Annotated in this window: 56 protein-coding genes and 1 tRNA gene (2 of these 57 cut by a window edge); 32 read left to right on the top strand and 25 right to left on the bottom strand. The window is 64.1% G+C overall.

Annotation, left to right across the window (positions count from 1 at the left end):
• Positions 1-950: the final stretch of a transcription-repair coupling factor gene (gene mfd / locus IVA98_RS04880; RefSeq protein ID WP_247295129.1), read on the top strand. The gene continues 2,569 nt to the left of window position 1, outside the view; 950 of the gene's 3,519 nt are visible here — the last part of the coding sequence; the start codon falls outside the window, past its left edge; the stop codon is at positions 948-950.
• Positions 951-1,117: 167 nt separating this feature from the next.
• On the opposite strand, the gene IVA98_RS04875 is transcribed toward mfd, so the two are convergent.
• From IVA98_RS04875 to IVA98_RS04865, 3 genes are all read right to left on the bottom strand, one after another.
• Positions 1,118-2,341 (bottom strand): GGDEF domain-containing protein, encoded by a 1,224-nt coding sequence (locus tag IVA98_RS04875; protein WP_247295126.1) that lies wholly within the window; start codon positions 2,339-2,341, stop codon positions 1,118-1,120.
• An 83-nt stretch (positions 2,342-2,424) separates the two neighbouring features.
• Positions 2,425-3,927: an AMP-binding protein gene (locus tag IVA98_RS04870; RefSeq protein ID WP_247295125.1), complete on the bottom strand. Its 1,503-nt coding sequence runs from the start codon at positions 3,925-3,927 to the stop codon at positions 2,425-2,427.
• A 4-nt stretch (positions 3,928-3,931) separates the two neighbouring features.
• Positions 3,932-5,782, bottom strand: a complete 1,851-nt coding sequence (locus IVA98_RS04865) for an extracellular solute-binding protein (protein WP_247336226.1) — start codon at positions 5,780-5,782, stop codon at positions 3,932-3,934.
• Here IVA98_RS04865 and IVA98_RS04860 point away from each other — a divergent pair.
• A complete protein-coding gene (locus IVA98_RS04860) occupies positions 5,666-5,965 on the top strand; it encodes a hypothetical protein (protein ID WP_247295422.1) in 300 nt (99 codons plus the stop codon). The genes IVA98_RS04865 and IVA98_RS04860 overlap by 117 nt on opposite strands.
• Positions 5,966-6,049: 84 nt before the next feature.
• On the top strand, positions 6,050-6,871 hold the full coding sequence (locus IVA98_RS04855) for an invasion associated locus B family protein (protein ID WP_247295120.1): 822 nt from the start codon (positions 6,050-6,052) through the stop codon (positions 6,869-6,871).
• A gap of 76 nt (positions 6,872-6,947) precedes the next feature.
• Here IVA98_RS04855 and hspQ read toward each other — a convergent pair whose 3' ends face one another.
• Positions 6,948-7,280, bottom strand: coding sequence for a heat shock protein HspQ (gene hspQ / locus IVA98_RS04850; RefSeq protein ID WP_008564941.1), 333 nt, complete (start codon positions 7,278-7,280; stop codon positions 6,948-6,950).
• 105 nt (positions 7,281-7,385) lie between these two features.
• On the opposite strand from hspQ, the gene IVA98_RS04845 reads away from it, so the two are divergent.
• Positions 7,386-8,339 (top strand): AEC family transporter, encoded by a 954-nt coding sequence (locus IVA98_RS04845; RefSeq protein ID WP_247295118.1) that lies wholly within the window; start codon positions 7,386-7,388, stop codon positions 8,337-8,339.
• 6 nt (positions 8,340-8,345) lie between these two features.
• On the opposite strand, the gene IVA98_RS04840 is transcribed toward IVA98_RS04845, so the two are convergent.
• Complete coding sequence (locus IVA98_RS04840; RefSeq protein WP_247295116.1) at positions 8,346-9,530, bottom strand: UbiH/UbiF family hydroxylase; 1,185 nt, start codon at positions 9,528-9,530, stop codon at positions 8,346-8,348.
• Between the two features lie 86 nt (positions 9,531-9,616).
• Between IVA98_RS04840 and pcsA the strand changes: the two genes are divergently transcribed.
• From pcsA to IVA98_RS04825, 3 genes are all read left to right on the top strand, one after another.
• Positions 9,617-10,384 (top strand): phosphatidylcholine synthase, encoded by a 768-nt coding sequence (gene pcsA, locus IVA98_RS04835; RefSeq protein WP_247295115.1) that lies wholly within the window; start codon positions 9,617-9,619, stop codon positions 10,382-10,384.
• Positions 10,381-11,115 (top strand): TerC family protein, encoded by a 735-nt coding sequence (locus IVA98_RS04830; RefSeq protein ID WP_247295112.1) that lies wholly within the window; start codon positions 10,381-10,383, stop codon positions 11,113-11,115. Before pcsA ends, IVA98_RS04830 begins: the two co-directional genes overlap by 4 nt.
• 75 nt (positions 11,116-11,190) lie before the next feature.
• A complete protein-coding gene (locus IVA98_RS04825; protein WP_247275650.1) occupies positions 11,191-12,165 on the top strand; it encodes a quinone oxidoreductase family protein in 975 nt (324 codons plus the stop codon).
• Positions 12,166-12,332: 167 nt separating this feature from the next.
• Here the strand turns inward: IVA98_RS04825 and IVA98_RS04820 are convergent, their stop codons facing one another.
• Complete coding sequence (locus IVA98_RS04820; RefSeq protein ID WP_247295110.1) at positions 12,333-13,529, bottom strand: acetylornithine transaminase; 1,197 nt, start codon at positions 13,527-13,529, stop codon at positions 12,333-12,335.
• Positions 13,530-13,858: 329 nt separating this feature from the next.
• Positions 13,859-15,178 carry a 30S ribosomal protein S12 methylthiotransferase RimO gene (gene rimO, locus IVA98_RS04815; protein WP_247295108.1) on the bottom strand — a complete coding sequence of 440 codons (1,320 nt, stop codon included), beginning with the start codon at positions 15,176-15,178 and terminating at the stop codon, positions 13,859-13,861.
• Positions 15,179-15,293: 115 nt separating this feature from the next.
• On the opposite strand from rimO, the gene IVA98_RS04810 reads away from it, so the two are divergent.
• The 6 genes from IVA98_RS04810 to IVA98_RS04785 all read left to right on the top strand — a co-directional run bounded on the left by IVA98_RS04810 (position 15,294) and on the right by IVA98_RS04785 (position 21,900).
• Positions 15,294-15,827 carry an Imm21 family immunity protein gene (locus IVA98_RS04810; protein WP_247354345.1) on the top strand — a complete coding sequence of 178 codons (534 nt, stop codon included), beginning with the start codon at positions 15,294-15,296 and terminating at the stop codon, positions 15,825-15,827.
• Positions 15,828-16,010: 183 nt separating this feature from the next.
• Positions 16,011-16,601: an ANTAR domain-containing response regulator gene (locus IVA98_RS04805; protein ID WP_008564898.1), complete on the top strand. Its 591-nt coding sequence runs from the start codon at positions 16,011-16,013 to the stop codon at positions 16,599-16,601.
• Entirely contained in the window at positions 16,598-17,761 is a 1,164-nt protein-coding gene (locus tag IVA98_RS04800; protein WP_247295104.1) for a CmpA/NrtA family ABC transporter substrate-binding protein, read from the top strand. The genes IVA98_RS04805 and IVA98_RS04800 overlap by 4 nt, the downstream gene beginning before the upstream one ends.
• A gap of 337 nt (positions 17,762-18,098) precedes the next feature.
• The gene (locus IVA98_RS04795; protein ID WP_247295102.1) at positions 18,099-19,880 is read left to right on the top strand and encodes a NirA family protein; all 1,782 of its coding nucleotides are present in this window, start codon (positions 18,099-18,101) and stop codon (positions 19,878-19,880) included.
• Positions 19,877-21,487, top strand: coding sequence for a sulfite reductase subunit alpha (locus IVA98_RS04790; protein ID WP_247336211.1), 1,611 nt, complete (start codon positions 19,877-19,879; stop codon positions 21,485-21,487). The genes IVA98_RS04795 and IVA98_RS04790 overlap by 4 nt, the downstream gene beginning before the upstream one ends.
• Positions 21,488-21,747: 260 nt before the next feature.
• Positions 21,748-21,900: a hypothetical protein gene (locus IVA98_RS04785; RefSeq protein WP_247295099.1), complete on the top strand. Its 153-nt coding sequence runs from the start codon at positions 21,748-21,750 to the stop codon at positions 21,898-21,900.
• Here the strand turns inward: IVA98_RS04785 and IVA98_RS04780 are convergent, their stop codons facing one another.
• From IVA98_RS04780 to pxpB, 3 genes are read right to left on the bottom strand one after another with little or no spacing between them, the layout of a single operon-like run.
• On the bottom strand, positions 21,901-22,671 hold the full coding sequence (locus IVA98_RS04780) for a LamB/YcsF family protein (RefSeq protein WP_247295097.1): 771 nt from the start codon (positions 22,669-22,671) through the stop codon (positions 21,901-21,903).
• Between the two features lie 32 nt (positions 22,672-22,703).
• A complete protein-coding gene (locus IVA98_RS04775; RefSeq protein WP_247354344.1) occupies positions 22,704-23,741 on the bottom strand; it encodes a 5-oxoprolinase subunit C family protein in 1,038 nt (345 codons plus the stop codon).
• Positions 23,738-24,469, bottom strand: coding sequence for a 5-oxoprolinase subunit PxpB (gene pxpB, locus IVA98_RS04770; protein WP_247295093.1), 732 nt, complete (start codon positions 24,467-24,469; stop codon positions 23,738-23,740). The genes IVA98_RS04775 and pxpB overlap by 4 nt, the downstream gene beginning before the upstream one ends.
• A gap of 248 nt (positions 24,470-24,717) precedes the next feature.
• Here pxpB and IVA98_RS04765 point away from each other — a divergent pair, with 248 nt between their 5' ends.
• Together IVA98_RS04765 and IVA98_RS04760 are read left to right on the top strand one after the other, a co-directional pair.
• On the top strand, positions 24,718-25,416 hold the full coding sequence (locus IVA98_RS04765; protein WP_036012452.1) for a ribonuclease activity regulator RraA: 699 nt from the start codon (positions 24,718-24,720) through the stop codon (positions 25,414-25,416).
• A gap of 23 nt (positions 25,417-25,439) precedes the next feature.
• A complete protein-coding gene (locus IVA98_RS04760; RefSeq protein ID WP_027573427.1) occupies positions 25,440-25,844 on the top strand; it encodes a (R)-mandelonitrile lyase in 405 nt (134 codons plus the stop codon).
• 159 nt (positions 25,845-26,003) lie between these two features.
• Here IVA98_RS04760 and IVA98_RS04755 read toward each other — a convergent pair whose 3' ends face one another.
• Together IVA98_RS04755 and IVA98_RS04750 are read right to left on the bottom strand one after the other, a co-directional pair.
• Complete coding sequence (locus IVA98_RS04755) at positions 26,004-26,360, bottom strand: hypothetical protein (protein ID WP_247295090.1); 357 nt, start codon at positions 26,358-26,360, stop codon at positions 26,004-26,006.
• Between the two features lie 174 nt (positions 26,361-26,534).
• Positions 26,535-27,407 carry a DUF2147 domain-containing protein gene (locus tag IVA98_RS04750; RefSeq protein WP_247336203.1) on the bottom strand — a complete coding sequence of 291 codons (873 nt, stop codon included), beginning with the start codon at positions 27,405-27,407 and terminating at the stop codon, positions 26,535-26,537.
• 226 nt (positions 27,408-27,633) lie between these two features.
• Here IVA98_RS04750 and IVA98_RS37145 point away from each other — a divergent pair, with 226 nt between their 5' ends.
• The 3 genes from IVA98_RS37145 (at position 27,634) to IVA98_RS37135 (ending at position 28,656) form a co-directional block, all read left to right on the top strand.
• Positions 27,634-27,954: an alpha/beta hydrolase gene (locus IVA98_RS37145; protein WP_346657682.1), complete on the top strand. Its 321-nt coding sequence runs from the start codon at positions 27,634-27,636 to the stop codon at positions 27,952-27,954.
• Between the two features lie 62 nt (positions 27,955-28,016).
• Positions 28,017-28,331: an alpha/beta hydrolase gene (locus tag IVA98_RS37140; RefSeq protein ID WP_346657681.1), complete on the top strand. Its 315-nt coding sequence runs from the start codon at positions 28,017-28,019 to the stop codon at positions 28,329-28,331.
• The gene (locus IVA98_RS37135; protein ID WP_346657680.1) at positions 28,297-28,656 is read left to right on the top strand and encodes an alpha/beta hydrolase; all 360 of its coding nucleotides are present in this window, start codon (positions 28,297-28,299) and stop codon (positions 28,654-28,656) included. Before IVA98_RS37140 ends, IVA98_RS37135 begins: the two co-directional genes overlap by 35 nt.
• Before the next feature lie 3 nt (positions 28,657-28,659).
• Here the strand turns inward: IVA98_RS37135 and IVA98_RS04740 are convergent, their stop codons facing one another.
• A complete protein-coding gene (locus IVA98_RS04740) occupies positions 28,660-29,439 on the bottom strand; it encodes a transporter substrate-binding domain-containing protein (RefSeq protein ID WP_247295084.1) in 780 nt (259 codons plus the stop codon).
• A 105-nt stretch (positions 29,440-29,544) separates the two neighbouring features.
• Between IVA98_RS04740 and IVA98_RS04735 the strand changes: the two genes are divergently transcribed.
• Complete coding sequence (locus IVA98_RS04735; protein WP_247295410.1) at positions 29,545-30,042, top strand: DUF1993 domain-containing protein; 498 nt, start codon at positions 29,545-29,547, stop codon at positions 30,040-30,042.
• Between the two features lie 64 nt (positions 30,043-30,106).
• On the opposite strand, the gene IVA98_RS04730 is transcribed toward IVA98_RS04735, so the two are convergent.
• From IVA98_RS04730 to IVA98_RS04705, 6 genes are all read right to left on the bottom strand, one after another.
• The gene (locus tag IVA98_RS04730; protein ID WP_247295082.1) at positions 30,107-30,580 is read right to left on the bottom strand and encodes a hypothetical protein; all 474 of its coding nucleotides are present in this window, start codon (positions 30,578-30,580) and stop codon (positions 30,107-30,109) included.
• Positions 30,581-30,748: 168 nt separating this feature from the next.
• Positions 30,749-31,738 (bottom strand): hydroxyacid dehydrogenase, encoded by a 990-nt coding sequence (locus IVA98_RS04725; protein WP_247295080.1) that lies wholly within the window; start codon positions 31,736-31,738, stop codon positions 30,749-30,751.
• Between the two features lie 34 nt (positions 31,739-31,772).
• On the bottom strand, positions 31,773-32,873 hold the full coding sequence (locus tag IVA98_RS04720) for an ABC transporter ATP-binding protein (RefSeq protein ID WP_247275634.1): 1,101 nt from the start codon (positions 32,871-32,873) through the stop codon (positions 31,773-31,775).
• Positions 32,874-32,893: 20 nt separating this feature from the next.
• Positions 32,894-33,805, bottom strand: a complete 912-nt coding sequence (locus IVA98_RS04715) for a carbohydrate ABC transporter permease (protein ID WP_247295077.1) — start codon at positions 33,803-33,805, stop codon at positions 32,894-32,896.
• Positions 33,805-34,743 carry a carbohydrate ABC transporter permease gene (locus IVA98_RS04710; RefSeq protein ID WP_247295076.1) on the bottom strand — a complete coding sequence of 313 codons (939 nt, stop codon included), beginning with the start codon at positions 34,741-34,743 and terminating at the stop codon, positions 33,805-33,807. The genes IVA98_RS04715 and IVA98_RS04710 overlap by 1 nt, the downstream gene beginning before the upstream one ends.
• Before the next feature lie 148 nt (positions 34,744-34,891).
• On the bottom strand, positions 34,892-36,232 hold the full coding sequence (locus IVA98_RS04705) for an ABC transporter substrate-binding protein (protein WP_247295074.1): 1,341 nt from the start codon (positions 36,230-36,232) through the stop codon (positions 34,892-34,894).
• A 481-nt stretch (positions 36,233-36,713) separates the two neighbouring features.
• Between IVA98_RS04705 and IVA98_RS04700 the strand changes: the two genes are divergently transcribed.
• Positions 36,714-37,514, top strand: coding sequence for a Spy/CpxP family protein refolding chaperone (locus IVA98_RS04700; RefSeq protein WP_247295072.1), 801 nt, complete (start codon positions 36,714-36,716; stop codon positions 37,512-37,514).
• A 112-nt stretch (positions 37,515-37,626) separates the two neighbouring features.
• Complete coding sequence (locus tag IVA98_RS04695) at positions 37,627-38,004, top strand: response regulator (RefSeq protein ID WP_247275629.1); 378 nt, start codon at positions 37,627-37,629, stop codon at positions 38,002-38,004.
• Between the two features lie 109 nt (positions 38,005-38,113).
• On the opposite strand, the gene IVA98_RS04690 is transcribed toward IVA98_RS04695, so the two are convergent.
• The 3 genes from IVA98_RS04690 to glk all read right to left on the bottom strand — a co-directional run bounded on the left by IVA98_RS04690 (position 38,114) and on the right by glk (position 39,760).
• The gene (locus IVA98_RS04690; RefSeq protein ID WP_247336195.1) at positions 38,114-38,269 is read right to left on the bottom strand and encodes a hypothetical protein; all 156 of its coding nucleotides are present in this window, start codon (positions 38,267-38,269) and stop codon (positions 38,114-38,116) included.
• Between the two features lie 149 nt (positions 38,270-38,418).
• Positions 38,419-38,622: a hypothetical protein gene (locus IVA98_RS04685; RefSeq protein ID WP_247295068.1), complete on the bottom strand. Its 204-nt coding sequence runs from the start codon at positions 38,620-38,622 to the stop codon at positions 38,419-38,421.
• Between the two features lie 100 nt (positions 38,623-38,722).
• Positions 38,723-39,760, bottom strand: coding sequence for a glucokinase (glk, locus tag IVA98_RS04680; RefSeq protein ID WP_247295408.1), 1,038 nt, complete (start codon positions 39,758-39,760; stop codon positions 38,723-38,725).
• 267 nt (positions 39,761-40,027) lie between these two features.
• On the opposite strand from glk, the gene pncA reads away from it, so the two are divergent.
• From pncA to IVA98_RS04640, 8 genes are all read left to right on the top strand, one after another.
• The gene (gene pncA / locus IVA98_RS04675) at positions 40,028-40,654 is read left to right on the top strand and encodes a bifunctional nicotinamidase/pyrazinamidase (RefSeq protein ID WP_247295066.1); all 627 of its coding nucleotides are present in this window, start codon (positions 40,028-40,030) and stop codon (positions 40,652-40,654) included.
• 13 nt (positions 40,655-40,667) lie between these two features.
• A complete protein-coding gene (locus tag IVA98_RS04670; RefSeq protein WP_247336189.1) occupies positions 40,668-41,783 on the top strand; it encodes an alpha/beta fold hydrolase in 1,116 nt (371 codons plus the stop codon).
• A 161-nt stretch (positions 41,784-41,944) separates the two neighbouring features.
• On the top strand, positions 41,945-43,978 hold the full coding sequence (locus IVA98_RS04665) for an NAD(+) synthase (RefSeq protein WP_247295062.1): 2,034 nt from the start codon (positions 41,945-41,947) through the stop codon (positions 43,976-43,978).
• 35 nt (positions 43,979-44,013) lie between these two features.
• Positions 44,014-44,391 (top strand): GrlR family regulatory protein, encoded by a 378-nt coding sequence (locus IVA98_RS04660; protein WP_247275624.1) that lies wholly within the window; start codon positions 44,014-44,016, stop codon positions 44,389-44,391.
• 132 nt (positions 44,392-44,523) lie between these two features.
• A complete protein-coding gene (locus tag IVA98_RS04655; RefSeq protein ID WP_247295059.1) occupies positions 44,524-45,747 on the top strand; it encodes a DUF1236 domain-containing protein in 1,224 nt (407 codons plus the stop codon).
• 615 nt (positions 45,748-46,362) lie between these two features.
• A complete protein-coding gene (gene ilvD / locus IVA98_RS04650) occupies positions 46,363-48,213 on the top strand; it encodes a dihydroxy-acid dehydratase (protein WP_247297596.1) in 1,851 nt (616 codons plus the stop codon).
• 443 nt (positions 48,214-48,656) lie between these two features.
• On the top strand, positions 48,657-48,917 hold the full coding sequence (locus IVA98_RS04645; protein WP_247297597.1) for a hypothetical protein: 261 nt from the start codon (positions 48,657-48,659) through the stop codon (positions 48,915-48,917).
• A gap of 249 nt (positions 48,918-49,166) precedes the next feature.
• Positions 49,167-49,490, top strand: a complete 324-nt coding sequence (locus tag IVA98_RS04640; RefSeq protein ID WP_247297688.1) for a hypothetical protein — start codon at positions 49,167-49,169, stop codon at positions 49,488-49,490.
• Positions 49,491-50,221: 731 nt separating this feature from the next.
• Here the strand turns inward: IVA98_RS04640 and IVA98_RS04635 are convergent.
• Entirely contained in the window at positions 50,222-50,455 is a 234-nt protein-coding gene (locus IVA98_RS04635) for a hypothetical protein (RefSeq protein ID WP_247297599.1), read from the bottom strand.
• A 498-nt stretch (positions 50,456-50,953) separates the two neighbouring features.
• On the opposite strand from IVA98_RS04635, the gene IVA98_RS04630 reads away from it, so the two are divergent.
• Positions 50,954-51,043, top strand: a tRNA-Ser gene (locus IVA98_RS04630).
• A gap of 602 nt (positions 51,044-51,645) precedes the next feature.
• On the opposite strand, the gene IVA98_RS04625 is transcribed toward IVA98_RS04630, so the two are convergent.
• Together IVA98_RS04625 and IVA98_RS36905 are read right to left on the bottom strand one after the other, a co-directional pair.
• Positions 51,646-53,439, bottom strand: coding sequence for a PHP domain-containing protein (locus IVA98_RS04625; protein ID WP_247297604.1), 1,794 nt, complete (start codon positions 53,437-53,439; stop codon positions 51,646-51,648).
• Positions 53,440-53,457: 18 nt separating this feature from the next.
• Positions 53,458-53,586: a hypothetical protein gene (locus IVA98_RS36905; protein ID WP_256466437.1), complete on the bottom strand. Its 129-nt coding sequence runs from the start codon at positions 53,584-53,586 to the stop codon at positions 53,458-53,460.
• Between the two features lie 477 nt (positions 53,587-54,063).
• Between IVA98_RS36905 and IVA98_RS04620 the strand changes: the two genes are divergently transcribed.
• Entirely contained in the window at positions 54,064-54,360 is a 297-nt protein-coding gene (locus tag IVA98_RS04620) for a hypothetical protein (RefSeq protein WP_247281114.1), read from the top strand.
• Between the two features lie 82 nt (positions 54,361-54,442).
• Positions 54,443-54,749, top strand: the 5' portion of a protein-coding gene (locus tag IVA98_RS04615; protein WP_247354343.1) for a VTT domain-containing protein. The gene runs 1,841 nt beyond the window's last position; only the first 307 of its 2,148 coding nucleotides appear in the window; the start codon lies at positions 54,443-54,445; its stop codon lies beyond the right edge, outside the window.

Raw genomic sequence — 54,749 nt, 5'->3', positions numbered from 1 at the left:
AGATGAAGGTCGCGGTCGCGCACGGCCAGATGCCGCCCGCCGTGATCGAGGACATCATGACGGCATTCTACGACGGCAAGTTCGACATCCTGCTGTCGACCACGATCGTGGAATCCGGCCTCGATATCCCCAACGCCAACACGCTGATCGTGCACCGCGCCGACATGTTTGGCCTGGCCCAGCTCTACCAGCTCCGCGGCCGCGTCGGCCGCTCCAAGCTGCGGGCGTACGCGCTGTTCACGCTGCCGGCGCAGCAGAAGATCACCGCGCAGGCCGAGCGCCGGCTCACCGTGCTGCAATCGCTGGAGACCCTCGGCGCCGGCTTCCAGCTTGCCTCGCACGATCTCGACATCCGCGGCGCCGGAAACTTGCTCGGCGAGGAGCAGTCCGGCCACATCAAGGAGGTCGGCTTCGAGCTGTATCAATCGATGCTGGAGGAGGCGATCGTCAACCTCAAGGCCGGCGTCTCCGAACCGGCCGCCGACCGCTGGTCGCCATCGATCACGATCGGCATGCCCGTGCTCATTCCGGAGGACTATGTCAGCGACCTCTCGGTCCGGCTGTCGCTGTATCGGCGCCTCGCCGATCTCGATACCGAGGAGGAAATCGAGAATTTTGGCGCCGAGATGCGCGACCGCTTCGGCGTCTTGCCCGACGAAGTCCGCTATCTGTTCAAGGTCGCCGCGATCAAGGCGTTCTGCCGCCGGGCCAATGTCGAGAAGATCGATGCCGGCCCGAAGGGCGCCGTCATCGCCTTCCGCGACAATTCCTTCGCCTATCCCGATCGCCTGGTGACGTTCATCCGCAGCCACGGCCAGGCCGCAAAGGTCCGGCCCGACATGAAGGTGGTGTTCCTCCAGGACTGGGAGACGCCCGAAGAGCGTCTCGCCGGCACCACGGAGATCATGCGCCAGCTGGCGCAGCTCGCGGAGAGCAAGAAGGCGGCGTGAACCTCCGGCCTCTCCGCGTCATTGCGAGGAGCCCTTGCGACGAAGCAAATCCAGAATCGTTTCGCGGAGAGAGCCTGGATTGCTTCGCGGAGCCTGTCATCGGGCCGCGCTTCGCGCGGACCCGTTGGCTCGCAATGACGGGGCTTGTTGAAGCGGCTCGCTAAAAACTACGACGCCGCCCGCGACGCATCGGCGGACAGCCGCCCAAGGAGCGAGCGCGCCGTATCCGATGCCGACAGCGAATCCACGCTGACCACGGGATCGCTGCGCATCTCGTGCTTGCCGTTCGCGGTGTGCCGCATCACCGCTGACAGACGACGCGCGATCATATGGGCGGTGCGGAAGTCGGTCTCCGCGAACACCACGATCACCGAACCGTCCTTCTGCGCCGCGCCAAAATCCATCTGCCGCATCAGGCGGCTCAGGATCCGTGCGGCATCGAGCTGGGCACGGGGATTATTGGGATCGAAGGCGAAGCGGGCGACAGAGAGGCCGCCGCCGCGGGCCAAGGTCTGTTCGACCGCCTTGGCAAAATCTCGGGCGAAGGCTTCCACGGTGAGTAGGCCGCTGCGTGGATCGATCCAGCCGCCGGCGTCGATCGAGCGCAGCGTGCGGCTCAGCTGTGCTTCCATCGCATGCTGGCGGATCAGTGGCAGTGCATTGGCGGCGACCTTCACCGGCTCGCCGGAGATCAGCTCGAGATTAGGCAGATCGTAATTTTGCGCGAGCTGGTGTGCGGTGACGACCACGGGCAGGTTACGGAAGCGGGTGTCCTCGGCGAGCACCGTCAAGAAGGCATCGGTGACTCGCGCCGTAAAGCCTTCGGCGAGCACGACGCCATCGAGGTCGCGGGTGTTGAGATGCTTGGCAGCGGCTTCGATCGAGAGCGCGCCGATGACGCCGATGCGTTCGCCGAGCGCAACCGACAGCGCAGGATAGGCCGCGCCGCGGCCGATCAGAAGCACGGTGGCATCGCGCGCGGGATCGGCCGCCGGCAACGGGACCGTCGCTTCCGGCAGCCGGCGCAGCACGGTGGCGTGAAGGGTGCGCACACGCAGCGCAGCGCGGAGCCGCGCGATCAGGCGGTCGGGATTGCCGCCGCGTGAGGCGAAGGGCAGGGCGTTATGCGGCAGCGTGCCCGCGGCATCCATGGCCACGAAGGGAAGGTAGGGAGATTGGCTCGCAATCTTCTTCGCGAGCGGAGCCATGTGCGGCTCGTGTCCGGGATGCATCGCCGCGAGAACGGCGGCCGGCTGCACCTGCTCGACCGCGCGTGCGGCGCTGGCCCAGTCGGTGTCGACCACGGGAAAGAGCCGGGCCTCGTCCAGTGCCGCAATGAAGGGCGGCCGTTCGGCATTGGACACAAACAGGATCGGGCCCGCCTGGGACATTGCAAACTCTGATCACGCAACAGATGCCGCGCAATCTAGTTTGGCCGCCTTAATGCAGCGTCAACGGAACGGGTCAACCTGGGCTAGACCTGCCCCGAGCGGTCGCGAAAAGCCTCGACCATCAGGGGGTTGAGCCCGAGCTCGCTGAGCGCCTCGCGGGCGCGGGCGTTGTCCTGGGCCCGGCCTGCCAGACGGTGGCCGGAGAGGCGGTCGGGCAGCGCGGTCAGCAGGGCACCCTGACCGAGGCGGCGCGCCCATTCCTGCAGATCGTTGGAGAGGAAGCGGTAGCCGCCGACAGCCATGATGCCGGAGGGCGGCGCGGTGATGCAGATCGCGCCGCTCGGACGGTCCAGCCGCGCGGCATAGCCGGTATCGACATAGTCGCGCGGCGGCTGCGCGACCAGCGTGTCGCCGACCGGCTGCGGCGGCGCGTAGGCTGCGATCGGCACCATCGGCCCGCGCAGGCCGAGCGTGCCCTTCGGGGTCAGCAGGATCTCGCCCGCGATGGAGGAGCCGGACTGCTCGCGCGGGGCGCCGTGCGGCCCCGGCATCACCGCGACAGGCATGCCGTCCTCGCCGCGGCGGGCGCCGAACAGGCCAGCCTCGCCGAACAGATAGACATCCGTAAGCCGCGCATGCGGCGCGATCCAGGCATCGCTTGCGGCGACCTGCTCGGGCGCGCGCCAGAGGCCGATGACGTTGCGCAAGGTCGGCATCCGCGCGGCGAGATCGGAATCGCCGAGGCGCAGCGCGAGCTGGGCAGGCGCGATCAGCACCTCGCATTCGTGCTGGTTGATCTGCTGCTCCAGCACCTCGCTCTCGAAGGGATGATGCAGCGCCAGCGTGCCGCCCGAGAGCAGCCAGACCGCCAGCGACGAGGCTAGCCCCGCGAACGACATCGGCGCGAACGCCGCCATCACGGTCGCGCCCTGCTTGACGTCGGCCTCGAGCGACATCGCGAGGCCACCGGCGATCAGGCTGAAATGCGGCCGCGGCACCGGGCGAAAACCTTCCGCGGTGACGTCGAAAGAGATCATCGCCGCCTTGCGGCCGTCCTGGATCACGGTGCGCGTGGTGCCGGGCGGGCGGGCCAGCACGTCGTCGAGCGAAGCCATGCCCTCGGGCAGATCGGTGCCGAAGCCGCAGACGTGACGGATCGAGAATGCTTCTGCCGCTGCATGCATCGCCAGGTCGGCATAGCTGACGCCATCAACCGTGCTCATGGTCACGATGGTGCGCGCCGCGGTGCGGTTGAGCGCGGCGGTCAGTTCCGCATGCCGCCACAGCAGCGGCAGCACGGCGACGACGAGGCCGGCGCGATGGGCGGCGAGCACCGTCAGCACGAACTCGACCGTGTTGGGCAGCTGGATCGCGATGACGGAATTGGCCGGCAGGCCGGATTCGACGAAATGCGCCGACAGCGCCTCGATCGCCGCATCGGCCTCGGCGTAGGACATCCGCCGCGGCTGGTGCCCGGTCACGCGCGTCTTGTTGAGGGGATCGAGCAGAGCCGGCGCGTGCGGCTGCCGGGCCAGCGTGCGCTGAAACAGCGTGTCGAGCGTCGGCGATATTGCTGGCTGGTTCACGGCGTCACTTTGCTTGATGAGCTTGCGGCTGCCCCTTCGACCACCAGGTCTCCGGCAGATAGCCGGACAGGGAAGTGGCCTTGGGCCGTTCTATCCGATTCCAGCGCGCGATCCATTGCTCGGATACGTTAAACAGGGGGATTGTGTAGAAGCCCGCGACCAAGGCGCGGTCGAGCGCGCGCACCGCCGAGACGAAATCCGTATGTTCACGGGCCTCCAGCAGAGCGGCGATCATGGCATCGATCGCGGGATCCCTGGCGCCCATGTAGTTGCGGGTCCCCGAATTGTCGGCGGCAGCGCTGCCCCAATAAAAATACTGCTCGTTGCCGGGCGACAGCGACTGGTCCCAGCGGTTCTGGATCATGTCGAACTCGTAAGCGAGTCGACGCTGATCGAACTGCACGGGATCGACCGAGCGCACGGTCGACTCGATGCCGGCGCGCTTGAGGTCGCGCTGGAAGGCGAGCGCGATGCGCTCCTGGTCGCGGGTTGTGACCATGATTTCGAAGGTGAAGGGCGCCTTGGTTGCGCGGTTGCGCAGCACGGTTCCGTCGAGATCGTAGCCGGCCTCCGACAACAGTTTCAGCGCGGCGCGCAGTGTCGCGCGGTCGCGACCCGAGCCGTCGGTGACCGGCAGGCGGTAGCTGCCGTCCATGATGTCGGGCGGGATCCCGGCGGCGAAGGGTTTCAGCAGCTCACGCTCACGCGCATCCGCAGGGCGGCCGTAGGCCGATAGTTCCGAGCCGGCGAAATAGCCGGCGACGCGCGAATAGAGGCCGAAGAAATAATTGCGGTTGACCAACTCGAAATCGAACAGCAGCGTCAGCGCCTTGCGCACGCGGATGTCGGCGAAGATGGGTCGGCGGGTGTTGAACACCAGGAATTCGGAAGGCTGCGGCACCCCCGGCTTGACGGTATCGCGGATCACTTCACCGCTTCGTGCAGCGGGAAAATCATAGCCGTCGTGCCAGCGCAGCGGCTCGTGCTCGACACGAAAATCATAGAGGCCGCGCTTGAAGGCCTCGAACTGGCCGTTGGCCTCGCGAAAATAGTCGAGCCTGATCTCGTCGAAATTGTACAACCCGCGATTGATCGGCAAATCACGGCCCCAATAGTCGGGATTGCGGGTCAGCGTCACGCTGGCGCCGGGCCTCACCGCCGTGACGCGATAGGGGCCCGAGCCGATCGGGCCTGTCAGCGTCGTCTCCTCGAAGCTGGCGACGTCCACCACATGCTTTGGCAGGATTGGCATCAGGCCGAGGATCAGTGGCAACTCGCGGTCATTGGCGCCAGAGAGGTCGAAGCGGACGGTGAGGGGGTCGGGCGCCTCGGCCTTTGCGACCTTGGCGTAATATTGCCGATGATTGGGACGGCCGTGGTCGCGCAGGAGCTGCCAGGAGAACAGCACGTCTTCAGCCAGCACGGGTGTGCCGTCGGAGAAGCGGGCGCGCGGATCGAGGTGGAACGTGACAAAGGTCCTGTCGTCGTTGGTTTCGACGGTCCTGGCGAGCAGGCCATAGAGCGTGAACGGCTCGTCCTGGCCGCGCGCGAGCAGACTCTCGACCACGTAGCTCCGCACCTGCTGCACAGCCAACCCCTTCACGATGAAAGGATTGAGGCTGTCGAAGGTGCCGAGAACGCCCCACGTCATGCGTCCGCCTTTGGGCGCATCCGGATTGACGTAGGGCATGTGGGTGAAATCGGCAGGTATCGCCGGCTTGCCGTGCATGGCAATGGCATGAGCTTCCTCGGCACGCACGCCATCTGTCGACCATCCGACGGAGAGGGCCAAAACGAGGACCGCGGCGAGACGGCAAAGGCGGAGTCCGGGGCCCTCGAAGAGGCGCTGGAACATGAACATCGGCACACGTTGATTCGAGGACCGGCAGGCCTGAATCCTATCACAGGGAATTTCCCCTGGGCGCAGCTGCGGGTGTGGCCAAAGATGGCTGTCGGCATTGATCTTTTCGTCGGCCACGTTAAGAAGGCGGTCAATCGCGCAAGAGCGCCGAGTCCGTCACTTATCCGCCTCAATTGACGGGAAGAGAGCCGCGCCCAAGGCGGCCAGGTTCGGCGCTTCGGAGCGGTTCGGGCACTTCCCGTTCAGAAAGGGTTTTCCGCAATGAATTTCCGTTACTTGGCCGCGTCCGTCCGGCCGCGCGGGCGACTTCTCGCCCTGTTGACGGCGACGGCGTTGGCCGTTCCGTTTGCCGCTGAGGCCCAGGCTCCCGCACCGGCTCCCGGCGCGCCCGCGCCAAAGGCGACTCCGGCCCCGAAAGCCGCGCCGAAGGCTGCCCCCAAGGCTCCGGCGCCGGCGGCCTCACCGCAGGCCCAGCAGGCTCCGGCGCAGGGCGGCCAGCAGCAGGGCGCAGCCCAGCCGGCCGATCAGCAGATCCAACTGATCTATGCCCCCTGGACCAAGTTCTGCCTGAAGGGTCAGGACGCCAACGCCAAGCAGGTCTGCTTCACCGGCAAGGACGGTCGCATCGAGTCGGGCCAGCCGGTCATCGCCGCCGTGATCATCGAGCCCGAAGGCGAACCCAAGAAGATTCTGCGCGTGACGCTACCGCTCGGCATGCAGCTGGTGCACGGCACCCGCATCATCGTGGACAGCAACGCGCCGCTGCAGCAGCCCTATGTGATCTGCTTCCAGAACGGCTGCATGTCCGATTACGAGGCCACGCCCGAACTCATCAACAGCATGAAGAAGGGCCAGAACCTCGTTGTCCAGGCGATCAATGCCAATGGCGCGCCGCTGACTCTGCCGCTGCCGCTCGCCGGCGAATTCCAGAAGGCCTATGACGGTCCGCCGACCGACCCGAAGGTGTTCGAGGAAACCCAGAAGAAGCTTCAGGAAGAGCTTCAGAAGAAGGCCGAGGAGCAGCGCAAGAAGCTTGAGCAGCAGGGCACGCCTCCCGGCACAGCTGCGGCTGGTCAGAAGTAATCGGAACCACATCCAAACATGAAAAAGGCGCTCGGTTTGAGCGCCTTTTTTGCGGGCTGCTTGCTGGCGGCGAATTTCAGTTCAGCGACGGATTGCGCGGGCGATAGCCGCCGGCCTTGTCCTTGATGAAGATCTCGGCAACCTGTGAATGCCGGACCGGCTCGCCGGAATCGTCGGGCAACAGATTCTGCTCCGAGACATAGGCGACGTATTCCGATTCCGCGTTCTCCGCGAGTAGGTGATAGAACGGCTGGTCCTTGTGGGGCCGCACCTCCTCGGGAATCGAGAGCCACCACTCCTCGGTGTTGTTGAATTCCGGATCGATGTCGAAGATCACGCCCCGGAACGAGAAGATCCGGTGGCGCACGACCTGTCCGATCTGGAATTTGGCGGTCCGCGCTTTAATCATCCCCCGTCGATAGACCAGGATTGTGGCCGATGCTAGTGGCCTTACCGGAATTAACCTTCGCGTCAGGGGTGGATAGCCCCCAAGTCTTCAGAAAACACTTCATCAATGGTCAATATCCTCAATCTGGCCCTACCTTATTTCGGCTTGATCTTCGTCGGATTCGCCTGCGGAAAGGCCAAGTCCCTGCCGGAATCGGGCCTCGCCTGGATGAACTTCTTCCTGCTCTACGTCTCGCTGCCGGCGCTGCTGTTCGCGATCATGTCAAAGACGCCGTTTGCGGAGCTGAACAATCCGCCGTTCCTGGTGGCGACCACGCTGGCGACGGTTGCGGCGTTCACGCTTGCGCTGGCCGTCGGCAAGGGTCTCGGCCGGCTGACGCTGCGCGAGGCGACGCTTGCGGGCCTCTCCGGCGGCTACGGCAATATCGGCTATATGGGGCCGGGCCTGGCGCTCGCAGTGCTCGGGCCGAAGGCGTCGGCGCCGACTGCGCTGATCTTCTGCTGCGACAGCATCTTCCTGTTCACGATCGTGCCGCTCTTGATCGAGCTGTCCGACCGCGACCATCCCTCGCTCGTCCACGCCTTGGGCGTCGTGCTGAAGCAGATCGTGCTCAACCCGCTGATCATGTCGGCCTGTTTTGGCGCAGCGGTTGCAGCGCTGCATATCGAGCTGCCGGTTGCACTCGACCGCACCATCACCTTCCTCCAGAACGCAGCTGCGCCGACCGCGCTGTTCGTGCTCGGCGTGACCGTGGCGCTGCGCCCATTCGACCGCGTGCCCTGGGAGGTGCCGGGCGTGATCGCGGTCAAGCTCCTGATCCATCCGCTCACGGCATTCGGCCTGATGCTGGCGTTCGGTCCGTTTGCGCAGCCCTGGGCCGCGACCGCCGTACTGATGGCCTCACTGCCACCGGCACTGAATGTGTTCGTGATCGCTCGGCAGAACGATGCCTGGATCGAATCCGCCTCCGTTGCGGTGCTGCTCGGCACCTTCGCATCGGTGGTCACGCTGACCAGCGTGATGTGGGCGATCCAGAGCGGCCGGCTGGCGTTTCCGTAAGTCGGCTTACCTTCGCCACGTCGGCGTCAGGCCCTCGCGCATCGCAAAGCGACGGAGCGGGCCGATGGCACCGAGCAGGTGCATGCCAAGGGCGCGGACCGGCTGCAGCGGCAGGAAATCGTTGAGCAGGGAGCGGTTGGCCATGTCGATTGCAAAGGTCCGGCTCAAGACGTCCGGACGCCGCGCCCGGTCGTAGCGCTTGAGCACGTCGCTCGCGCCCGGATCCCGGCCTGCTGCGAGAGCCTCGCCCGCGACCCGGGCGATGTCGGCGGCATCGCGCAGGCCGAGATTGAGGCCCTGGGCACCGATCGGGGGAACCACATGGGCCGCCTCTCCGACGAGCGCGATACGGTCATGGCCGAAGGATCTTGGACGCTCGATCGCCAGTGGGAACAGGTTGCGGCCGGGCTCGACCGTCATGCGTCCCAGAATCGAATGCGACTGCTTCTCGATCGCGGCGGACAACTCCTCGTCACTCAGGCCGCGAAGCCGCTCAGCCTCCGCCGGCGCCGCGACCCAGACGATGCTGGAGCGATCGCCGGGCAGGGGCACGAACACGCAGGGACCGTGCGGCGTGTGGAACTCGGTCGAGACATTGCGATGCGGCCGTGCATGGCAGACGTTGAAGGTTAGCGCGGTTTGCGTCAGCTCGCGCCGCGTCACCGCGATGCCGGCAGCCTCGCGGCACAGCGAATGCCGACCATCGGCGCCGACCACGAGCCGGGCCGAGAGGAATTGCGCCGAGGCCGTGCGGATGGCGACGGCGTCGGATTCGATCAAGACGCTTTCCGCCTCGTCGTCGAAACGGACGAGGTGGGGGAGTTCGGCCGCGCGTTCTTCGAGCGCCAGCATCAGCGAACGATTGTCGATGTTGTAGCCGAACGCGTCGAGACCGATTTCGTGACAGGAGAAGCGGACCTCCGGGGCACGGAAAAGCCGGCCGGTGTCGTCGACGAGGCGCATTACCTCGAGCGCGGCCGCCTTGTCCTTGCAGCGCGACCAGACGCCGAGGCTCTCCAGAAGATCGACGGAGGCCCCCAACAGCGCGGTGGTGCGGTTGTCTGCATAGGGCACGCGGCGCGCCACGAGCGCGGTCCGCGCACCCGCCTGCGCCAATGCGATCGCCGCTGCAAGTCCTGCCGGTCCGCCGCCGATCACGGCGGCGTCATGGAGTGTCGATGCGTCTGTCATGGAAGGACAATTGACACGCTCCGCGGCAAATTCAAGCCCGCTGATTTTGCCTGATTTTATGACGAATTGCGCAAGGGCGCGCCGCAATGGCGGATGTGCAAATCGGTCTCATTCTGGTAGCAGAAGCCATGGACAGCCAAGAGGATTCCCTGAAGCCCAGCCCCGCGATCCGCGCCGCGGCGTTCTCGGTGCACATCTTCACCGCGTTCGGTGCGGCGATCGCGCTGTTGGCGATGCTGGAGGCCGTGCGCGAGCACTGGGCAGCGATGTTTCAGTGGCTGGGCGTTGCTCTGATGATCGACGCGATCGACGGTCCGATCGCGCGCCGGCTCGACGTCAAGAAGGTGCAGCCGAACTGGTCGGGCGACGTGCTCGATCTCGTGGTCGACTTCGTCACCTATGTCTTCGTGCCGGCTTACGCGATCGTCGCCAGCGGGCTGTTGCTGCCGGTCGCAGCTCCCTTGCTCGGCGTCGCCATCATCGTCACCAGCGCATTATATTTCGCCGATCTGCGCATGAAGGCGGACGACAATCATTTCCGCGGCTTCCCGGCACTGTGGAATGCGGCGGCGTTCTATTTGTTCCTGCTGCACTGGCCGCCGCTCTGGTCGACGTTGCTGGTCGCCGTGCTCGTGGTGCTGACCTTCGTGCCGTTTCACGTGCTGCATCCGGTGCGCGTCGTGCGGCTGCGCTGGCTGACGATGTCGTTGATTGCTATCTGGGCGCTGCTCGGCCTCTACGTGCTGCAGATGGATTTCCGCGTCGGCACCGGTGTGACAATCGTGCTTTGTGCCATCGCGCTCTGGATCAGCTTCAGCGATGCCCTGATACGACTGGTAAGATCCTTCGCATGATCGATCTGCTCACCAGTCCCGAAGCCTGGGCCGCGCTGCTGACATTGACGGCGCTCGAGATCGTGCTCGGCATCGACAACGTCATCTTCCTGTCGGTGATCGTCTCGCGCATTCCGGAGACGCAGGCGCATCGCGCCCGCCAGATCGGGCTGGCGCTGGCGCTGCTGTTCCGCATCATCCTGCTCAGCCTCCTGGTCTGGCTGATCGGCCTGACCGCGCCGGTGTTCGCCGTCAAGGGTTACGCCTTCTCTTGGCGCGATCTCATCCTGATCGCCGGCGGCCTGTTCCTGATCGCCAAGGCGACGCACGAGATTCACGGCGAGGTCGAAGCCGATGACCGCGAGGGCGACGAGAGGTCCGCCGGCAACGCCTTCTTCTGGGTGATCGTCCAGATCGTGATCATCGATATCGTGTTCTCGCTGGACTCGATCATCACCGCGATCGGCATGGCGCAGGACATCGAGATCATGATCGCGGCCGTCGTGATCGCCTGCGTGATCATGTACATTTCGTCGGGGCCGGTGTCGCGATTCGTCGCGGAGCATCCGACCACCAAGATGCTGGCGCTCGCGTTCCTGGTGCTGATCGGCGTCGCGCTGGTCGCGGACGGATTCCAATTCCACATTCCGCGTGGCTACATCTATTTCGCGATTGCGTTCTCGGCGGCGGTCGAATTCTTCAACGTGCTGGCCAAGCGCAACCGCAGGAAAGCCGGCACGCCGTCCGTCTAGCCGTTCCTAACTGGGTCGAGTTGACAAGGCGGGCGCGATGCCGTTCGCTGAGCCGCGAGAAGAGGAGGTCAGGTGATGACCAAAGCCGTCCGTGTGCACAAGGTCGGAGGCCCCGAGGCCCTGGTCTATGAGAGCGTCGACGTGCCGGCGCCCGGGCCCGGCGAGGTGCGCATCCGCCAGCACGCGGTCGGCCTGAACTTCATCGACGTCTATTACCGTACCGGCCTCTACAAGGCGCCGGGATTGCCCTTCATCGCCGGCAACGAGGCCTCGGGCGAGGTCGTCGCGGTGGGACCGGGCGTCACCAATTTCCATCCCGGTGACCGCGTGGCCTATTATCACAATCTCGGTGCCTATACCGGCGAGCGCAACATCCCCTGGGAGAAGCTGGTCAAGCTGCCCGACCACATCACCCACGAGCAGGGCGCCGTGCTGATGCTGAAGGGGCTCACGGTCTGGTATCTCTTGCATAAGACCTTCAAGGTCGAGCCGCATCATCGCGTGCTGATCCACGCTGCCGCCGGCGGCATCGGCTTGCTTGCCTGTCAATGGGCGAGGGCGCTCGGGGCCCACGTCATCGGCACGGTGGGTTCGCGCGAGAAGGCCGAGCTTGCGGAGGCCAATGGCTGCGACCACGTCATCCTCTACAACGAGGAAGACTTCGTCGCGCGCGTCAAGCAGATCAGCCGCAACGAGGGTTGCGACGTGGTCTATGACGGCGTCGGCAAAGCGACCTTCCCGGGCTCGCTGTCCTGCCTGAAGCCCCGCGGCATGTTCGTCTCGTTCGGCAATGCCTCCGGTCCCGTGCCGCCGTTCTCGATCGCCGAGCTCAACAATCACGGCTCGCTGTTTGCGACGCGGCCGAAGCTCAACGACTATGTCGGCAAGCGCTCGGAATTGCTGGAAGGCGCCGACACGCTGTTCGCCGCCGTCATTAATGGCAAGCTGCACGTGCCGATCAACCACGCCTACGCGCTCAAGGACGCCGCGAAGGCGCATATCGAGCTGGAAAGCCGCAGGACGACGGGCGCGTCGATCTTAAAGCCGTAGGTTCTTCCGTCGTCACCCGCTCCGGTGTCTCGGACAAGCTGCAGCGCGCAAGCGCTGCGCGGCGTAGAGCCGGGACCCAAATGCGCACCGTGCAGAGAGATGGGGCCCCGGCTCTGCAGCGCACCGCCGAAGGGGCGCTGCGCTGCGTCCGGGGCACGAGACGCGTCTTACGCCACCCGCCGTGCCGCGCCGGCCTTGGTCAGAATCCCGTCGAGACAATCGATCATCTCGGCGATCTCGGCCCGCGTGACGTTCAGCGCCGGCATGAAGCGCAGCGTGTCGACCTGCGGCGCGTTCAGGAGCACGCCGGCCTCGAACGCCTGCGCGACGATCCCAGGCGCGATCGGCAGCTTGAGGTCGAGCGCCAGCAGCAAGCCTCGGCCCCGCACGCCGCCAAGCCCATGCCGGGCGGAGACTTTCTGCAGCTCGCTTTCGAGCAGCAGACCGGTCTCGGTGACCGACTTCAAAAAGTCCGGCTTGCTGACCGCTTCCAGCACCGCAAGCCCCGCCGCGCACATGATCGGGTTGCCATTGAACGTGCCGCCCTGATCGCCATGCGCGAAGCAGGAGGCGCGTTCGGTCGCAAGCAGGGCGGCGAGCGGCACGCCGCCGCCGATACCTTTGCCGAGCGTCATGATGTCGGGTGAAATCCCGGTGTGCTCGTAGTGGAAGAGTTTTCCGGTCCGGCCCATGCCGGTCTGAATCTCGTCGAAGATCAGCAGAAGGCCGTGCGACTCGGTGAGCGCGCGCAGCTCTTGCAGGAACCGATCGCTCGCCGGCCACACGCCGGATTCGCCCTGGATCGGCTCGAGCATCACAGCGACGGTGTTGTCGTTGATCAGCTTCTCGACCGAGGCAATGTCGTTGAGCTTGGCCTTCTTGAAGCCAGCGACTTTTGGCTCGAACAGCGGCTCGAACGCCTTCTTGCCCGAGGCCGACATCGTCGCCAGCGTCCTTCCGTGGAAGCTGCCTTCGAAGCTGACGATCTCGAACGCGCCGCCCTTGTGGAGGCTGCCGTATTTGCGCGCCAGCTTGATGGCGCCCTCGTTGGCTTCCGCGCCTGAATTGGCGAAGAACACCTGGTCGAAAGCGCTGCCTTCGACCAGAGCCTGGGCGAGCTTGAGGCTCGGCTCGTTGTAGAAGGCCGGGCTGGGCGTCAGCAGCCGCTTGGCCTGCGCGGCGAGCGCATCGGCGATCGCGGGCGGCGCATGGCCAAGGCAGTTCACGGCCCAGCCCTGCACGAAATCGAGATAGCGCTTGCGGCTGTCGTCCCAGAGGTAGGAGCCGGCGCCGCGGACGAACACGGCCTTGGGTCGTGCCGTGATGTCCATCAGCGCGTCATACGGATGGGTGGCGGTGGTCATGTCGAACTCCTCTGGAGGCGGATGGAAAAGACGCGCGAAAAACAAGAAGGCCGCACTTTGCGGGTGCGGCCTTCTCGAAAACTCTGCTGAATTCAGGCGATCAGCGGCGTCGTCGGACATGGCGCAACCCATCATCGTCGCGGGTGCGACGACGGAAAGCTGCGCGGCGGTGGGTCCGAGAGTTGATCATGGGGCGCGTCCCTACAGCCGAACGGGAGGGCTTGTCAAGCGGACGTTTTAGAAAGCACGCGCCTGGCGTGTGTCAGTCAGGTACGAAGCGCGGCTTCCTCGGTGTCTGCGCCGGATGCAGGTCAAGTTTTGACGAGCCGTCAGAATCCCGCGACGCTGCCGTGCAGATCGTATGCGTCGGCGCGCTCGATCTTGGCGGTGACGATCTCGCCGACGCGCAAGGGGCGGCGGCTGGAGAGATAGACGGCACCGTCGATCTCGGGCGCATCCGCCTTGGAGCGGCCCTTTGCCACCGTCGGGCCGACCTCGTCGATGATGATCTGCTGGCGTGTGCCGACCTTGCGCTTCAGCCGCCGTGCCGAGATCTTCTGTTGGCGGGCCATCAGCGCATTGTAGCGCTCCTGCTTAATCTCTTCCGGGACCGGGTTCTCGATCGCATTCGACGTGGCGCCCGCGACCGGCTCGTATTTGAAGCAGCCGACGCGGTCGATCTCCGCTTCATCCAGCCAGTCGAGCAGATAGGCGAAATTGGAATCAGTCTCGCCGGGGAAGCCGACGATGAAGGTGGAGCGCAAGGCGAGATCGGGACATTCCTCACGCCAGCGCTTGATGCGCGCCAGGGTCTTGTCCTGCGCGGCCGGGCGCTTCATCGTCTTCAGCACCTCGGGGCTCGCATGCTGGAACGGGATGTCGAGATAGGGCAGCACCTTGCCCTCGTTCATCAGCGCGATGACCTCATCGACATGCGGGTAGGGGTAGACATATTGCAGCCGGACCCAGGCTCCGAGCTCGCCGAGCTCGCGCGCGAGATCGAGGAATTTGGCACGGACCTGGCGATCCTTCCACGGGCTCTCGGCGTATTTGAGATCGATGCCGTAAGCGGACGTGTCCTGCGAGATCACCAGCAGCTCCTTGACGCCGGCGCCGACCAGGCGCTCGGCCTCGCGCAGCACGTCATTGGCAGGGCGCGAGACGAGGTCGCCGCGCAGCTTCGGGATGATGCAGAAGGTGCAGCGATTGTTGCAGCCTTCCGAAATCTTCAAATAGGCGTAGTGGCGCGGGGTCAGCTTGATGCCCTGCGGCGGCACCAGGTCGAGATGCGGATTATGGGCCGGCGGCAGCGCGCGATGCACGGCGTCGAGCACGCTCTCATATTGCTGCGGGCCGGTGATGGAGAGCACGCCCGGATAGGCCTGCTCGATCTGCTCGGGTTCCGCGCCCATGCAGCCTGTTACGATCACCTTGCCGTTCTCGGCCATGGCCTCGCCGATCGCCGAGAGCGATTCCTGCTTGGCGCTGTCAAGGAAGCCGCAGGTGTTGACGATGACGATGTCCGCCCCGTCATGCTTGCGGGCGAGCTCGTAGCCCTCGGCGCGCAGGCGCGTGATGATGCGCTCGGAATCCACCAATGCCTTGGGACACCCTAGGCTGGTAAAAGAAATGCGCGGCGCTCTTTCCATGAAGCTCGGATCGGGTTTGTTGGGATCAAGCGCTTCAAGTAATTGATGCTATAGCAAAATTCAACCGCCGGACGTCTCCCGGCGATTAGAAAGTTCCTTGTGCTATGAGATGCGCATGATCCAAACACGCAGCTGGATAGCGACGAGCGGCGGTCCTCACCTGCTGATTGCCGATGAACAGCTCTCGCATTGGCGGGGTCTTGAGGGATGGCACGATCATACAGCTGACCAGAGCGACTATGCCCGCGCGTGCAGAGTAACGACGTGGTTGGGGTCAATTGCCTGCCACCATGGCAAAGCCGTTGTGTTGTCTGGTGATGCCGGCGACATCGCATGGTACTCCAACGATCATGCCGACGGCGGTTTTCTCGTTCAATGGATTGGCGTTGATGATGAACGACTCATCGAACCTGCATTGCGCACCCCACAATTGCGTGACCTTTTGGAAGGCTCAGCCGCTGAGCAACTTGAATGGGAGACAGGTGCGTCCGGCAAGATGTGGCTGATTGATGCAGCAGATCGAGGCTGTGATCTGAGCGGCAACCATCAAGCTCTCGCGTTGCTGCCAGGCAGCTATCTCGCGAAGGCTGCGTATTACCGTTCTTCCGGGCTGTCGATGGTCGTTCGGGAAGTCTGCCGGTCTCGCTGAAGTTCGAGAACAGGCGCTGCTCGGGCGCACCCGAGTGACACGAAGCTGACCTTGGGCGCAGCCGTCTGATCCATATCTGAACTGCCTGATTGACGGCCTGAGCTAGTCCCAATTGCCCACAATTACAACCCTTTGCAGGGCGTTCCGGCGTGCTATGGATGAATCACCTGCCGTGAGTGAGCTATGAGCGCCGAACAGTCGCCCAAAATCGTGATCGTCGACGAAAGCCCGATCCGGGCTGCGATCCTGGAGGAAGGATTGCGGGAGGCCGGCTTTACGCAGGTCGTCCATATCCGCGAGATGCAGAGCCTGCTTGCCCGTATTTATGCGGTCGACCCCGACATCATCCTGATCGATCTGGAGAACCCCAGCCGCGACGTGCTGGAGGCGATGTTCCAGGTGAGCCGCGCCGTGAAGCGGCCGATCGCGATGTTCGTCGACCAGAGCGATTCCGCCTCGATCCAGGCCTCGGTCGAGGCGGGGGTGTCCGCCTACATCGTCGACGGGCTGAAGAAGGAGCGCATCAAGCCGATCCTCGACCTCTGCGTGTCGCGTTTCAACGCCTTCGCCAAGCTCCAGGAGGAGCTGGAACGCACCAAATCGCAGCTCGAGGACCGCAAGATCATCGAACGCGCCAAGGGCATCCTGATGAAGGTGAAGGGCCTCACCGAAGACGAAGCCTATGTGCTGCTGCGCTCCACCGCGATGCGCGAGAAGAAGAAAATCGGCGAGATCGCGCAGTCGATCATCACCGCGTCGGAGATGCTGAAATGACCGCGCCCCTTCGCATCGGGTTCATTCCGCTGGTTGATGCCGCCGCCCTGATCGTCGCCGTCGACAAGGGCTTTGCCGCTGCCGAAGGGCTCGAGGTCGAGCTGGTGCGCGAGGTGTCCTGGTCCAACGTCCGCGACAAGCTCAATATCGGCCTGTTCGACGCTGCGCATCTGCTCGCGCCGGTCGCGATCGCGTCCTCGCTCGGGCTCGGCCACGTCAAGGTGCCGATCGCCGCGCCCTTCAATCTCGGCATCAACGGCAACGCGATCACGGTGTCGCCGGCGCTCCACGCCGCGCTGATGGAGGAGATCGACGGCGACCGCTTCGATCCGCTTGTCACCGCCAAGGCGCTGGCGCGAGTGGTCGCCAAACGCCGCAAGGCCGGCGCCGATCCGCTCACCTTCGGCATGACATTCCCGTTCTCGACCCACAATTACCAATTGCGGTTCTGGATGGCGGCGGCCGGCGTCGATCCTGATGAGGACGTGCGCCTCGTCGTGCTGCCGCCGCCCTACATGGTCGACAGTCTCAAGAGCGGGCACGTCGACGCATTCTGCGTCGGTGCGCCCTGGAACTCGATCGCGGTCGATCTCGGCATCGGCCATATCCTGCATTTCGTTTCCGACATTCTGGTGCGGGCGGCGGAGAAGGTCCTCGCCGTCCGCCAGGTCTGGGCCGACAAGCATCCCGACCTGGTCGCCAGCCTCGTGCGGGCGGCGGTGAACGCGGCCGAGTTCATCGAGCATCCGGAAAACCGGATCGAAGCGGCGCGGATTCTGGCGCAACCGGAGCGGATCGGCGTCGATGCCGAAGTCATCCAGCGCACCCTCACAGGACGTCTGAAGATTTCGCCGGACGGGACGTTCCGCGAGAGCGGCCGCTACCTGCTGGTCGGGCGCGAGGAGGCTGGGCGTCCCGATCCGGTCCAGGCCGCCTGGCTCTATGCGCAGATGGTACGTTGGGGGCAGGCGGCGTTGAGCCCGGACGGCGCCAAGACGGCGATGGCGGTGTTCAGGCCCGACCTTTACGATGCCGCCCTCGGCCGCCGCCAGCCCGACGAAGCCCCGGCGGCATTTGGGGCCTTTGCCGGGCCGGCATTCGATGCTGACAACATCCTGCAACATCTAGAGGCCTTCAACGTGGGGCGTTGGAAGGCCTGATCGTCTCTGCATAATTTTCAGGCAGTCCAGCTCATCGACTATATTTTGAGCTGACTGCTCGAATTTCATGAGGTGATCCGCGACCGGAATGTTCCGGAGCTGCTGCTAAGTGATTGAATTCTCCATGTTTCTTATTTCGTCGAAGCTGGCACGCAACTTGAATGTTGCACTGCGGCCAGCTTGTCACAGGTGCCTGCTGAGCCGAAACCCGCAGCAACGAAGCTGATCGGACCGTTGGGTAACGAGGCCGGCTCTTGGAGCCAGCCGAGATACCTCGCGGGTCGTGCCAATTTCCGTCGATACCACCTCGGTGGCCGCAGGAGCTTCGTTACCGACCATGAAAATCGATACGCTCGCAGTCGACTTTACCGACGAGCAGAAACGCTATCTCGAAGGCTTCACGACCGGTCTGCAGATCAGCCGCGTCGGTCGCGGTCTCGGCGGCGGCGCCGCCAAGGCGAGCGCCGAGCCCACCGGTCCCGATGCCGTGCACATCAAGGCGCAGGACAAGGTGATCGCGTCGGGCAAGAAGCTTGCCGACCAGGAGAAGTTCAAGCGCGAGGAACATCCTTTCGATGCCTATCCGCGCCTACGTCAGCAGGCGCTCGACAACGCGCCGCCGAGCCCGGCGGACAATTTCCGCTGGCGCTATTACGGCATCTTCTATGTCGCGCCGACGCAGGATTCCTACATGAGCCGTTTGCGGATTCCTAACGGCATCATGAAGCACTGGCAGCTGTCCGGCCTTGCCGATCTCGCCGACGAACTCTGCGGCCCTTACAGCCACGTCACCACGCGCGCGAATCTCCAGCTCCGCGAGATTCCGCCGAAGAACGCGGTGAAGCTGATCGAGGGCATCCAGGACCTCGGCCTGTGCTCGCGCGGCTCCGGCGCCGACAACATCCGCAACGTGACGGGAACGCCGACGGCGGGAATCGATCCGCAGGAGCTGATCGACACGCGGCCCTATGCGCGCGAGTGGCACTATCACATCCTCAATGACCGCTCGCTCTACGGCTTGCCGCGCAAGTTCAACGTTGCCTTCGATGGTGCCGGCAGGATCGCGGTACTCGAGGAGACCAACGACATCGCATTCACCGCGTACGAGGTGAAAGACGGTTTCGGCGTCGAGCCCGGAGTCTGGTTCCGTCTCGGTCTCGGCGGCATCACCGGCCACAAGGATTTCGCCAAATATTCCGGCATCATCGTCAAGCCGGAGCAGGCGACCGCGGTCGCCGACGCGATCGTGCGCGTGTTCATCGACCACGGTGACCGCACCAACCGCAACAAGGCGCGTCTGAAATACGTGCTCGACAGCATGGGCCATGACGGCTTCCTCAAGCTGGTCGAGGAGCGATTGAAGACGCCGTTCACGCGCGTGCCCGAAGAGGCCTTTGCGCCTCGGCCGGCCGCGGACCGCATGGCGCATGTCGGCGTGCACAAGCAGAAGCAGGACGGTCTCAACTGGATCGGCGTATCGCTGACGCTCGGCAAGCTCACCTGCGATCAGATGCGCGGCCTTGCCAAGATCGCACGGGATCTCGGCGACGGCGAGATCCGCCTCACGGTCTGGCAGAACCTGCTGATCTCGGGCGTGCGCAACGAGAATGTCGAGCTTGCCATCGCGGCGATCAAGCAGATCGGGCTCGCGGTCGAGGCCTCGCATATCCGCGCCGGCCTGATCGCCTGCACCGGCAATGCGGGCTGCCGCTTCGCCGCGGCGAACACCAAGCGCCATGCCGAGGAGATCGGTGACTGGTGCGAGCCGCGCGTTCCGATGGACAAGCCGGTCAACATCCATGTCACCGGCTGCCACCATTCCTGCGCCCAGCACTACATCAGCGACATCGGTCTGATCGGGGCGCGCGTGCCTGTCAACGAGGAGGACACGGTCGAGGGCTATCACCTCTTCACCGGCGGCGGGTTCGGCCCTGACGCGGAGGTCGGGCAGGAGGTCTATCACGACCTCAAGGCCGAAGATGCGCCGAAGACGGTCGAAGGACTGCTCAAGGCCTATATCGCCCATCGTTCGTCTCCCGATGAAACCTTCCTGTCCTTTGCGCGCCGCCATGACGGCGAAACACTGCGCAAGCTCGCCGATGCACAGGTGTCCGCATGAACCAGATCACGCCTCCGCCGAAACTCGACATCATTCCCGCCAGCGCACCGTTCTCCGATGCGCAGCGTTCCTGGCTGAACGGCTTCTTTGCCGGCCTGTTGTCGCCTGACGCCGCCGCGCCGCTGTCGGCAGAGCAGGGCGCCGCCGTCATGCAAGGCGCCGCCGGTGACGGCGACGACGGCGAAGCGCCGTGGCACGACCAGACCATGCCGATTGCCGAGCGGATGAAGCTCGCCGAGGGCCGTCCCCTGCGCCGCAAGATGATGGCGGCGATGGCGCAGCAGGATTGCGGCCAGTGCGGCTACAATTGCCACGATTATTCGGAAGCCATCGCGAGCCGCAGCGAAGCACGGCTCAACCTCTGCGTTCCCGGCGGCAAGGAAACCGCGCGAATGCTGAAGTCGCTGTACGAGGAGCTCGACAAGGCACCGGCGGCCAAAGCGGCGGACAAGCCGGACACGGCCGCGCCAGCCGTGACCGTGACCATCGCAGAGCCGGGCCGCTCGCGCGACAACCCCGTGCCCGCGACTTTCCTGTCGCGCCGTCTTCTCAACAAGGGAAAGTCGGAAAAGGAGACCTACCACATCGAGTTCGATCTCTCCGAGAGCAGGCTCGACTACGTCGTCGGCGACTCCTTTGGTGTGTTCGCACGCAACGATGTCGGCCTCGTCGACCAGATCATCGCGCTGCTCGGCGCCTCCCACACCACCAAAGTCAACGGCAAGACGTTGCGCGAGGTGCTGATCGAGGATGCCTCGCTGTCGCCGGCGCCGGACACGCTGTTCGAACTGATCTCCTTCATCACCGGCGGCGCGGCGCGCGAGAAGGCGCGGGCGCTGGCGCAGGGGGAGGATCCCGATGGCGATGCGGCGACGCTCGACGTCATGGCCGCGCTCCAGAAGTTTTCGGGCACGCGGCCGCATCCGGAGGCCTTCGTCGAGGCGCTGGAGCCGCTTCAGCCGCGGCTCTATTCGATCTCGTCCTCGCACAACGCGACGCCCGGAAAGCTGTCGCTGACGGTCGATTCGGTGCGCTACGTTGTCGGCAAGCGCAAGCGCCTCGGCGTCGCCTCGACCTTCCTCGGCGAGCGTATCAACGAGGGCGAGAAGCTCAATGTCTATGTGCAGAAGGCACACGCCTTCGGCCTGCCACAGGACCCGAAGACGCCGATCATCATGGTCGGCCCCGGCACCGGCATCGCGCCGTTCCGCGCCTTCCTGCTCGACCGCAAGGCTACCGGCGCGCCCGGCAAGAACTGGCTGTTCTTCGGACACCAGCGCAGCGATTGCGACTTCTTCTACCAGGAGGAACTCAACGCAATGAAGACCTCGGGTCTGCTCACGCGCCTGTCGCTGGCCTGGTCGCGCGACGGTGAGAAGAAGTTTTATGTGCAGGACCGCATGCGCGAGGTCGGCCGTGAGGTCTGGACGTGGCTTGCCGAAGGTGCGCATTTCTATATCTGCGGCGATGCCAAGCGCATGGCCAAGGACGTCGAGCGCGCGCTGGTCGACATCGTCGCCCAGTTCGGCGCACGTTCGACCGACGAAGCCGTCAGTTTCGTCGCCGAGCTCAAGAAGACCGGCCGCTTCCAGGCTGACGTTTATTAAAACGCCAGAACATCGGGATGAGTCGTCCGATTGATCGGACGGCCTTCCCAGGGTTTGGCCTGGCCGTCATCTTTGCCATCCGAGCCGGTTCCGGCTGCCTCGGAATTTAACGAATGAGATTCTTGGAACCTGCGCTTGCGGAGAATATGTATCCGCAATGGGCCTCCTATGAAGAAGCTCATCGCTTTTTCTGCCGGCGTCTTGCCGGCACCCCGGGTTGATCCTCCATAATCCCACAAATGGGGCGTTGGAGATCGACCATGCGCGAACTATCGGCGGAAGCCAGGCTGCACTTCTACGCGCGTTCGCTCTCGCGTCGGACCAGGACGAGCATGCATCATGTCGCGCTCTATAGCGCGTTTGCCGTCATCGCGGCGATCGTGTTCGGCACGTTGTCGGTGCATCCGTTCTGATCACGCCCCGCGCTTGAACGGCGCGACCTCGATCCCCGCATTGTTCAGCGCCTGACGCACACCGCGCGCGATCTCGACTGCGCCAGGCGTATCGCCGTGGATGCAGACCGTATCCGTGCGCATCTTGATCACCTTGCCGGTAACCGAGACCACCGCGCCATCCTGCACCATGCGCACGACGCGATCGGCGATCGCCGTGGCATCGTGCAGCACCGCGCCGGGTTTCTTGCGCGAAACGAGATTGCCGTCGTCCTCATAGGCGCGGTCGGCGAACACCTCGTGCACCATCGGCAGATTGGCCGCTTCGCCGGCCTTCACCAGCTTCGAGTTCGCGAGCACGACGAAGATCAGGCTGGGATCGACCGCCTTGATGCCGGCGGCGATCGCCTTCGCCGTCATGTCGTCCTCGCAGGCGACGTTGGAAAGCGCGCCATGCGCCTTCACATGGGTCACCTTGTACCCGGCTGCGGTCGCGATCGCCTGCAACGCGCCGATCTGGTAGGCGACGAGGTTCTCGATTTCGGATGCTTTCAGCCCCGCGATCGGATGCCGGCCAAAGCCGTGCAGATCGCGATAGCCGGGATGCGCGCCGACCGAGACCCCGCGCGCTTTCGCGAGCTCCACCGTCCGGCGCATGATGTCAGGGTCGCCGGCGTGGAAGCCGCAGGCGACGTTGACCGAGCTTGCCAGCTCGATCATCGCCGCGTCATTGCCCATCTCCCACGCGCCAAAACCTTCGCCGAGGTCGCAATTGAGATCGACTGTCTTCATGGGGTGCACTCCGCCTCTGGTCTTGTTGCCGTTCACGGTTCCGCGGCGACCTGCCACGTCCCGGCATCGACGGCGCTCACGGCATAGCCCGCAACATTAGCATCGCTGAGCGCCTCGATGTTGAGCGAGATGGTGTCGGCAGAGCGCAGGCGATCGGGCAGGCTGCGGATCAGTTGCGCGAACTTGCGCGCCTCGTCCTGCGCCTCGGCCATGCTGACCGCCTTGAAACGGAACGCGGTTCCCGCCGAAGTCTGCGCGAGCCGGCCGATATCGGCCGTGATGACGGTTGCGATCTTCGGATAACCGCCGGAGGTGCCGCGATCCATCATCAGCACGATTGGTGCGCCGTTGCCGGGCACTTGGATGCTGCCATTGACCGTGCCATCGGAGACGATGTTGTGGCCGTGCAGATGCTTGATGGCGGGGCCCTCGAGACGGTAGCCCATCCGGTCGGAGGTCGCCGAGATCTTCCACTCGCTGTCCAGAAACAGCGTCTTGTTGACGTCGTCGAATTCATCGTCCTGCGGGCCCATCAGAACACGGATCGGGCCGCTCACGGGCTTCGGCAACTCGATCCGCAGCTCGCTCGCGCCGCTCGCGGCATCAACGTTGAATTCGTCGCCGGCCTGGAGCGGGCGCGGGTAGGGGCTGCCGAGGCCCGCGCGCGCATTCACGGCGAGGCTGCCGAACACCGGCTCGCCCTTGATGGCGCCCTCGATCGCGAGATAGGTGAAGGCGCTGCCGCGGGCAAAGCCCAGCGTCAGAGTCTCGCCATCCTTCAAGGTCACCGATGTGTCCATGGCGATCGGATTTCCGGCGACGTCCGCATTGCGCGGCGCGCCCGATATCGCGACGCGCACGGCGCCATCACGTGCGGTGAAAGAGGCGCCGAACGGGCCGATCTCGACGGCGGCCGCAAACGGCCCGTTGCCGACAAGCGTGTTCGCCGCAGCAAGCGACAGCCGGTCCATCGCCCCGCTCACCGTCAGTCCATAGCGCTGCGCGCCGTGGCGGCCGCCATCCTGAACGGAGCTTGCGGGCCCGATGCTGGTGACGACGAGCCGGCTCATGCGACCACCTGGTCGGCGACGATTTCGCCGGCTTCAGCAGCGCGGTCCAGTTCCTCGAACGACTTGTGGTCGATGGCGTAAAACGTCACGCGATCACCGGGTTCGGTGAGGAAGGTCGGATTGCGGTGGAGCTGATAGGTCCGCACCGGCGTGCGGCCCAGAAGGTGCCAGCCGCTCGGGGCGGCCAGGCATTGGATTCCGGCCTGGACGCCGCCGATCGAGATCGTGCCGGCGGGCGTCAGCACGCGCGGATTCTGTCGCCGCGACATGTGGAGAAATTTATCGAGCCCGCTGAGATAGGACCAGCCCGGCGTAAAGCCGATCATGGCGACCTTGTAGTCGCCGGCGACGTGACGGGCGACGATGTCGTCGGGGGTGGTGTTGAGGGCCTTGGCGACATCCTCGAGGTCGATGCCGTGCTCGCCGCCATAGGCGACGGGAATGCGCCAGCGGCGAGCCTTGGTTGCCGGCGGCAGCTTCTGGCTCGCGAGCGCGAGCAGCTTCTCGCCGAGCGCGTCGAAACCGATCTTGCCGGGATCGTAGTGCACCAGCAGCGAGCGATAGGTCGGTACGGCCTCAGTGATTCCGTCGATCGGGTTTGCTGCAAGCGCCTTGTCGAGCGCCAGCACGCGCTGGTTGGCATCATCGTCGATGGTGCGGCTGAACTCGACCGTGACGGCGCTGTCGCCACTGGGCAGAAGGCGGGGCGGGGGAAGCGTCGAGGCCATGAGCTGTCGAAATCGGACTTCTGAAGAATGCGGTCCCCAGCGTTCGAGTTCCGCTTCGTCCTGCTTCGCGTAAATGCGCCCGCAAGTCCAATAAATTAATGCAAGGGGAAGCGATAAAGCCTTGTTATCGCATCGCATAATAGCCCGGCGGCCCTGCGTTATTGCTAGCCTCTTGGCCCTTGACGCAAGGGCTGCGGCTCGCAAGATGCGCGCGTTCTTTCCCGCCCATCCGGAGCTCGTCTGTTTCCATGTCGCTGTCCCCCGAAGCCCGCAAGACCCTCGCCGGCATCACCACCGCCACCATCACCACGGTCCTGCTGAAGAAGGGCCTGCGCAATGTGTGGATGCGCGGCGCGCGTCCGTTGCGCCCGGGCCTGCCGCGCCTGGTGGGCCCGGCCTTCACCCTGCGCTTCGTGCCCGCACGCGAGGATCTGGCGACGCCGGAATCCTGGTCATCGCCGATCTCGACCCGCACCGCGATCGAGGCAATGCCCGAAGGCTGCATCGCCGTGGTCGATGCCATGGGCATTACCGATGCCGGCATCTTCGGCGACATCCTCTGCGCCCGCATGGTCAAGCGCGGCGTGACCGCGCTCGTCACCGACGGCGTGGTGCGTGACGTCGAGGGCGTGCTTGGCACCAATCTTCCGGTCTGGTGCGACGGCTATGCCGCGCCGCCGTCGGTTGCGGGCCTCACCTTTGTCGGCTGGGGCGAGCCGATCGGCTGCGGCGGTGTCGCGGTGTTTCCCAACGACATCGTGGTCGCCGACCAGGACGGTTGCGTGCTGATCCCGCAGGCGATGCTCGATCACGTGCTCAACGAGGGCGTCGAGCAGGAGCGGATGGAAGCCTGGATCGTCAACGAGGTGAACAACGGCGCCGTGCTGCCTGGCCTCTATCCCATGAACGCCGAGACCAAGGCGCGCTACGCCGCTAGCAAGAAGTAACCGGGAGGAGCGAGGTAATCCCCATGGAGATCACTGTTGCAGGCACGCGGCCGACCCGCCGTGCGCCCAAGGAAAACTTCACCGGCACCGTGTGGCAGGATCCGGTCATCATGGCGCCCGCGCCGGCACGGTTGAACTGCTCGCGCGTCGCGTTCGAGCCGGGCGCGCGCACCAACTGGCACCATCATCCGCTCGGCCAGACGCTCTACGTCATCTCCGGCGTTGGGCGCGTGCAGTCCAAGGGCGGCCCGATCCGCGAGATCCGCCCGGGCGACACCGTCTGGATTCCGCCGGGCGAATTGCACTGGCACGGAGCATCGCCGACCAACGGCATGTGCCACATCGCCATGCAGGAAGCGCTCGACGGCGTCTATTCGACCTGGCTGGAGCCGGTCACCGACGCCGAATATGGGGCAGCGGTCGGCTAAGACGCTCGCGTGCGGGACAAGGTGCATCGCCCCAGGGCGGTGCATCGCCGATCCCGGGACGCAGAAATTTGGGACTACGCGAGCGCTGGGTCCCGACTCTGCGCAGAAACGCCGTCAGCGCGTTTACGGGCGTCTTCGCTGCTTGTCCCCGCGGCACCATCACATTCTTTCCGCCGTCCACGTCCCCGTGCACATGGCACCACGCCAGGTGCCGGAGCCGGAGGTGCCGTTGAGCCGGCCAAAACCGACGGCGCGCTTGATGCCGGTGCTCAGCATGACGTTGATGTTGCCGGCATCGGCGACGCGGCCCGACGCCGTCACCGCGGCGCTGCTCGATGCAATCTGCCCATTGTTGATTCCGATCGAGACGGTCGCGCCGTCGCCGCAGGCCTGGATCGAGGAGGCGATGCGGACATTCCATGCACCGTCGAAGGTGGAGCCCGCAGCATCGGCCTGCGCCAGCGGGAAGGCGATAGCGACAATGGTGGCGAAGAGAGCCTTGCGAAAGCCGTTCATGACACGCCCCTGTGGTTGACCGTTCGGGGATCGTGACATGGACCCGGAACCGGCGATGTGAGGGCTGTCACATGCGCAGGAGGTTGTGTGAGTTTGCGCACCTCGCAACCGAAGGGCGCGTAAAAACAAAGGGACCCGCCTCGGGCCCCCTTGCATTGGTCAATCAGCCCGATCTCAGTTCACCCGCGTCCAGGTCTGGCCGCCGCAGAACATGCCGCCGAAGGCGCAGCCCTGCACGCGCAAGCGGTCGGTGCCCTTCATCGCGATCGTCGAGTCGTAGGTCGAGCCGGAATTGGGGTCGAGGATGCGGCCTGACCATTTCTGATCTTTGCCGGGCTTCATGTTGATCAGGACCTGCTCGCCGTTCTGGTTCGATTTCGAATCGACCGAATAGCCGCAGAGATTGGTGCCGCATTGCTCGATGCGGACCTTGCCTTCCTTCTCCTCCGTGAGCCAAACGCCGAGCGGCGAATTCAGATCGCGCGTGGGCGCGGCTGCCGGAGGAGGCGTGGCTGCAGCCGCCTGAACGGGAGCGGGGGCAGGCGCCGGCGCGGGTGGCGGAGGCGGCGCCGGTGGTGCGGCAGCCACGGTCGGGGCGGGCGGTGGCGTCACAGCGGGCGCCGCCTGCTGCTCGACGGGAGCAGGGGCCGGAGGCGGCGCAGGCGGCGGCGCCACGGCCGTGTCGGCAGGCGTGTTGTTGGCGGTGGCCGGTGGCGGAGCGGGTGGTTGCGGCGCTGCGGGCGGCGTTGCTGCGGCGGCGGGTGCAGGCGCCTGCACGGCTGCGGGCGGCGCGGCGGCGGGAGCGGGGGCCGGTGCCGGAGCAGCAGCCGGCGCTTGCGGATCCACCGTGGCCTGCTGCGGCGCCTGCTCGTTCTTCTTGACCTTCTTGGCCTTGCCCTGGCCGGTGTTGTCGTACACGCCGGGGATCTGCACCGTGCCGCGGTCGGGATCGATGCGGATGGTGCGCCCGCCATATTCGAAGGTGTATTGTGCCTGAGCAGCCGTGCTCGCCAACAGGAATGCGGCCGTAGCCAACAGCTTCCTCATTTCGCATCTCCTGAACAGATGGTCCCCGGACCGACGCTTACACGCCGGCTCGACCGCGAAAAGTGATCTAGATCACTGTTCTCGGTATGAGTCGCCTTCCCCTCGATCCTGGTTCAATAAGATCGAAGTCGGTCCAGAGTTGGACGGGGATGCGCCGCGCCTCTGGACCGGTCACAGCATGGACATGTACAACCGTTGTGGTTGAATGATCCGAAAGCACACGCTCATGTCACAGCTACGATTTGGCGCAATCATTCTGACTGCCGTCTATTGCCTTGCTGCGACGCCGGCACAAGCAGCCGGGCTCCGGTTTCTCGAAGTGCCCGCGGATGCCGCCGGGCCCGCGCTCAAGGGCATGGTGTGGACTCCATGCGCCGCCCAGCTATCCGAAATCGCCTTGGGCGGTGGTATCACCCTGGCAGGCGTGAAGGACTGTCCGGTAGCGGGCAATCGACTGCCGCTGATCGTTTTCTCGCACGGGCGGCGCGGCTCGTTTTTGAGCCACAACGCGATACTGCTGCGATACTGGCGGATGCCGGCTTCGTAGTCGCCGCGATCAACCATCCGGGTGACACCGCAAGGGACAGTAGCCGGACCGATGAGTTTTCCGTGCTGGTTGAGCGTCCCCGCGACATGAAGCGGCTCACAGATTTCATGCTTCGTACCTGGACGGAGGCTGCGGTCCTGGACTCCAAGCGGATTGGCCTGTTCGGATTCTCGCGGGGCGCCTATACCGGTCTCGTCGTGATTGGCGGCAACCCCGATTTCGGCGCGCTTGCTCCGCTCTGCGAGAAGGAGCGGGGGGCGACGCCGAAATGCCAGGACGTTCGCGATGGCCGCGCGCCAACCGAGCCGGCCGTGCATGATCCCCGCATCCAAAGCGGCTATCTTGGCGGATCCGCCACTTTTCGAAGGCCTCTTTAATCGCGAGCGGCTAGCCGACGTGAATATCCCAATTCTCTTGTGGCGTTCGGCGCTCGGAGGCGATGGCGTCGTGCCTGATACCATTGATGCGCTGGAACAGCTGCTTCCGAAACGCCCCGACTACCGGATCGTGCCGAACTCGGCGCATTTCTCCTTTATCGCGCCATGTCCACCCAAGTTGACCGAGGCCGCTCCGATCCTGTGCACCGATCCTCCTGGCTTCCGATCGGAAGGCGTTCCACGACGCCTTCAACAGCGCGGCCGCGACCTTTTTCCGCACGCATTTGGAGTGACGGAAGACGGATACGACCAGGCGTCGCGATAGTCGCTAGTCGAACCAAGCGTTGTAGATTTTCCTGTAGCTGCCGTCTTCCATGGAAATATGCAGCCATTGGTCGACGAAGGCCTTCAGCGCCATGTCGCGCTGCAGCCAATAGGCCTTCTCCGAAAAATCGAACGGCTTTTCAGGGTGCACCGCGCAGAGCACGCCGGCATGCTGCTTCTGCTGGTATCGCGTCTCGGAGGCGTCGGTCATCATCAGATCGGCGTTGCCCTTGGCGATCTCGTCGAAGATCACGGTGTTGTCGGCGAAGACAGTGATCTCGGCATCCTTGATGTTGGCGCGCGCGAAGCGTTCGTTGGTGCCGCCGGGATTGACGATGATTCGGGTGCCCTTCTTGTCGATGTCGGCGATGCTCTGGTACTTGGCCGTGTCGGCGCAGCGCGCGATCGGCGTCTTGCCCTCGCGCATGATCGGCGTGGAGAAGAAGCCTTTCTTCTGCCGGTCGAGCGTGACGGAGACGCCGCCCATGGCGATATCGAACTGGTCGGCCTCGAAATCCTTCATCAGCTTCGGCCAGGCCGTCGGCACGAATTCGACCTTGACGCCGAGCGCGTTGCCAAGGGCCTGCGCCATGTCGACGTCGAAGCCGCTGAATTGCTGCGTGGTCTTGTCCAGATAGGTGAAGGGCTTGTAGTCGCCGGTCATGCCGACGCGCAAGGTGCCGCGCTTGACTATCTCGTCGAGGCGCGAGGGCGCCTGCTGCGCATGCGCCGAGACATTCACCAGCAACGCCACGGCCAAAGCTGCCCAGATTCGAACGATCATCTCTTTTCCACCCGTGCCCGAACTGTCATTGTGCGGAGTGGATTTAGACCAGATGCCCGTCGCTGGCGAGGCGGAATTGAAGGGAATTCAGAGGTGACGATCTCGATGTACGAGGCCTCGGTTGGCCTCTTCGTGCCGTACTTGCGCAACCTGTCCGGATTGCTCGACAAGGGCGTGGCCTATGCCGAGACCCGCAAGTTCAATCCGGCGGTTCTGCTCGGTATGCGCCTGGCGCCGAACATGTACGATCTGGCGCAGCAGGTCGGCGAGGCCTGCCGCCATGCCGTGGTCGCCCCGGCCTTGCTGGCGGAGCGCGAACCGATCACGCTGCCGGTGCTGGAGCACGACATGGCCGGACTTCAGGCACGCATCGCGACGTCGATCGAGTTCATCGAAAGCCTGCCGCGTGCCGAGATAGACGCGTCGGCCGAACGCAATGTTTTCTTCAAGCTGAAGAACGGCACCGAGCTGCCCTTCACCGGACGAACGCTGCTGCTGACCTTCAGCGTCCCGCAGTTCTTCTTTCACGTGACGACGGCCTACGACCTGTTGCGGCACGCCGGCGTCGAGCTGGTGAAGAAGGATTATTTGGGAAGGAAGTAGATGCTCGGCCTCCACCTCTCCCCGGCGGGGAGAGGTGTATAGCGACGTCCGAACGCACGTAAACCTACGCTTCGCCCTTGCGCTCGAATTCGGCGAGCGAGCTGCGGCCGGCAATTTCGCTGCGCAGCTCTTCGAAGCGCCGATGCGCTTCGTGCTCCTGCGCGTCGACGAAATGCACGGCGGCTTCGCTCGTCATCGGGCCGCTAACCACGGGCGCCGACTGCTCGCCGATGGTCTCGTGGACGTAGAATTGGCCGTCGTCGCCGCGATGGACCGTCCATTTGAGGCGGATCGCCACCATCGGGCCCGGGCCGACCTTGCTGTAGCCGTCCGCATCAGTGTGCTCCGGCACCAGCGGCTGCTCCTCGACCACCGGATGCTCGTTGACAATTGGCTGCTCGTCGGCGGCGATGTGCTCACGTTCACCAGCGACCACCATTTCGGTCTCGGTCTCACGTACGGCGAGAACGGGCTCGGGGTGCTCTAAAATGCTGGCGATGGTCGCCAGCGCGTGGTCGGTCGGGTCGATCTCTGCCAAGGGTCCATCCTCCAGCTCGACGCGGCCGGCTGGTCTGTCCCACTGCCGGTGCGCCCTGGCTCATTACGCGCGTTTGATTAAGGCTGAGTTGGGGCTCGATCTGCACCAAAATGGGACGGTTTTTGGTCGTCCCAAGCGAGCGCCTGCGCCGCCCGCCCGGAGTTCGGCTCAGCCCAGCACGTCCTGATTGATGACGTTCTGCCGGATCGGATCGCCGTCCAGCGCACTCAGGATGTTGCGCGCGGTCTGCTCGCTCATGCGGCTCACGGCCTCGACGGTAACGCCGGCAACATGCGGGGCCATGATGACGTTGGGCAGCGCAAACAGTGCGTTGCTGAGCGGCGGCGGCTCCACCTCGAACACATCGATACCGGCACCGGCGAGCTTGCCGGAGACCAGCGCGTCATAGAGCGCGGCCTCGTTCACGATACCGCCGCGCGCGGTGTTGATGAGATAGGATTTCGGCTTCATCCGACCGATCCGTGCCGCATCGAACAGGCCGACCGTCTCCGGCGTCTTCGGACAATGGATGGTGACGAAATCGGCATGAGGCAGCGCGGCATCGAAATCGGCGACGGGCTCGCAGCCGGCAGCCTTGATATCGGCAGCCGGCTTGTAGGGATCATAGACCTGTACCTTCATCTCCATCGCCAGGCAGCGCTTGGCGGTGCGACTGCCGATACGGCCGAAGCCGATGATCAGCACGGTCTTGCCGTAGAGATCGAACGGCAGCATGCCGAGCCGGTCGGCCCATTTGCCGTCCTTGACGCAAGCGTGCAATTCCTGCGCGCGCTTGGCCAGCGTCAGCATCATAAACAGCGCGGCTTCCGCGACCGAGGGCGAGTTGGCACTGCCAGCGACCATCAGCGGCACCTTGCGGCGGGAGAGGGCGGGCACGTCGACGGCGTCGTAGCCGACGCCGATGCGGGTCACCACCTTCATGTCTTTTGCGGCTTCGAGCTCGGTCTCGCCAAAGGCGGTGGCGCCGAGCGCGACGCCATGGACCGGTGCATGGCTCTTGAGCAGAGCCTCGAAGTCCTTGGCGGAGATCAGGTTCGGAAACTCGACGAGCTCGATATCGTCCCGCTGGGTGAGGAGGGCGCGTGCCCCTTGCGACAAAGTTTGCGTAACGAAAATCTTCTTCTTGTTGGTCGCCATCGTCTCCTGCCTGCGCGAGTTTCTTGGACCGGCATCACAACACGACGCCGGACGCCTCGTTTAGCAGGTGCATGTTGTTGAGGTCCATCGCCAAACGCATGGGTGCCCCGTCCTTGGCGCCGGCATTGGGATCGACGCGGCCGCAGACCGGCGTGCCGTCGAGCCCGAAATAGACCAGCGTCTCCATCCCCATCGGTTCGGTTACGTCGAGCACGGTCTCGAAGGTTTCGACGCCGGGCGCGAGATGCGCATGCGACTCGGTGAGGTGCTCGGGGCGAAGGCCCAGCAGCAGCTTCTCGGTGCGCGGCAGAGTCTTGTAGCGTGCGGCGCGGGCTGGCGGCAGCGGGAAAGCGATGCGGTCGGTGAGACGGATCTGGAGCGTGCCGCCGACGTCCTCGAGCCGGCACGGAATGAAGTTCATCGCGGGCGAGCCGATGAAGCCCGCGACGAAGCGTGTCGCCGGTTTGTGGTAGAGCTCGTTCGGCGTGCCGATCTGCTCGATACATCCCTTGTTCATCACAACGACGCGGTCGGCCAGCGTCATCGCCTCGACCTGGTCGTGGGTGACGTAGACCGTGGTGGTGCGCACCTTCTGGTGCACCTTCTTGATCTCGATCCGCATCTGCACGCGCAGCTTGGCGTCGAGATTGGACAGCGGCTCGTCGAACAGGAACACCTTCGGATTGCGTACGATGGCCCGGCCCATCGCAACGCGCTGGCGCTGGCCGCCGGATAGCTGCTTCGGCTTGCGATCGATCAGGTCGGTGATGTCGAGGAGCCGGGCGGCCTCGGTCACTCGCGCCTTGATCTCGGCCTTGGGATAGTGCTTCAGGCGCAGGCCGAACGACATGTTCTCCGCGACCGTCATGTGCGGATAGAGCGCGTAATTCTGGAACACCATGGCGATGTCGCGGTCCTTCGGCGGCACGTCGTTGACCACGTCGCCGCCGATCATGATGTCACCGTCGGTGATGTCCTCGAGCCCTGCGATCATGCGCAGCGTCGTCGACTTGCCGCAGCCGGAGGGGCCCACCAGCACGATGAATTCATGATCGGAGATATCGAGATCGATGCCGCGCACGGCTTCGACATCGTCGTAACGCTTGATCACCTTACGCAGGGAAACGTCGGCCATTGCACTTCAACCCCTCGATTTCAACCCTTCGTCGCGCCGGCGGTCAGGCCGGCAATGTAATAGTCCATCAGGAAGGCGTAGATGATCAGCGGCGGCGCGGCGCCAAGCAGCGCCCCGGTCATGATCTGTCCCCAGTTGAAGACGTCGCCCTTGATCAGTGTGGTGGTGATGCCGACCGGCAGCACGAGCTGATCGATCGAGGTCGTGAACACCAGCGGATAGAGGAACTGGGCCCAGGACACCGTGAAGGCGAAGATGGTCGCCGCGATCAGCCCGGGCAATGCAACGGGAATGAAGATCCGGGTCAAGGTCTGGAGCCACGAGGCGCCATCGATGAGGGCGGCTTCATCGAGCTCCTTCGGGATCGAGGCGAAATAGCCGATCATGATCCAGGTGCAGAACGGCACCGTCAACGTCGGATAGATGAACAGCAGCACGTACCATCGGTTGAGCAGCGTGATGCCGGTGTAGTCTTGGACGACCCCGAGCATCTTGAACAGCGGGATGAAGAGAAGACTGTCCGGGATCAGGTAGGTAAGAAAGACGCCGGTGGCCAGCGTCGCTGAGCCCCAGAACTTCATCCGCGCCAGCGCAAAGGCCGCGGGGATGCTGATCAGCATCGTGATGATCACGACCACGATCGACACGATCGACGAGTTCCAGAAGAAGCGCAGAAACTGGTTCGAGCTCAGCAGCTCGACATAGTTCGACAGCGTCGGGTGGAATACCCACCAGGGATTGGTTGCCGCCGATATCTCCGCGCTGCTCTTGAGCGAGGTGATCAGCATATAGATCGGCGGCGTCAGGAAGAAGATCGCGAACAGCACCAGGAAGAAGTAGGACCAGCGCAGCGCCCAGGCGCGGTCGCGGCTCATGCTGCCATACTTGACCTTGCGGGAGGGGCCGGCCTTGTCGATTGCGAGCGTGCTCATCAGGCTTCGTTTCCGCGTTTGTTGACATCGCGCAGGATGAAGATCGCAGCGACCGCCAGGATCGGCACCATGAACAGCGAGACACAGGCGCCGAGCGGGATGTCGCTGCTCTGGATGCCGACCTGGAACGCCCAGGTGGCGAACAGATGCGTCGTATCCAGCGGACCGCCTGAGGTCAGGATGCGCACGATGTCGAAATTGGCGAAGGTGACGATCAGCGAGAACAGCGTGGTGATGGCGATGATATTGCGCATCATCGGCAAGGTGACGTACCAGATCCGCTGCCACCAATTGGCGCCATCGATCGCGGCGGCCTCGTAGAGTTGATCGGGGACGGATTTCAGCGCGGCCAGATACATGATCATGAAGAAAGGCGCGCCGTACCAGATGTTGACGAGGATGACGGAGAAGCGTGCCCAGAAGGTGTCGCCGAGCCAGGGGATCGGGCCGACGCCGAAGAAGGACAGCGTGTAGTTGAAGGCGCTGTAGGAAGGGTCGAACAGCCACAGCCAGGCCAGCGTACTCATTGCCGGTGGGATCACCCAGGGCACCAGCAGCATGCCGCGCCATTTGCGCTGGCCCTTGGCCGGAATGTTGTGGACGAAATGCGCGACGATGAAGCCGATCAGCGCTTTGAAGATCACGGCCGTGATCGCGAAGATGCAGGACTGCTGCACCACCATCCAGAACGTCTCGCGCTTGAACAGGAAGGTCAAGTTGCCGAAGCCGACGAACTTCGTCATCGACTTGTTCAGCGTGGCCAGATGAACGGAATAGAAGGCGGGGTAGAGCACGAGCAGCGCGATCAGGAGGATCAGCGGCAGCGTCAGGAAAAACGCGACCGTCGATTTGCGCCCGAGCGCATTGCGCAGGCTCGTTCCCCTGCGGGCGCCCGCCGCACGGGCGATGCGACCTCGCTCAACGACGACATCGGCCATATCAGAATCCTTGGGTCAGTCTTTCTGTATGCTCTTATGCTGTCCAACCGTGAAGCCGGCGAGGCGGCTCCACCGTCAAGCAGATTGAAGCACGGAGCCAGGGCGGCTCACGCAGGTGACGCGAGCCGCCCTGTCAGCAGGCCCCGGCCTAGCTCCGCATGAAGCCTTCGCACTCGCCCTCGGCCCAGGCGAGCGCCTGCTCCAACGTTTCGCCTCGCGCATAACGCAGTGCCATCTTGGTCAGCGTCGCCTGGAAGTAGATCTGCTGTGCGATCTTGGGCGGCGCTGGCGATGCCGCGATCGACAGCGTCTGATGCTTGTACGGGTCAGGATAGTGAAAGAGCGTTCCCTTCGGCGGCCCTTCTTCCGCCCAGGTCTTGAACTTGGTCATGTTCGCATAGGCCGGCAGGTCATAGCCGCCGCTCACCGCGACGAACTTCTCGATCGATGACGGCGCGGACAAGTGAACGAGCAGGCTCTTGGCCGCCTCCTTGTTCTTGCCGAAGCTCCAGACGCCCCAGAAGTACGGCAGGTACGGCGCAAACCGGCCCTTCGGACCGGACGGGAAGCCGTGCGTCCAGCACTGCTCGGCGACCTGCGGCGCATCGCGCTTGGCAACAGCCCAGGCGCTCGGCGGATTCAGGATCATCGCGCCACGGCCGGAGATCAGCCATTTGTTGTTCGAGGCATCGTCCCAGGAGGGTGCATCCGGCGGCAGAAACGCGATCAGCTTCTTGTAGAATTCCATGGCCTGGCGAACCTGATCGGTCTTCACCGTGATATCGCCCTTGGCGTTGACGAGCTCGGCGCCGAAGGACTGAAAGATCGCGCCGGCGGTATCCACGCTGTCGGTGGTCTCGCCGAGGCCGATGCCGAATGCAAAGCCGGCCTTCTGGCAAGCCTCGGCTGCCTTCAGGAAGGTCTCCACGGTCCAATTGTCCGCTTTGGGCGGGCTGCCGGCCGGGTACATCTCCTGTACGTCGATGCCGGCGTGCTGCTTCATCAAATCGATGCGGGAGCAGGGCCCCTTGATCTGGCTGCCGGGGGTCGCGGGCACTGCGAGCCATTTGCCGCCCGAATTCCCGAGATATTTGACGGTGCCGTTCACCTCGCCATTCTGCTTGAGGAGCGGCTCCATGACGTCGTTGAGCGGCTCGAGGTTCTCGGCATAGGCCTGCGGCCACCAGCTCGGCATCTGAAGAATGTCATGACCCGACTTGGCCTGGGCTTCGGCCGCGGCGGTCAGCTCGATCTTCTTGTTGTTGCTGGTGATGTAGTCGATGGAGACTTCCACCTTCTCCTTCGCGGCCCATTCGTTGACGAGATCGGTCGAGGCTTTGTTGGCGCCGGGCACCCAATGGTCCCAGAAGCCGATTGAGAGCTTGCCGGCGGCATAAGCGCCCCTGACATAAGGCGCCGTGATCAGCGCCGCGGAGGACATTGCAGTGGCAGCCACAAATTGACGTCGCGTCAGTGTCTTGCGTGACATCTCGTTTCCTCGCTTGGGTGTTGTTGTTGGAGTTTCCTCTGAGAGACTTCTTTCTTGAGTTCTCGTTGTTGGATTTTCTTATTGGTGCCGTCGGCTCGCGGTATTCACGCGAGATCGCAGCAAATTGGTAGCGCGATCAGATCATGATTGATCGCATCTGTCGAGAAAGCCGAACGGCTCCTCGTCTAGAACTAATGGTGTGCCCCGGCAGCGCCGCGAGCGCATTCACGACCGTGTGTTGCAGGCAAACCGCGGACGTTCATTTTGCGACGCACACTTGGCGCTAACGAGCCCTCGAACGATCCGTGCGCAATTACGCCGCAGTTTCGAATAAGCCTGCATAACCGCTTCGCGCGAAAGACTTTTCGGGCGTGGACGGCGATTGGTGGCGTCTGGACCTCGGCGCGGCGGAAACGATAGAGTTGCAATTGCCATGGGCCTTTCGCCCGACAGGCCAGCCAGATCGACGATGGAGACGAGAATGATCAAACCGGTGCTGCCAGCGCGGCTTCACCTGCGACGATGGTTGGCGCTGGGGTCCGTGCTCGCGCTGCTGCTGGGCGTCGCCGCGGTGGCGAACGCCCAAGGTCTGGTCAAAGGCGTTCAGGAGGGCGCGGCGGCCGGAAACAAGGCGGCAGGTCCGGTCGGCGGCGTGCTCGGCGGCGCCATCGGCGGCGTGGTGGGCGTCTTCACCGGCGTGCTCGGCGTCGGCAACAATGGCAATCAGGCGCCGCCGCCCAAGGAGGCCAGCAAGGATGCAAGCAAGGATGCCAAGCAGCCGGGCGGCAAGGACAAGGACGCCAAGAGCGCCAAGGCGGGGAAGGGCACCAAAGCGAGCAAGGAAGCGAAGAACGCCCCGCAAAATGGCAAGGACAATAAAGAAAATAAGGATGTGACGGTTCTCACCCAGACCGGCGCTCCGCAGCAGAGCGCGGAACAGATCGTTGCCAACAGCGATGCCTATATCGAGCGGATCAAGACCGAACTGAACCTCACGCCCGATCAGGAGAAGCACTGGTACGGCTTCTCGAGCGCCATGCACTACCTCGGGCATAATGGTGCAGAGCGGCTCAACCTTCGGGTCGCGCGCGCCAAGCGCGATCCGCCCGACGATATCATCGAGCAGATGCGCAACGAGGCGCAGTTCCTGATCGACCGGGCGGCCGACCAGCGCAACGTCGCCGACGCGGCCGAGCCGCTCTATTCAAGCCTCGATGACAAGCAGAAGCAGGTCTTCATTCAGGAGATGGTGCGCCTGAGCCACGAGCGAGGATTGGATTGATCAAGTTGAATCGGATCGGGCGCGTCTGAATTAAGGGCGCCGGCCACGAATTCGTGTATCCTCTCCGCAATTCGGTTATGGTTAGCTTCGTAAGGCTGACTGCGGGGTTGATATGGCGGACGGACTCTCCGTTTTCCTGGTCGAAGACGAGGCGTTGATCCGGATGATGATCGCCGACATGGTGGAGGAGCTCGGCCACCGCGTCGTTGCGGAAGCGGACAATGTCCGCGATGCCAGCGCCTTTGCCATGACCGCGCAGTACGATCTGGCCATCCTCGACATCAATCTGATGGGCGTCTACGTCGATCCCGTCGCCGACCTGATCGAGCGACGCGGAAAACCGTTTCTGTTCGCGACGGGTTATGGACCGGAGCTGCTGCCGTCCTTGCTGCGGCGCAGGCCGATCCTGCGAAAGCCGATCGCGATGGATCAGCTCAAGGCGATGATCGATTCGATGTTTCCGGAAGCCACAGAGAAGGCGCCGCATTGAATGCCGGCCTAGACGCCGCACTGGTGACGGCGAGACGCCGCACTGAGATCACCAACGAAAATGGCCGCCCGTCGGGGACGGCCATTTGGCGAAAGAGCTCGGCGCGCTGTCAGATCAGGCCGGCGCTGAGATCGATGCCACGCGCGATCAGGCCGAACGAGACGGCCAGGCCGGTGCAGCAGAACAGCAAGATGGTCTTGAACGAAGAAACGGCGAACCGCGGTTCGACGGCGGCCGGCATTACGGCGAGCGAGATCATGCTCATGTTCACTTCCCCCCTTTATTGGTTATTGGCCCTGATTTGCCTCAGGTGGGGGAAGTCTTAGAGCAAAAAGTTTGACGTCAGATTGCGAGGCATCGTTAACGAAGTCGCAATCGCCCGTGTTCTCCCGCGCCGGGACGAGCTCGCAAGCCTCAGTTGCGACCCTTTCTCAGCACCGTGGCAATGGTATGCGCCGTCATGGCGGCGCGATCCGAAGCGCGCTGGGCGGCCAGCCGGTCCCTTGCCTTTTCCTCGATCAGGAGCTCGATCAAGGCCAGCCGCTTGTCTTCGTTATCCGCCTCGCGCAGCAGGCGGTGATAGCGGTGATAGTCGAAACCGAAATCCTGTTTACGCATGCCACGCCCCCGCAACTACGCCACACACAGGACAGGATTGTTTCGCATGCCAAACGCGCAGGCAAGCACGATCCTGCGTGAAATCCGGTGTACGCTGCAATCAGCTGTGAATTGCTGGACCCGCGAGCGGGCGCTTCGTCCGCTCAATTTGGTCAATTGGATTGTGCTGGGCGAACATCTTGAGGCCGACGAAGCTCGCATCGGGCTTGATCACCAGCCTGGTCGGGATGTTGCGCAAGTAATCCTGGAAGCGTCCCTTGGCCTCGAAGCGTGCTCGGAATGCGGACGCCGCGAGGAACTCGGGAAAACGCGGCACGATCCCGCCGGCGATATAGACGCCGCCGCGGGCGCCGAAGGTCACGGCGAGATTGCCCGCGACCGAGCCGAGGATGGCGCAGAACATGTCGAGCGTCGCGCGGCTGACGAGGCAAGTGCCCTCCAGCGCGGCCTTTGTGATGGCGGCAGGATCCCGATGCGGTACTTGGGCGCCATCGACCTCCGCCAGGGCCTCGTAGAGGCTTTGCAGGCCGGAACCCGAGAGCGCGCCGCGCTCGATGGAGACATGGCCGAGGCGCTTGCGCAGACAGGCGATCACGCGTTCCTCGCGCTCGTTCTCCGCCGGCAGGGTGGCGTGACCGGCCTCGGTCACGACCGCCAGCCGTGCGCCATGGCGCTCGACCAAACAGGACACCCCAAAGCCGGTTCCGGGCCCAACCACCAGCAAGGGCTCTCCGGGCAGGCCATTCTGGCCGCCAAGCGGAATGAGGTCGGCAGGCTGCAAGGCGGGAAGGGACCAGGCCACCACCTCGAAGTCGTTGAGCACGTGGACGCTGTCGAAGCCGAGCGCAGCTTGCAGCTCGTTGCCGTCGATGACCCACGGACTGTTGGTCATGACGCAGCGATTGTTGGTGACGGGGCCCGCCACCGCCAGCACGGCTCTTCCGGGCTGCCCGCCGGAGGACCTGCGAGCGAGAACATCGACGATGGCCTCCCGAACGGTCGGGAAGTCGGCGACCTTGACGTAGTCGATCGGTCCGGTCGGATCGCCGTTACTCGATTCAGCCTGGCTCAGCGCGAAGCGCGCATTGGTGCCGCCGATATCGGCGAGAAGAATCTGTCCTGTCTTGCCGATCGTCATGGCCATATGGCTGCCGCAGCCGCACGGGCTGCGGGAACCGCTTCCTCCGCTCTCTGCTCGCAAATTGCGAACGGCTGTCAGAATCCGTCCTTGGGTGCAGCTAGTCAACACGGTTGACGTCAAACCGTTGCACCCTGTGCGCCCTTCCGCCGACCAATTCGCGGGTGCTTCCTCACGGACCAACGGTTGCGCAGCAGCGCGGGAAGGCGGACACTAGGGGAGCGCGCCTGGCGCCTTCGCGCCGGCGCAGATGCAACGAGACCAGCGATGAAGATTTCCGACCGCGACGTGCTGCTGGCGATTGACGTACAGAACGACTTCTGCACCGGCGGGGCGCTCGCCGTTCCCGGCGGCGAAAAGGTCGTCCCCGCCATCAACCGAATCGCCCAAAAATTCGCCAATGTGGTGTTGACCCAGGACTGGCATCCGCGTGATCACGTGTCATTCGCGGCCAACCATGCCGGCAAGCAGCCGTTCCAGACCATCGAGCTCGACTACGGCACCCAGGTTCTCTGGCCCTCTCATTGCGTGCAGGGTACGACGGGCGCTGAATTCCACCGGGAGCTCGACGTTGTCAGGGCGAGCCTGGTGGTGCGCAAGGGCTTTCGCCGCGGCATCGATTCTTATTCGGCGCTATTCGAGAACGACCATAAGACGCCGACCGGACTGCTCGGTTACTTGCGCGAACGCGAGCTGAAGACCGTCTTCGTCGCCGGTCTGGCGCTGGATTTCTGTGTTCGCTTCTCGGCGGAGGACGCTCGCACGGCAGGTTTCGAGGTCGCCGTCGTCGAGGACGCCTGTCGCGGCATCGATCTCGACGGCTCCGTGGCTGCCACCCACAGGAGTTTTAAGGATCGCGGCATTTCGGTCGTGAGCCTCGAGGCGTTCCTGTGAGGATGAGATAGCCATGGTGGAGAAGGCCGGCAGACAGCCAGGCGGATCAGGCCATGCGCCGGATGACCCGCTGCTGTGGCCGTTTGCGGCGGCGCGACTGGCCATGGACGCCTGTTTCTGGTGGCTGGAACGTGGAGCTGCGGAGCAGGGCGAGAGCAGCCTGCTGTGGACGACGCCCAGCACGGTCGCGCTGGAGCTTGCGACCATGCGCCTGCGCGATTTCACGCAGACGCGGTCCGGGCAGCCGGCGCTGGTCTGCGCGCCCTATGCGCTGCATCGGGCCCTGATCGCCGACTTCGCGCCTGGCCACAGCGTGGTGCAGTCGCTGCAAAATGGCGGCATCGACCGCGTCTATCTCACCGACTGGCGGTCAGCCACGCCGGAGATGCGCTATCTCTCGATCGACAGCTATCTGACCGATCTCAACGTCGCCATCGACGAGATCGGCGCGCCGGTCGATCTCGTCGGGTTGTGCCAGGGCGGCTGGCTGTCGCTGCTCTATGCGGCGCGCTTTCCGACCAAGGTGCGGCGGCTGGTCCTGGTCGGCGCTCCGGTCGATCTGTCGATCGACTCGGCGCTGTCGCGGCTCGCCCGCAACGCGCCCGAGCTGGTCTACGACCAGCTCGTCGCTCGCGGCGGCGGCAATGTCAGGGGCGAGGAGATGCTGCGCTTCTGGTCCAAGGCGCCTGACAGCGACGATATCGCAGTGGCGTTGCAGAGGGGACTCTCGGACGAGGAGGGCGCGACCCTGCTCGCGCGCTTCGACCGCTGGAATAGCGAGACGCTCGATTTGCCCGGCACTTATTACCTTCAGATCGTCAACTGGATTTTCCGGGAGAACCGGATTGCCGGCGGCAAATTCGTCGCGCTCGGCCGCCCGGTTGACCTGAAGGACGTCAAGGCGCCGATCTTCCTGCTGGCCGGGCTGGACGACGACGTCGTGCCGGCTGTGCAGGCGCTCGCCACCGCTGATCTCGTCGGCACGCCGCCGGCTTTCATTGCGGCAGCTTCCGAGCCGAGCGGTCATCTCGGCCTTTTCATGGGGGCGCGGACCCACGCCCATGCCTGGCCTCGGATAGCCGAATGGCTCCGCGACGACCTGTCCGGGGTCTTGGCGCGCAGCGCCTGACGTCGCGGGCGCCGGCTGGCCGACATGCAAATCGGTTATGCATGACGGCGGATGGTCTGCACGGGCGCCGGTCGATGGGCTACATATGATGCGGTGCTGGCGGCTGCGGCTAGTGGCGCAAGTGATTGAAGAGATTGCAAGGATTGAAGGTACAGCGCTTGATGTCTTTCCACTCGATCTATGCCCATGGATTTGCGCGCGTAGGGGCCTGCGTCACCACCTCCCGCGTGGCCGACCCCTCGGCCAATGCGAAGGCCGTCCTGGTGGCGGCCAATGCCTGCCACGAACAATCGGTGGCAGTTGCCGTGTTTCCCGAGCTGTGCCTGTCCGGCTACGCGATCGAAGACCTGGTCAAGCAGGATCCGCTGCTCGATGCGGTCGAGCGCGGGCTCGCTGCGATCGCCGAGGCCTCCGCGGCACTGATGACAGTCCTGATCGTCGGCGCACCGCTGCGCTTTGGCCATCGCATTTATAATTGTGCGGTCGTCATCCATCGCGGCAACGTGCTCGGCGTTGTGCCCAAGAGCTATCTGCCGACCTATCGCGAATTCTACGAAGGACGGCATTTCGCCTCCGGCGCGGGCATCGCCGGAGAGACGATCTCCTTTGGCGGGCTGCATGCGCCGTTCGGCGTCGACCTTCTGTTCTCGGCCGAGGACGTTCCGGGCCTCACCATCGGCGTCGAGATCTGCGAGGACATGTGGATTCCGGTGACGCCGGCATCCGAGCTCGCCCTCGCGGGCGCCAGCGTGCTGATCAACCTCTCGGGCAGCCCGATCACGATCGGCCGGGCACGCTCGCGCGCGCTGCTGTGCCAATCGACATCGGCGCGCTGCCTCGCAGCCTACGTCTATTCCGCCGCCGGAGCAGGGGAATCGACCACCGATCTGGCCTGGGACGGCCAGACCTCGATCTACGAGAATGGCGTGCTGCTGGCCGAGGGCGAGCGGTTCCGCCAGGACGGCCAGATTACGCTGGCCGACGTCGATCTCGACCTGCTCAGGCAGGAGCGCGCGCTGATGGGCACGTTCGACGACAATCGCCGGCAGCGAGAGGCGTTTTTCCGCAAGGTGACATTCGCGCTGAAGCCGCCGGCCGCCGACATCGGCTTCCTGCGCAAGGTCGAGCGGTTTCCGTTCGTGCCGAGCGACGAGAGCCTGCTCGAGCAGGATTGCTACGAGGCCTACAACATCCAGGTCGCCGGCCTCGTTCAGCGGATGCGCGCCACCGGCACCAAGCGCGTCGTGATCGGCGTCTCCGGCGGGCTCGATTCCACGCACGCCCTGATCGTCGCCGCCAAGGCAGTCGATCTCCTCGGCCTGCCGCGCGAAAACATCCTGGCTTACACGATGCCGGGCTTTGCGACCGGCAGCGAGAGCAAGACCCACGCGCTGGCGCTGATGAAGGCGTTGCAGACGAGCTGGCAAGAGCTCGACATCCGCGCCACGGCCACGCAAATGCTGAAGGATATCGGCCACCCCTTTGGCAAGGGCCAGAAGGTCTACGACGTCACCTTCGAGAATGTGCAGGCTGGCCTGCGCACGGACTATCTGTTCCGCCTCGCCAACCATCACGGCGGCATCGTTATCGGCACGGGCGATCTCTCTGAACTCGCGCTCGGCTGGTGCACCTATGGCGTCGGCGACCAGATGGCGCATTACAACGTCAATGCCGGCGTGCCGAAGACGCTGATCCAGCATCTCATCCGCTGGGTGATCTCATCGAACCAGTTCAGCGACAACGTCAACCGCACGCTTGGCGCGATCCTCGCTGCCGAAATCTCTCCAGAGCTGGTGCCGGTGCAGCCGGGCGAGAAGCCGCAGAGCACGGAAGCGTCGGTCGGGCCCTACGAGCTGCAGGATTTCAACCTGTTCTACACGCTGCGCTTCGGCATGCGTCCCTCCAAGATCGCCTTCATGGCGCAGCACGCCTGGAAGGACGTCGCCACGGGCGAATGGCCGCCGGCCTTCCCGAGCGACCGGCGCAGGGCCTACGATCTTCCCGAGATCCGGCGCTGGCTCGAGGTATTCCTGCGTCGCTTCTTCGCTTTCAGCCAGTTCAAGCGCTCGGCGATGCCGAATGGACCGAAGGTCTCGGCGGGTGGGTCATTGTCGCCGCGCGGCGACTGGCGAGCCCCGTCGGATGCGAGCGCGGCGGCATGGCTTGAGGATCTTGAACGGAACGTGCCGAACTGATCGGCGCGGCGCATGGACATTGAGGGGACGATCGGATGCCAGTCGGAGAGGGGGCGGGTGAGGAAGCCAAGGTCGTCAACGGCCTCTACATCTTCGATATCGAAATGCGCGACGGCAAACGCGGTCAGGCCAGGGGCGTGGTCGTGCTCTGCGACGGGCGCATCATGGGCGGCGACAGCTATTTCTATTACACCGGCAGCTACACGTTCCGGAACGGCAAGTGGCGCGGCGACATGATCGTCAATCAGCATACCGAAGCCATCGGCAAGACCCTCGCATTCGGCGGCAGGGAGGTCACCTGCGGTTTCTCGGGCGACTACTCGGCCGGCGGCGCCGAGGTCGAAGGCATGGCGCTGGTCGGCAAGACCACCGTGACATTCACGGCCCGCCTCACGTTGAAGGACGCAATGTAAGCCGCGTGATCTGCTCCCGTTCCTTGGCAGGAACCTTCGTACCCGCAGAACGTTCGCGTCTGTTGCTGTGAATTGTCGAGGAGAGGGACTATGCGCAAGCACTTGATGTTATCGACCGCGGCCGTCGGACTGATGCTCGCCTCCGGCTTCGCCTACGCCCAGGCGCCCGGTGAGCGGAAAGACGAGCCGAAACGGACCGAGGAACCGGCCAAAGGCGCTGCGCCGCAGCGCGGGGGCGCAGCCCAAGGCGCTCAAGAGCGGGTTCAGGAGCGCACGCAGGGCGCTCAGGAGAGACTCCAGGGGGCCGGTCGCGAAGAGAAAGGCGGCGCGGCCAAGCGCGAGGCCAACGAAGACAAGCGCCAGCCAGCTACAGCCGCCGAACGTGATCAACCGAAGGCGAAGGATCGGGCACAAGAATCTCGCGAACCTTCGCGCGATCGCAACCGCGAGGCCGAGACCGCCAAACCTGGGCGCGACAGCAGCAAGAGCAGCGCAGAGACGAAGCAGGACAAGTCCGCGCCGCAGAAATCAACTGCCGAGTCCGAAAAATCCAAGACCGGCCCTGCGGGCCAGCAGAACGAGCGCAGTGGAGCTGCGGCCAACCAGAACGAGCGCAACCAGACCCAGCCGCCGCGCAACGCCGCCGAACAACAGCCGCCGGCGCAACAGAACAACCGCCCGGCTACCGCGACCGACACGAACCGGACGGCGCCAACCAACAATGCACAGACTGCGCCGGCGACGGGCACGCAGACCAATCAAGCCAATCAGACCACGCAGACCAACACGCAGGTCAATCAGCAGACCAGCATGACGTCTGAACGGCAGGTGCGGATCTCTGAAACGGTAAGCCGCGCGCGCCTGGCGCCACCAGAGCGCAACCTGAGCATCGCGATCCGGGTGGGTGAGACGATCCCTTCGCGCGTCCGTCTGCATCGGCTGCCGCCTGAGATCGTGTCGATCGAGCCGCAATATCGCGACTATGAGTATTTCGCGACGGATGACGACGTCGTCATCGTCGAGCCGCGCACGCATCGCATTGTCAGCCAGGTTCCGCGGGATCCGTCGCGCGCTCGTGCGCAGATGGGCGGCAGCGCCGGCCAGAGCATGGCGGCCGCCGGCGCCCGCAATGTGAACTGCCGGATCATGCGGCGCGATGCCTCGGGGAACGTGGCCGAAGCAGAGCCGTCAACCGTCGGCTCGACCGCGCGCACGGATTCGCTGAGCGTGACGGTCCAGATGCCCGGCGGCGGCTCGTCCGCGCCGATTGCCCTCGGCGCTCCCGCGGGTGACATCGTGGTCGCAACGCAAGGGCAGGGCGACTGCACGGTGACGATCGAGCCGCAGACGCGCTAAAGCATGATCCGGAAAAGTGCGAAGCGGTTTTCCGAAAAGATCATGCTTAAACAGCCGCCTGAAGCGCGATGACGATTCATCGCGCTTTAGGCGCCGGGCCGAACGACGACGCTGAAACGCGAACGCGCCGCCCGGCTGAACAGCCGGACGGCGCGCATCGCGTTCAATCTGAAAAGTTTCGAGGTCCGGAGTGCCTAGGAGTCCGGACCTCGTCACCTTGCCCCAGCCTTCAATCCCCCGCCCCATGTGGTCCCCCAACCCCATGTAGCGCGATCAGAGGATGATGCCCGTGGAAGTGGCCGCCGATCGATGTCCCGCGATGTACGCGAAGGTCGATTAGGCTTCCATTCCGGATCACTACGGACACGCCCGCGCCCGTTCGAACATTGGCGCGTTCGTCCGCGCATGCCGCGATCCTTGTCGCCTGCAGCGCAGCGTTTGCACGCAACCTCGCGCTGGGGAACGTTCGCGACAGGCCGCGCCGGGAGCAGGGGAGCCCTGTCCGGACCAAGTTCCCGTTGCGCGCGTTCCCCGCGTGCGCTATCCGGCCGGAAAGGTCTGAGGCGGCTTCGATTTTTCCGCCCGGCTCAAGCCAACCCGAGGACGGAAACCGCCATGCCAGCCTATCGCTCCCGCACCACCACCCACGGCCGCAACATGGCGGGCGCCCGCGGCCTCTGGCGCGCGACGGGCATGAAGGATGCCGATTTCGGCAAGCCGATCATCGCCGTCGTCAACTCCTTCACCCAGTTCGTGCCCGGCCACGTCCACCTCAAGGACCTCGGCCAGCTCGTGGCCCGCGAGATCGAGCAGGCCGGCGGCGTCGCCAAGGAGTTCAACACCATCGCCGTCGACGACGGCATCGCCATGGGCCATGACGGCATGCTCTACAGCCTGCCGTCGCGCGAATTGATCGCCGACAGCGTCGAATACATGGCCAACGCACATTGCGCCGACGGTCTCGTCTGCATCTCCAATTGCGACAAGATCACGCCCGGCATGCTGATGGCCGCGCTGCGGCTCAACATCCCCGCCGTGTTCGTCTCGGGCGGACCGATGGAGGCCGGCAAGGTCAAGCTCCAGGGCAAGACCAAAGCCGTCGACCTCATCGATGCCATGGTAGCCGCGGCCGATTCCAAGGTCAGCGACGAGGACGTCAAGGTGATCGAGCGCTCGGCGTGCCCGACCTGCGGCTCGTGCTCGGGCATGTTCACCGCCAATTCCATGAACTGCCTGACCGAGGCGCTCGGTCTCGCGCTGCCCGGCAACGGCACGGTGGTCGCAACCCATGCCGACCGCAAGCGCCTGTTCGTCGAGGCCGGCCATACCATCGTCGATCTGGTCCGCCGCTATTATGAGCAGGACGATGCCAGCGTGCTGCCGCGCAACATCGCCAACTCTAGGGCGTTCGAAAACGCCATGACGCTCGACATCGCGATGGGCGGCTCGACCAACACCGTGCTGCATCTGCTCGCCGCTGCCCATGAAGGGCAGGTCGAGTTCACCATGCGCGACATCGACCGGCTCTCGCGTCGTGTGCCGGTGCTGTGCAAGGTCGCACCATCCGTCGCCGACGTGCATGTCGAGGACGTGCATCGCGCCGGCGGCATCATGGGCATTCTCGGCGAGCTCGACCGCGCCGGGCTGATCGACACCTCGGTCTCGACCGTGCACGCCCCGACCATGAACGATGCGCTGGAGCGCTGGGACATCAAGCGCAGCAAGAGCGAGGCGGTGCGCACCTTCTATCGGGCCTCGCCCGGCGGCATCCCGACCCAGGTCGCCTTCAGCCAGGAGCGCCGCTACGACGAGCTCGATGCCGACCGCGAGAAGGGCGTCGTGCGCGACCTTGAGCACGCTTTCAGCAAGGACGGCGGCCTCGCCGTGCTTTACGGCAATCTCGCGCAGGACGGCTGTATCGTGAAGACCGCCGGCGTCGACGCCTCGATCCTGAAATTCTCCGGCCCCGCGCGCGTGTTCGAAAGCCAGGACGCAGCGGTGGAAGGGATCCTGGGCGGCAAGGTCGTTGCGGGTGAGGTCGTTGTGATCATCTACGAAGGCCCGCGCGGCGGCCCCGGCATGCAGGAGATGCTTTATCCGACCAGCTATCTGAAATCGATGGGTCTCGGCAAAGCCTGCGCGCTCGTCACCGACGGCCGCTTCTCCGGCGGCTCGTCCGGCCTGTCGATCGGCCACCTGTCGCCGGAAGCGGCCGAAGGCGGCAATATCGGTCTCGTGCGCGACGGCGATCGTATCGCCATCGACATCCCTAACCGCAGCATCAGCCTGCAGGTCTCCGACGAGGAGCTGGCCAAACGCCGCGCCGCGGAGGAGGCGAAGGGCGATGCCGCCTGGCAGCCGCAGAACCGCAGGCGCAACGTCTCGACCGCGCTGCAGGCTTACGCCGCGCTCACCACCAGCGCCGCGCGCGGCGCCGTGCGCGAGGTGAAGCGGCGTTCGAGATAGCGCCTGATCGACGCGCCACCGGCTGGGCGGAGTCTTCCGGAATGACCCGCGGTCTCGACGCGAGCGGGCGGGCGTACTGTTGCGGGACAGAGAGCCGGGACAGCGGTCGCAAAAGAAACGGTCCCGCCTCCTGGGGTGTGGGCTTTTGGGGGTGGAGGCGGGAGCCGTTTTGCAAAGTGGGCACCCGACGTGCGGGCTCGCCCGCCAGGCCCCTGTGAATTTAGTGTCTTTGCGCCCATTTTGCCATTTAATTTTTATTTATTTGTACTTTGTTTGTGATTTAATCGCGCCACTTAAGAAAATAGCCGAAATCCATTTTTCCGAATCCGGCCGGGCGGACGCCGTATCCTCCGCAACGGTCCGGATTGCCAGTAGCGGGGTAAGCCATGAGTCACTCTCCATCGCTCGTGCCGCACATTGCGACAGACCGGGACGTCTATCTCGTGCTTGATGATTTCGGCCGGCGGCTGGGCCGCGCCTGGTGTGAGACGGCTGAGGAGGACGCCAATCGGGCGACCCTGCTCAGGAATCTCGTCGAGGGGCAATATCTCCATCCAGTACGTGTCGTGGCTTTCAATACCGCGGAAGGATGGTCACGAGATGCCACCGCAGAAATCGCAGACGAACTGCGCCGCCGCTTTGTCGAATTCGAGGAGACCGATCCCTCGCTGCTGGAGTTTTTGGAAAGAGCAGCGAGGCGCTGAAGCGCGAGCCGTCGGAGGCGGATGAACGGCAAGCGCACGTCGCGCGTTAATGCGCGTGGTCAATGAGTTCTTACCTGTCGGCCGCGATTGGCCGTTCGCATTAAGGATGCCCCGACGAAGTTCGGCAGCCCAGGATTTTGCGGCATATACTGCTAGCGACCTTCGCACATCCATTTCGGGCAACTGGGGCACCACGCAATGTCTCGTACTTTCGCCGTTGTTTTCTCCACCGCGGTCGCCGCGATTTCCATGGCGGGCGCAGCCTCCGCCGGCTGCTACAATTGTTATACGCCGCCGCCGTGCACGACCTGCTACCAGCAGCAATACGTCGCGCCGCAATACCGCACTTTCGACGAAACCGTGATGGTGTCTCCCGGTTCTGTGGTCGCGCACCGCACGCCGGCGCAGTACCGCACGGTAATGGTGCCGCAGACCGTGATGGTGGCCCCGCCCAGCGTCCAGTACGAGCGCATCCCCCCGCAATATGCCACGCGCCAGCGCGTCGAGATGGTGTCGCCGGGCTATTCGTATTACGCGCCCGTGCAGATGGGCTGCGCGTCCTGCGGGTACTGAGCTGGCGCAACGAAGACAGTCTCGCGCGGCGCTCCTTGCGGGGCGCCGCTTTCTTTTGCGCATCAGCAAACGAGGCCCGGATATGGAGACGAATCCAACCGGGCCTCGCAACCGGCAACGCCCTGGGAGATGTCGCCGGTATCTGGGATTGCCGAGACGTCGGCGCGTGGCGGCGCCGAACCTGCGCCAAGCTAGCGGAACAGGCTGACACTCGCCTGACAGAGGGCGGGCTGAAGGGGTTGAGGCGAGAGTGCAAACTTCGCATTGCCTTGCGCGGTGACTGCGTTAAGCGACACCCATTCCAGGCTTGGACGGGTGGCCGAGTGGTTTAAGGCACCGGTCTTGAACTTTAACTCTGAAAATGGTCGGTAGAATTAAGCTCCTAGGAGCGGGCGATCTCGTCATGGGAAAGGGTCAGCTCGGGAAGTTTTCGGGTCCCATATGACCAACCGGGCCCCTGCGACCGGCCGCGCGGGCGGACCATTGAGCGGCCGCCGACTGAGGCGGCGCCCTTCAGCAAGCTAGTGAGAAGAAGAAACCAGCGCAGCCATGCCGAACGCTAGAGCGCCTAGAGACCACAGGGCAATAGCAGCCTGCTTCGACCTGGAAAATGAACGCTGATCGCTAGGCACGTTCCTACGCCAACCAAGTTGGCCTTGCTTCGCTTACTCATCATTTTTGCTCGCTTCGTCCGCTCTCACGTTGCGAGCCGGCAATCTCGACAATGGTGTTCAGTTCCTCTCCAGGCGGGTCCGGAAGTTCACAACTCTGTCCATGTCGCTGGAAGCTGATTGCCTAGCTTGTTGCTTCACCACCTGCTCGAGTTCAAGAGCTTCTATTGCAAGCTCATCTGCCAAGCGTCCGAAGAGTTCGCGCTTTTCCGGATCGCTTGCCCGCCTGCTCATAAGGGCCAAATCCGCGGCATCGGCGCGGAGTTTGTCCAATCTCTTTTTGAGGTCCGCCATTATCGGCATGTCCTAAACCCACCTCGTGTCGCGGTGGGGTGCAAGTCAACGGCGGAATATTCTATTGGTTCTTCGTTAACCGTTGATTAGGCCGACAGGCGTCGCGAAGAAGACCCGCCAGCGTGAACCGGCGGGCCAGGATCCCGGTCGCGAATCCTTTGCCGGGATTTCGGACCAAAGCGGAGTCAGATCAGCGGCTTAGCCCGCGATTTCACTGGCGCTCGGCGCGATGCCGGGCCCACCGGTGGAGCACCCACAGCGGGCGGATCAGACGCATTTGGTTAGCAACAGCCACGCCAGCCATATGCTGGCCTCGAATATCCATTCCAAGATCGTGCAGCAGCGGCTAGGCCATTCCTCAATCGCGATCACGATGGAGATTACAGCCACCTGAGGCCGAACATGCAGGGGGAAGCCGCCGCAGCGGTTGACGTCGCCATGCGCGCCGCCATAAACAAGCGAACCGAAGCGACGAAAAGCTAAACAACTTCCAGACTTGGAAGGGTGGCCGAGTGGTTTAAGGCACCGGTCTTGAAAACCGGCGTGCCCGCAAGGGTACCGTGGGTTCGAATCCCACCCCTTCCGCCACAATCCAATAAAATCAACCGCTTAGATGCGGTTTCAGACGTGGCGTCCAACTCAACAGAGAATACGGCCTCTCGTTACCGCGTTCAGCTGAGCTCGACGTAGAGGGCGCAATCGCGGATGAGTTGAAGCGAGACGAAATCTTGTCGGCCTCGCTGCGCCGCTCGAGATCGCAACTCCAGGCGAGGCGGGCCTGGTGTGCCTTAGCTGTGTTCCGCGGACGATTGATCATCCCAGAGCAGTTCACCGCACCGGCATTGATAAACCCGGATGAAGCGGGCTGCCTTCATGTCCCATAGCTTCTCCGCCAGGCTGAGCGGTTCGCGGCATTTGGGGCAGCGGAGCAGGGTTGGGCTCGGGGGCGTGGCTGGAGGCATGGGCACGTCTCATTTTTTCAGAAGACGCGAAAGCGCAGCAAGCGTTCCTGGACATGATCCGGAAAAGTGTGAAGCGGTTTTCCGAAAAGATCGGGCTCAAACACAACGTCAAGCGCGATGACGATTATTCCCAATCTCATTGCGCTTTAGCTCCGGTGGAGGCCGTTGCAAAAATAGGAACGCTTGCGGCCCACGTACTTTGATCCGCATGCGCTTAGGCGCATCAGGCTATCTAACCCGTAGCCCGAGCGGCCCCAGCCCTGGGTCCTTGATCCAGGCCTGGGGTCGTTCTTTCTCCCGCAAACGGCTGCGCGTGGACCGGCGGGCCTTCGTTGAAGGACCAGGCCTCCAAGCTGCACGTGCGAACGAGCGGCGCCTGTGGCGGAGGTATCGCTCGATATCGGCCAGCGGCATTGCGTTCAGCACCCGCTCTGCGGGGACGCCGCCTTTTCGCGCCATCTCGACGCCCCAATGCATGTGATCGAGCTCGGCGATCGAGTGCGCGTCCGGATTGATGCTCAACATGCAGCCATATCCGAGCGCAGCCTGATGCCAGCGCCAGTCCAGATCGAGCCGCCAGGGATGAGCGTTGATCTCGACTGCAACGTCGTGCTTGGCGCAGGCGCGCAGCACCTTTTCGACATCGATCTCATAGCCTGGACGGCGCTGAAGCTGGCGGCCGGTCATGTGGCCGACGATGGTGGTGTAGGGGTTGGCGATCGCCCGCAGCAGGCGTTCGGTCTGTGCCTTCCGATCCAGCCTGAAACGCCCGTGGATGCTGGCGACCACGAAGTCGAAGCCGTCGAGCACCTCGTCCGGATAGTCCAGCGATCCGTCCGCCAGGATGTCGGATTCGACGCCCCTCAGGATCCGAAAGCCCTTGCCAAACTTTCTGTTGAGCCGCTCGGCCTGCCGATGCTGCTCCTTGATCTGCTCGAGCGAGAGACCCCCGGCGTAGTGCGCCGACTGCGAGTGGTCGGCGACACCGAAATATTCGAAGCCGCGCTTCAACGTTGCCTTTGCCATGGTCTCGAGCGTCTCGGTCCCGTCGGAGGCGTCGGTATGGCAGTGCAGGATGCCGCGCAGGTCCTGGTCGGTGACGAGCCTCGGCAGCTTTTTCTTCAGTGCCCGCTCAATCTCGCCGCGACCCTCGCGCAGTTCGGGCGCGATGAAGGGAAGGCCGAGCGCCCGGTAGATGTCTTCCTCGGTCTCTGCGACAACGCTCCGCGCCTTGTGCAGCCCGTCCGGCTCGAGGCGCATTCCTTTCTTCTCGGCGAGCGCCCGAAGCTGATCAAGATGAATCGGTGAACCTGTCGCGTGGAGCAGGGCGGCGCCAAAATGCTTGCGATCGGCGAGGTGGACTTGCAGCCCGCCTGATTCGATAACGCTGCCGCTCCCGGGGGCCTCGGCGACGATCGCGAGGTCGGCGACGAGTTCGCAACCACGCCTGAAGTCGCCGGCAATCGTGAGCCGTTTGAGCTCGGGCCGCGCCTTCCGCAGCGAGTCCGTTGCATGCTCGAGCAGGGCCGCGGCGCGATGCAGGTGCAGGCGTCCCTTGCCGCTTTTGGCGATCGCAAGGTTCTCCACGATCTTGGTCTGCAGCGCGGCCCCAAGCCCCTTGGCCTTCTTGATGCGGTCTTGCTTGGCTGCCGTTTCCAATTCGGATAGGGAGGTAATACCGAGATCCTTGTAGAGCTTGAGCACCTTCTCAGGCCTTAAGCCCGGCACCGTCAGCAGTTCCAGGACCCCCGCGGGAATTTCCTTGCGCAGCTTCTCAAGGCTCGGATGAGTGCCCGTGCGATACAGCTTGGTGATGATGTCCGCGATGGCTTCGCCGACCCCGGGAATCTCGGTGAGGCGGTCTTCCTCGATCAGCACGTGGAGCGGGACGACGAGCGCGGCAAGATTATCGGCGGCGCGGGCATAAGCCTTCGCACGATAGGGGTTGCCTCCACGCAGCGCAGTTCGCTGCGCGTATTCCCTCAGGAGTTCAGTCACCTTTGGGGTGTCAGCGACCGCCACTCACCTCACTCCAGGCCTTCAATCAATTGACTTCTCGACCTTCTGGGCTGCCCGGAAGTCGTCCAGATGCTGCAGGTTCGGCCCGTAGGCGGCCTCCTTGGTGAGCAGATGGTAGATCCGGGCTACTACGATTTGGAGATGCTTCATTCGCCCGCGGGGCATCGTCCGGGCCTTGCAAAGGGCTCGAACCGCGTGCGCTCGGAAATAGTCAAAGGCGTCGGACATCGTGGGTTCAACGTCTCGCTCAAAGATTGGTTCTTATCCGTCTCTTCTAGAAGCACCAGTTCAAGCGCTGGCTGTAGGTGGGAGCCGCTCGACAATCAGGACGAACAAGAGCGCATCCGGAACGCTATCGAACTTGAAAAATTAGCCCGGCAGGAAGCTTCACAGCGGGCCAGGCATGTTCTTCTTTTTCTCGAACCGGCTCGGGTGTCTCGGCTCGTTGCTGATCTCCGGCTTGGTCACTCTCGCGCTCCTCTTCCTGCTCGGGATAGTCCGGTTCTGAACCCCCGGCGCGTGGTCCAAATCGACCATCCATGCATTTGAGATGCAGGTCGCCAGCTTCTGGAACTTGGCCAGTGCTGGCCTGTTGTACGCACTCTCGTCCACCTAGGGAGAGCTGTCTTGGAAAGCACGATCATCGGAGAATTCGACACTCGCCGCAGCGCCGAGCTTGCCATTGAGCACGTCGTCCAGGAATGCGGCGTATCCCGAAGCGACGTCTTCGTCCAACCGGCCGGCGGCGCGAACACGGCGGGGACACATCCGGCCGGTGCTGACGTCAAATCCGCGCCCGCGCCGGAGGGTCACCAGAAGCTGGAGGGTCTGATCGAGGTCTCCGTGGATTTCCACGGCGATGCCCCTGAAAAGATCGCAGACGTCTTGAGGGGCGCCGGCGCAAAGACTGTCCGAACCAAATAACGCAAGTGCGCTTGTGCCGCGTAAGCTCTGTGGCTCAGCATTCTCACACCGAGCATAGCCCGTCTGCGGGCCGCGGAACCCGTTGAGCATTCACAGCGTTTTAGACACGAATGCGATTTGCGAGGTCCACCTGCTTCAGAGTTCATCGACCCTGATCCCCGGCAATACGGTCTGGCGGCGGTGCGAAGCGCGCCGCGTCGCGGTTCTGAATGATGCTGCCGCTTATTTCGCGGCCCTGCGGGACGCGCTGCTGGAGGCGCAAGACCAAGTTTATGTGATCGGATGGGATATCCATAGTGCAACCAGGCTGGTCGGAGCTTCCGGAGGAGCGGATGATGGTCTGCCGGAACAGCTTGGCCCATTCCTCCGCGCGCTCGTTCAACGCCGTC

Source organism: Bradyrhizobium sp. 160 (assembly GCF_023073735.1).
GTDB lineage: Bacteria > Pseudomonadota > Alphaproteobacteria > Rhizobiales > Xanthobacteraceae > Bradyrhizobium.
The sequence above is the reverse complement of the archived record's forward strand: the minus strand, read 5'-3'. Positions and strand labels throughout refer to the sequence as shown.

What these genes read in the sequence shown, in the direction of transcription:
- IVA98_RS04790 (WP_247336211.1), top strand. Translation starts at nt 19,877, where the DNA reads ATGAACCAGATCACGCCTCCGCCGAAACTCGACATCATTCCCGCCAGC.
- IVA98_RS04640 (WP_247297688.1), top strand. Translation starts at nt 49,167, where the DNA reads ATGGCGGGCGCAGCCTCCGCCGGCTGCTACAATTGTTATACGCCGCCG.
- IVA98_RS04865 (WP_247336226.1), bottom strand. Translation starts at nt 5,782, where the DNA reads ATGTTCCAGCGCCTCTTCGAGGGCCCCGGACTCCGCCTTTGCCGTCTC.
- IVA98_RS04795 (WP_247295102.1), top strand. Translation starts at nt 18,099, where the DNA reads ATGAAAATCGATACGCTCGCAGTCGACTTTACCGACGAGCAGAAACGC.
- IVA98_RS04860 (WP_247295422.1), top strand. Translation starts at nt 5,666, where the DNA reads ATGAGCTTCCTCGGCACGCACGCCATCTGTCGACCATCCGACGGAGAG.
- ilvD (WP_247297596.1), top strand. Translation starts at nt 46,363, where the DNA reads ATGCCAGCCTATCGCTCCCGCACCACCACCCACGGCCGCAACATGGCG.
- pncA (WP_247295066.1), top strand. Translation starts at nt 40,028, where the DNA reads ATGAAGATTTCCGACCGCGACGTGCTGCTGGCGATTGACGTACAGAAC.
- hspQ (WP_008564941.1), bottom strand. Translation starts at nt 7,280, where the DNA reads ATGATTAAAGCGCGGACCGCCAAATTCCAGATCGGACAGGTCGTGCGC.
- IVA98_RS04825 (WP_247275650.1), top strand. Translation starts at nt 11,191, where the DNA reads ATGACCAAAGCCGTCCGTGTGCACAAGGTCGGAGGCCCCGAGGCCCTG.
- IVA98_RS04685 (WP_247295068.1), bottom strand. Translation starts at nt 38,622, where the DNA reads ATGCGTAAACAGGATTTCGGTTTCGACTATCACCGCTATCACCGCCTG.
- rimO (WP_247295108.1), bottom strand. Translation starts at nt 15,178, where the DNA reads ATGGAAAGAGCGCCGCGCATTTCTTTTACCAGCCTAGGGTGTCCCAAG.
- IVA98_RS04805 (WP_008564898.1), top strand. Translation starts at nt 16,011, where the DNA reads ATGAGCGCCGAACAGTCGCCCAAAATCGTGATCGTCGACGAAAGCCCG.
- IVA98_RS04655 (WP_247295059.1), top strand. Translation starts at nt 44,524, where the DNA reads ATGCTCGCCTCCGGCTTCGCCTACGCCCAGGCGCCCGGTGAGCGGAAA.
- IVA98_RS04780 (WP_247295097.1), bottom strand. Translation starts at nt 22,671, where the DNA reads ATGAAGACAGTCGATCTCAATTGCGACCTCGGCGAAGGTTTTGGCGCG.
- IVA98_RS04820 (WP_247295110.1), bottom strand. Translation starts at nt 13,529, where the DNA reads ATGACCACCGCCACCCATCCGTATGACGCGCTGATGGACATCACGGCA.
- IVA98_RS04665 (WP_247295062.1), top strand. Translation starts at nt 41,945, where the DNA reads ATGTCTTTCCACTCGATCTATGCCCATGGATTTGCGCGCGTAGGGGCC.
- IVA98_RS04855 (WP_247295120.1), top strand. Translation starts at nt 6,050, where the DNA reads ATGAATTTCCGTTACTTGGCCGCGTCCGTCCGGCCGCGCGGGCGACTT.
- IVA98_RS04775 (WP_247354344.1), bottom strand. Translation starts at nt 23,741, where the DNA reads ATGAGCCGGCTCGTCGTCACCAGCATCGGGCCCGCAAGCTCCGTTCAG.
- IVA98_RS04875 (WP_247295126.1), bottom strand. Translation starts at nt 2,341, where the DNA reads ATGTCCCAGGCGGGCCCGATCCTGTTTGTGTCCAATGCCGAACGGCCG.
- IVA98_RS04755 (WP_247295090.1), bottom strand. Translation starts at nt 26,360, where the DNA reads ATGAACGGCTTTCGCAAGGCTCTCTTCGCCACCATTGTCGCTATCGCC.
- IVA98_RS04740 (WP_247295084.1), bottom strand. Translation starts at nt 29,439, where the DNA reads ATGATCGTTCGAATCTGGGCAGCTTTGGCCGTGGCGTTGCTGGTGAAT.
- IVA98_RS04785 (WP_247295099.1), top strand. Translation starts at nt 21,748, where the DNA reads ATGCGCGAACTATCGGCGGAAGCCAGGCTGCACTTCTACGCGCGTTCG.
- IVA98_RS04810 (WP_247354345.1), top strand. Translation starts at nt 15,294, where the DNA reads ATGATCCAAACACGCAGCTGGATAGCGACGAGCGGCGGTCCTCACCTG.
- IVA98_RS04725 (WP_247295080.1), bottom strand. Translation starts at nt 31,738, where the DNA reads ATGGCGACCAACAAGAAGAAGATTTTCGTTACGCAAACTTTGTCGCAA.
- IVA98_RS04695 (WP_247275629.1), top strand. Translation starts at nt 37,627, where the DNA reads ATGGCGGACGGACTCTCCGTTTTCCTGGTCGAAGACGAGGCGTTGATC.
- IVA98_RS04840 (WP_247295116.1), bottom strand. Translation starts at nt 9,530, where the DNA reads ATGACAGACGCATCGACACTCCATGACGCCGCCGTGATCGGCGGCGGA.
- IVA98_RS04690 (WP_247336195.1), bottom strand. Translation starts at nt 38,269, where the DNA reads ATGAGCATGATCTCGCTCGCCGTAATGCCGGCCGCCGTCGAACCGCGG.
- IVA98_RS04760 (WP_027573427.1), top strand. Translation starts at nt 25,440, where the DNA reads ATGGAGATCACTGTTGCAGGCACGCGGCCGACCCGCCGTGCGCCCAAG.
- IVA98_RS04720 (WP_247275634.1), bottom strand. Translation starts at nt 32,873, where the DNA reads ATGGCCGACGTTTCCCTGCGTAAGGTGATCAAGCGTTACGACGATGTC.
- IVA98_RS04660 (WP_247275624.1), top strand. Translation starts at nt 44,014, where the DNA reads ATGCCAGTCGGAGAGGGGGCGGGTGAGGAAGCCAAGGTCGTCAACGGC.
- pxpB (WP_247295093.1), bottom strand. Translation starts at nt 24,469, where the DNA reads ATGGCCTCGACGCTTCCCCCGCCCCGCCTTCTGCCCAGTGGCGACAGC.
- IVA98_RS37145 (WP_346657682.1), top strand. Translation starts at nt 27,634, where the DNA reads ATGTCACAGCTACGATTTGGCGCAATCATTCTGACTGCCGTCTATTGC.
- IVA98_RS04765 (WP_036012452.1), top strand. Translation starts at nt 24,718, where the DNA reads ATGTCGCTGTCCCCCGAAGCCCGCAAGACCCTCGCCGGCATCACCACC.
- IVA98_RS04715 (WP_247295077.1), bottom strand. Translation starts at nt 33,805, where the DNA reads ATGAGCACGCTCGCAATCGACAAGGCCGGCCCCTCCCGCAAGGTCAAG.
- IVA98_RS04845 (WP_247295118.1), top strand. Translation starts at nt 7,386, where the DNA reads ATGGTCAATATCCTCAATCTGGCCCTACCTTATTTCGGCTTGATCTTC.
- IVA98_RS36905 (WP_256466437.1), bottom strand. Translation starts at nt 53,586, where the DNA reads ATGAAGCATCTCCAAATCGTAGTAGCCCGGATCTACCATCTGCTCACC.
- IVA98_RS04830 (WP_247295112.1), top strand. Translation starts at nt 10,381, where the DNA reads ATGATCGATCTGCTCACCAGTCCCGAAGCCTGGGCCGCGCTGCTGACA.
- IVA98_RS04750 (WP_247336203.1), bottom strand. Translation starts at nt 27,407, where the DNA reads ATGAGGAAGCTGTTGGCTACGGCCGCATTCCTGTTGGCGAGCACGGCT.
- IVA98_RS04635 (WP_247297599.1), bottom strand. Translation starts at nt 50,455, where the DNA reads ATGGCGGACCTCAAAAAGAGATTGGACAAACTCCGCGCCGATGCCGCG.
- IVA98_RS04700 (WP_247295072.1), top strand. Translation starts at nt 36,714, where the DNA reads ATGATCAAACCGGTGCTGCCAGCGCGGCTTCACCTGCGACGATGGTTG.
- IVA98_RS04800 (WP_247295104.1), top strand. Translation starts at nt 16,598, where the DNA reads ATGACCGCGCCCCTTCGCATCGGGTTCATTCCGCTGGTTGATGCCGCC.
- IVA98_RS04705 (WP_247295074.1), bottom strand. Translation starts at nt 36,232, where the DNA reads ATGTCACGCAAGACACTGACGCGACGTCAATTTGTGGCTGCCACTGCA.
- pcsA (WP_247295115.1), top strand. Translation starts at nt 9,617, where the DNA reads ATGGCGGATGTGCAAATCGGTCTCATTCTGGTAGCAGAAGCCATGGAC.
- IVA98_RS04670 (WP_247336189.1), top strand. Translation starts at nt 40,668, where the DNA reads ATGGTGGAGAAGGCCGGCAGACAGCCAGGCGGATCAGGCCATGCGCCG.
- IVA98_RS04710 (WP_247295076.1), bottom strand. Translation starts at nt 34,743, where the DNA reads ATGGCCGATGTCGTCGTTGAGCGAGGTCGCATCGCCCGTGCGGCGGGC.
- glk (WP_247295408.1), bottom strand. Translation starts at nt 39,760, where the DNA reads ATGACGATCGGCAAGACAGGACAGATTCTTCTCGCCGATATCGGCGGC.
- IVA98_RS04735 (WP_247295410.1), top strand. Translation starts at nt 29,545, where the DNA reads ATGTACGAGGCCTCGGTTGGCCTCTTCGTGCCGTACTTGCGCAACCTG.